At 64.4% G+C, this 56,893-nt stretch carries 49 protein-coding genes, 1 tRNA gene and 4 pseudogenes (1 of these 54 cut by a window edge); 37 read left to right on the top strand and 17 right to left on the bottom strand.

The annotated features are described in order from the left end of the window. Together D6860_RS15705 and D6860_RS15700 are read right to left on the bottom strand one after the other, a co-directional pair. Nucleotides 1–635, bottom strand: partial view of a carbohydrate ABC transporter permease gene (locus D6860_RS15705; RefSeq protein ID WP_076625929.1) — the 5' portion only. It extends 298 nt beyond the left edge of the window; only the first 635 of its 933 coding nucleotides appear in the window; it begins with the start codon at nt 633–635; its stop codon lies beyond the left edge, outside the window. A gap of 4 nt (nt 636–639) precedes the next feature. Next, the gene (locus tag D6860_RS15700; protein ID WP_076625930.1) at nt 640–1,968 is read right to left on the bottom strand and encodes an ABC transporter substrate-binding protein; all 1,329 of its coding nucleotides are present in this window, start codon (nt 1,966–1,968) and stop codon (nt 640–642) included. Between the two features lie 88 nt (nt 1,969–2,056). Between D6860_RS15700 and D6860_RS15695 the strand changes: the two genes are divergently transcribed. Further along, nucleotides 2,057–3,247, top strand: coding sequence for a Gfo/Idh/MocA family protein (locus tag D6860_RS15695; RefSeq protein ID WP_256359821.1), 1,191 nt, complete (start codon nt 2,057–2,059; stop codon nt 3,245–3,247). Then, entirely contained in the window at nt 3,244–4,176 is a 933-nt protein-coding gene (locus D6860_RS15690; RefSeq protein WP_076625932.1) for an alpha/beta hydrolase, read from the top strand. The genes D6860_RS15695 and D6860_RS15690 overlap by 4 nt, the downstream gene beginning before the upstream one ends. On the opposite strand, the gene D6860_RS15685 is transcribed toward D6860_RS15690, so the two are convergent. After that, nucleotides 4,168–5,190: a LacI family DNA-binding transcriptional regulator gene (locus D6860_RS15685; protein ID WP_076625933.1), complete on the bottom strand. Its 1,023-nt coding sequence runs from the start codon at nt 5,188–5,190 to the stop codon at nt 4,168–4,170. The two genes, D6860_RS15690 and D6860_RS15685, sit on opposite strands and share 9 nt — an antisense overlap. Nucleotides 5,191–5,606: 416 nt before the next feature. On the opposite strand from D6860_RS15685, the gene D6860_RS15680 reads away from it, so the two are divergent. From D6860_RS15680 to D6860_RS15655, 6 genes and pseudogenes are all read left to right on the top strand, one after another. Next, the gene (locus D6860_RS15680; RefSeq protein ID WP_076626003.1) at nt 5,607–6,419 is read left to right on the top strand and encodes a DeoR/GlpR family DNA-binding transcription regulator; all 813 of its coding nucleotides are present in this window, start codon (nt 5,607–5,609) and stop codon (nt 6,417–6,419) included. A gap of 17 nt (nt 6,420–6,436) precedes the next feature. Continuing rightward, a pseudogene (locus D6860_RS26015) lies at nt 6,437–7,679 on the top strand (sugar ABC transporter ATP-binding protein); the annotation flags it as partial. Between the two features lie 435 nt (nt 7,680–8,114). Next, on the top strand, nt 8,115–9,098 hold the full coding sequence (locus D6860_RS15670) for an ABC transporter permease subunit (protein ID WP_076625934.1): 984 nt from the start codon (nt 8,115–8,117) through the stop codon (nt 9,096–9,098). A 43-nt stretch (nt 9,099–9,141) separates the two neighbouring features. Continuing rightward, entirely contained in the window at nt 9,142–10,107 is a 966-nt protein-coding gene (locus D6860_RS15665) for an ABC transporter substrate-binding protein (RefSeq protein ID WP_076625935.1), read from the top strand. Between the two features lie 75 nt (nt 10,108–10,182). Beyond that, the gene (araD, locus tag D6860_RS15660; RefSeq protein WP_076625936.1) at nt 10,183–10,875 is read left to right on the top strand and encodes an L-ribulose-5-phosphate 4-epimerase AraD; all 693 of its coding nucleotides are present in this window, start codon (nt 10,183–10,185) and stop codon (nt 10,873–10,875) included. 10 nt (nt 10,876–10,885) lie between these two features. Beyond that, nucleotides 10,886–12,460 (top strand): ribulokinase, encoded by a 1,575-nt coding sequence (locus D6860_RS15655; protein ID WP_076625937.1) that lies wholly within the window; start codon nt 10,886–10,888, stop codon nt 12,458–12,460. 27 nt (nt 12,461–12,487) lie between these two features. Here D6860_RS15655 and D6860_RS15650 read toward each other — a convergent pair whose 3' ends face one another. After that, nucleotides 12,488–13,651: an ROK family transcriptional regulator gene (locus D6860_RS15650; RefSeq protein WP_076625938.1), complete on the bottom strand. Its 1,164-nt coding sequence runs from the start codon at nt 13,649–13,651 to the stop codon at nt 12,488–12,490. Nucleotides 13,652–13,800: 149 nt separating this feature from the next. On the opposite strand from D6860_RS15650, the gene D6860_RS15645 reads away from it, so the two are divergent. The 3 genes from D6860_RS15645 to D6860_RS15635 are packed head-to-tail and all read left to right on the top strand — an operon-like array spanning nt 13,801 to nt 16,471. After that, on the top strand, nt 13,801–14,205 hold the full coding sequence (locus D6860_RS15645) for a nucleoside/nucleotide kinase family protein (RefSeq protein WP_076625939.1): 405 nt from the start codon (nt 13,801–13,803) through the stop codon (nt 14,203–14,205). Next, nucleotides 14,202–14,954, top strand: coding sequence for an SDR family oxidoreductase (locus tag D6860_RS15640; protein WP_229743327.1), 753 nt, complete (start codon nt 14,202–14,204; stop codon nt 14,952–14,954). Before D6860_RS15645 ends, D6860_RS15640 begins: the two co-directional genes overlap by 4 nt. A gap of 20 nt (nt 14,955–14,974) precedes the next feature. Continuing rightward, complete coding sequence (locus tag D6860_RS15635) at nt 14,975–16,471, top strand: mannitol dehydrogenase family protein (protein ID WP_076625941.1); 1,497 nt, start codon at nt 14,975–14,977, stop codon at nt 16,469–16,471. 121 nt (nt 16,472–16,592) lie between these two features. Here D6860_RS15635 and D6860_RS15630 read toward each other — a convergent pair whose 3' ends face one another. From D6860_RS15630 to D6860_RS25490, 3 genes are all read right to left on the bottom strand, one after another. Further along, nucleotides 16,593–16,904 carry a hypothetical protein gene (locus D6860_RS15630; RefSeq protein WP_076625942.1) on the bottom strand — a complete coding sequence of 104 codons (312 nt, stop codon included), beginning with the start codon at nt 16,902–16,904 and terminating at the stop codon, nt 16,593–16,595. A gap of 515 nt (nt 16,905–17,419) precedes the next feature. Beyond that, nucleotides 17,420–18,664 (bottom strand): replication initiation protein RepC, encoded by a 1,245-nt coding sequence (gene repC / locus D6860_RS15625; protein ID WP_076625944.1) that lies wholly within the window; start codon nt 18,662–18,664, stop codon nt 17,420–17,422. Nucleotides 18,665–18,965: 301 nt separating this feature from the next. Next, entirely contained in the window at nt 18,966–19,751 is a 786-nt protein-coding gene (locus tag D6860_RS25490; protein ID WP_076625945.1) for a hypothetical protein, read from the bottom strand. Nucleotides 19,752–20,195: 444 nt separating this feature from the next. Here D6860_RS25490 and D6860_RS15615 point away from each other — a divergent pair, with 444 nt between their 5' ends. From D6860_RS15615 to D6860_RS26005, 5 genes and pseudogenes are all read left to right on the top strand, one after another. Continuing rightward, the gene (locus tag D6860_RS15615; protein ID WP_128549254.1) at nt 20,196–20,525 is read left to right on the top strand and encodes a hypothetical protein; all 330 of its coding nucleotides are present in this window, start codon (nt 20,196–20,198) and stop codon (nt 20,523–20,525) included. Further along, nucleotides 20,503–21,168, top strand: coding sequence for a lytic transglycosylase domain-containing protein (locus tag D6860_RS15610; protein ID WP_083697997.1), 666 nt, complete (start codon nt 20,503–20,505; stop codon nt 21,166–21,168). The genes D6860_RS15615 and D6860_RS15610 overlap by 23 nt, the downstream gene beginning before the upstream one ends. After that, a complete protein-coding gene (locus D6860_RS15605; RefSeq protein WP_083697998.1) occupies nt 21,165–21,485 on the top strand; it encodes a TrbC/VirB2 family protein in 321 nt (106 codons plus the stop codon). The genes D6860_RS15610 and D6860_RS15605 overlap by 4 nt, the downstream gene beginning before the upstream one ends. Nucleotides 21,486–21,539: 54 nt before the next feature. Further along, nucleotides 21,540–21,821, top strand: a complete 282-nt coding sequence (locus tag D6860_RS26010) for a VirB3 family type IV secretion system protein (RefSeq protein WP_083697999.1) — start codon at nt 21,540–21,542, stop codon at nt 21,819–21,821. Then, nucleotides 21,811–22,899 (top strand): annotated as a pseudogene (locus D6860_RS26005) (hypothetical protein); the annotation flags it as partial. The gene D6860_RS26010 and the pseudogene D6860_RS26005, both read left to right, overlap by 11 nt. Here the strand turns inward: D6860_RS26005 and D6860_RS25300 are convergent. Then, nucleotides 22,855–22,956, bottom strand: a tRNA-Phe gene (locus D6860_RS25300). The pseudogene D6860_RS26005 and the gene D6860_RS25300 overlap by 45 nt on opposite strands. Here D6860_RS25300 and D6860_RS25295 point away from each other — a divergent pair. Genes D6860_RS25295 through D6860_RS15550 form a run of 10 tightly spaced genes read left to right on the top strand, consistent with a single transcriptional unit; the run spans nt 22,915 to nt 31,923 of the window. Continuing rightward, nucleotides 22,915–24,183 (top strand): VirB4 family type IV secretion system protein, encoded by a 1,269-nt coding sequence (locus tag D6860_RS25295; RefSeq protein WP_162607130.1) that lies wholly within the window; start codon nt 22,915–22,917, stop codon nt 24,181–24,183. The two genes, D6860_RS25300 and D6860_RS25295, sit on opposite strands and share 42 nt — an antisense overlap. After that, nucleotides 24,180–24,413 carry a hypothetical protein gene (locus D6860_RS15590; RefSeq protein ID WP_076625948.1) on the top strand — a complete coding sequence of 78 codons (234 nt, stop codon included), beginning with the start codon at nt 24,180–24,182 and terminating at the stop codon, nt 24,411–24,413. Before D6860_RS25295 ends, D6860_RS15590 begins: the two co-directional genes overlap by 4 nt. Beyond that, nucleotides 24,388–25,554, top strand: coding sequence for a lytic transglycosylase domain-containing protein (locus D6860_RS15585; protein WP_083698000.1), 1,167 nt, complete (start codon nt 24,388–24,390; stop codon nt 25,552–25,554). Before D6860_RS15590 ends, D6860_RS15585 begins: the two co-directional genes overlap by 26 nt. Next, the gene (locus D6860_RS15580) at nt 25,547–26,377 is read left to right on the top strand and encodes a type IV secretion system protein (protein ID WP_083698001.1); all 831 of its coding nucleotides are present in this window, start codon (nt 25,547–25,549) and stop codon (nt 26,375–26,377) included. Before D6860_RS15585 ends, D6860_RS15580 begins: the two co-directional genes overlap by 8 nt. 36 nt (nt 26,378–26,413) lie before the next feature. Next, nucleotides 26,414–26,926, top strand: a complete 513-nt coding sequence (locus tag D6860_RS15575; RefSeq protein WP_076625950.1) for a hypothetical protein — start codon at nt 26,414–26,416, stop codon at nt 26,924–26,926. Continuing rightward, the gene (locus D6860_RS15570) at nt 26,926–27,978 is read left to right on the top strand and encodes a TrbL/VirB6 family protein (RefSeq protein ID WP_076625951.1); all 1,053 of its coding nucleotides are present in this window, start codon (nt 26,926–26,928) and stop codon (nt 27,976–27,978) included. Before D6860_RS15575 ends, D6860_RS15570 begins: the two co-directional genes overlap by 1 nt. A 22-nt stretch (nt 27,979–28,000) precedes the next feature. Continuing rightward, nucleotides 28,001–28,654, top strand: a complete 654-nt coding sequence (locus tag D6860_RS15565) for a VirB8 family type IV secretion system protein (protein ID WP_128549252.1) — start codon at nt 28,001–28,003, stop codon at nt 28,652–28,654. A 2-nt stretch (nt 28,655–28,656) separates the two neighbouring features. After that, entirely contained in the window at nt 28,657–29,397 is a 741-nt protein-coding gene (locus tag D6860_RS15560) for a TrbG/VirB9 family P-type conjugative transfer protein (protein WP_076625953.1), read from the top strand. A gap of 1 nt (nt 29,398) precedes the next feature. Further along, complete coding sequence (locus D6860_RS15555) at nt 29,399–30,913, top strand: TraB/TrbI/VirB10 family type IV secretion system protein (protein WP_076625954.1); 1,515 nt, start codon at nt 29,399–29,401, stop codon at nt 30,911–30,913. Further along, nucleotides 30,913–31,923 carry an ATPase, T2SS/T4P/T4SS family gene (locus D6860_RS15550; RefSeq protein ID WP_076625955.1) on the top strand — a complete coding sequence of 337 codons (1,011 nt, stop codon included), beginning with the start codon at nt 30,913–30,915 and terminating at the stop codon, nt 31,921–31,923. Before D6860_RS15555 ends, D6860_RS15550 begins: the two co-directional genes overlap by 1 nt. 142 nt (nt 31,924–32,065) lie before the next feature. Here D6860_RS15550 and D6860_RS15545 read toward each other — a convergent pair whose 3' ends face one another. Beyond that, nucleotides 32,066–32,389, bottom strand: a complete 324-nt coding sequence (locus tag D6860_RS15545) for an H-NS histone family protein (protein ID WP_076625956.1) — start codon at nt 32,387–32,389, stop codon at nt 32,066–32,068. 312 nt (nt 32,390–32,701) lie between these two features. Here D6860_RS15545 and D6860_RS15540 point away from each other — a divergent pair. Together D6860_RS15540 and D6860_RS15535 are read left to right on the top strand one after the other, a co-directional pair. Next, nucleotides 32,702–32,958, top strand: a pseudogene (locus D6860_RS15540) (transposase); the annotation flags it as partial. A gap of 198 nt (nt 32,959–33,156) precedes the next feature. After that, on the top strand, nt 33,157–34,116 hold the full coding sequence (locus D6860_RS15535; RefSeq protein WP_076625957.1) for an IS110 family RNA-guided transposase: 960 nt from the start codon (nt 33,157–33,159) through the stop codon (nt 34,114–34,116). 688 nt (nt 34,117–34,804) lie between these two features. On the opposite strand, the gene D6860_RS15530 is transcribed toward D6860_RS15535, so the two are convergent. From D6860_RS15530 to D6860_RS15520, 3 genes are read right to left on the bottom strand one after another with little or no spacing between them, the layout of a single operon-like run. Next, a complete protein-coding gene (locus D6860_RS15530; protein ID WP_076625958.1) occupies nt 34,805–36,739 on the bottom strand; it encodes a type IV secretory system conjugative DNA transfer family protein in 1,935 nt (644 codons plus the stop codon). A gap of 18 nt (nt 36,740–36,757) precedes the next feature. Continuing rightward, the gene (locus tag D6860_RS15525) at nt 36,758–38,653 is read right to left on the bottom strand and encodes a relaxase/mobilization nuclease domain-containing protein (protein WP_076625959.1); all 1,896 of its coding nucleotides are present in this window, start codon (nt 38,651–38,653) and stop codon (nt 36,758–36,760) included. After that, nucleotides 38,650–39,186, bottom strand: a complete 537-nt coding sequence (locus D6860_RS15520; protein WP_128549251.1) for a plasmid mobilization protein — start codon at nt 39,184–39,186, stop codon at nt 38,650–38,652. The genes D6860_RS15525 and D6860_RS15520 overlap by 4 nt, the downstream gene beginning before the upstream one ends. A gap of 605 nt (nt 39,187–39,791) precedes the next feature. Between D6860_RS15520 and D6860_RS15515 the strand changes: the two genes are divergently transcribed. Next, nucleotides 39,792–40,574: a ParA family protein gene (locus D6860_RS15515; RefSeq protein ID WP_076625961.1), complete on the top strand. Its 783-nt coding sequence runs from the start codon at nt 39,792–39,794 to the stop codon at nt 40,572–40,574. After that, nucleotides 40,571–41,260, top strand: coding sequence for a hypothetical protein (locus D6860_RS15510; protein ID WP_128549250.1), 690 nt, complete (start codon nt 40,571–40,573; stop codon nt 41,258–41,260). The genes D6860_RS15515 and D6860_RS15510 overlap by 4 nt, the downstream gene beginning before the upstream one ends. 33 nt (nt 41,261–41,293) lie before the next feature. Here D6860_RS15510 and D6860_RS15505 read toward each other — a convergent pair whose 3' ends face one another. Together D6860_RS15505 and D6860_RS15500 are read right to left on the bottom strand one after the other, a co-directional pair. Continuing rightward, nucleotides 41,294–41,758 (bottom strand): hypothetical protein, encoded by a 465-nt coding sequence (locus D6860_RS15505; protein ID WP_076625963.1) that lies wholly within the window; start codon nt 41,756–41,758, stop codon nt 41,294–41,296. Between the two features lie 587 nt (nt 41,759–42,345). Then, nucleotides 42,346–43,230 carry an ArdC family protein gene (locus tag D6860_RS15500; RefSeq protein ID WP_076625964.1) on the bottom strand — a complete coding sequence of 295 codons (885 nt, stop codon included), beginning with the start codon at nt 43,228–43,230 and terminating at the stop codon, nt 42,346–42,348. A 537-nt stretch (nt 43,231–43,767) separates the two neighbouring features. Between D6860_RS15500 and D6860_RS15495 the strand changes: the two genes are divergently transcribed. Next, nucleotides 43,768–44,880: an IS110 family RNA-guided transposase gene (locus tag D6860_RS15495; protein WP_076625965.1), complete on the top strand. Its 1,113-nt coding sequence runs from the start codon at nt 43,768–43,770 to the stop codon at nt 44,878–44,880. 1,040 nt (nt 44,881–45,920) lie between these two features. Here the strand turns inward: D6860_RS15495 and D6860_RS15490 are convergent. After that, complete coding sequence (locus D6860_RS15490) at nt 45,921–46,796, bottom strand: DMT family transporter (protein ID WP_076626009.1); 876 nt, start codon at nt 46,794–46,796, stop codon at nt 45,921–45,923. 216 nt (nt 46,797–47,012) lie between these two features. Between D6860_RS15490 and D6860_RS15485 the strand changes: the two genes are divergently transcribed. The 3 genes from D6860_RS15485 (at nt 47,013) to D6860_RS15475 (ending at nt 50,494) form a co-directional block, all read left to right on the top strand. Then, nucleotides 47,013–47,474: an Lrp/AsnC family transcriptional regulator gene (locus D6860_RS15485; protein ID WP_076625966.1), complete on the top strand. Its 462-nt coding sequence runs from the start codon at nt 47,013–47,015 to the stop codon at nt 47,472–47,474. Nucleotides 47,475–47,845: 371 nt separating this feature from the next. Continuing rightward, complete coding sequence (locus D6860_RS15480) at nt 47,846–48,826, top strand: IS1595 family transposase (RefSeq protein ID WP_076625967.1); 981 nt, start codon at nt 47,846–47,848, stop codon at nt 48,824–48,826. Then, nucleotides 48,827–50,494, top strand: a complete 1,668-nt coding sequence (locus D6860_RS15475; RefSeq protein ID WP_083698004.1) for a zinc ribbon domain-containing protein — start codon at nt 48,827–48,829, stop codon at nt 50,492–50,494. A gap of 18 nt (nt 50,495–50,512) precedes the next feature. Here the strand turns inward: D6860_RS15475 and D6860_RS15470 are convergent, their stop codons facing one another. Both D6860_RS15470 and D6860_RS15465 read right to left on the bottom strand, forming a co-directional pair. After that, nucleotides 50,513–50,842: a hypothetical protein gene (locus D6860_RS15470; protein ID WP_076625969.1), complete on the bottom strand. Its 330-nt coding sequence runs from the start codon at nt 50,840–50,842 to the stop codon at nt 50,513–50,515. Between the two features lie 296 nt (nt 50,843–51,138). Further along, complete coding sequence (locus tag D6860_RS15465) at nt 51,139–53,244, bottom strand: M10 family metallopeptidase (RefSeq protein WP_083698005.1); 2,106 nt, start codon at nt 53,242–53,244, stop codon at nt 51,139–51,141. 277 nt (nt 53,245–53,521) lie between these two features. On the opposite strand from D6860_RS15465, the gene D6860_RS15460 reads away from it, so the two are divergent. The 3 genes and pseudogenes from D6860_RS15460 to D6860_RS15450 all read left to right on the top strand — a co-directional run. Then, entirely contained in the window at nt 53,522–55,840 is a 2,319-nt protein-coding gene (locus D6860_RS15460; RefSeq protein WP_083698006.1) for a rhamnosyltransferase WsaF family glycosyltransferase, read from the top strand. A gap of 6 nt (nt 55,841–55,846) precedes the next feature. After that, complete coding sequence (locus D6860_RS15455) at nt 55,847–56,671, top strand: hypothetical protein (protein WP_076625971.1); 825 nt, start codon at nt 55,847–55,849, stop codon at nt 56,669–56,671. Between the two features lie 60 nt (nt 56,672–56,731). Then, nucleotides 56,732–56,893: pseudogene (locus D6860_RS15450) on the top strand (UDP-glucose 6-dehydrogenase); the annotation flags it as partial.

The following is a 56,893-nucleotide window of genomic DNA, read 5'->3' as shown; positions in this document are numbered from 1 at the left end:
GCGCCATCCATGCGGGCGGCCTCGGTCAGGGATTTGGGGATGGTCTGCAGCCCGGTCATCAGCAGGAGCGCCATGAAGGGCGTGGTCTTCCAGACATCGGCGATGATGAGCGTGGTGAGCGCGGTATCGGGGTTGCCGTACCAGTTCACCTTGTCGTCCAGCAGCCCGATGTTCATCAGGATCCAGTTCACGACACCGTTCTGCCCGTCGAACAGCCAGCCGAACATCTTCGAGGTGACCACCGTGGGCATGGCCCAAGGCACCAGCATGGCCGCGCGCACCAGTCCGCGGAAGCGGAAATGTTCGCACAGCACCAGCGCCATGACCAGGCCGATCACCGTCTCGAGAAAGGTCGACGCCACGGTGAACCACACCGTGTGGCCCCACGCGTTCCAGAAGTTGCTGTCCGACAGCAGCCCCGCGTAGTTCTCGAGCCCGACGTAGTCGGACTGCCGCGTGATCAGCGACGTGTTGGTGAGCGACAGCCGCAGCCCTTCGAGGATCGGCCAGAAGGCCACCGCTCCGATGGCAAGGAAGGTCGGCAGCAGCAGCAGCCAGGGCCACGCGAAGCGCGGCAGCCGTGCGCGGCGACGGGTGGAAGCCGCCGCGCTGGTTGTCGTGTCGTAGAACGCCATTCGCTTACCCGACGATGCCGTCGAGCTGGCTGGAGAGGGCCTTCATCTCCTGTTCGACGCGGCCATTGACCAGCGCCTTCGAGATGCCGGACTGCAGCGCCAGCGTCACCTTGGCGTATTCCGGCGTCACCGGACGCGCCGTGGCGCCGGTGAAGACCGGGCGCAGCGTTGCCATGAAGGGCTGCTCTTCGTTGATCTGCGCATCGTCGAACAGCGCCGGCCGGCTCGGCCCGAGACCGAAGTTCAGCGCGATGCGCTTCTGCTGCTCGGGGGCCGACATCCACGACATGAACTCCCACGCCGCATCGCGGTCCGAGGTGTTCGCGTTCATGCCCAGCTGGTAGCCGCCAAGGGTCGAGGCGCTGCTGCCCCCTTCGAAATGCGGCAGCGGGCCTGCGCCCACCTTGTCCACGACCTCGGAGACCGACGGATCCTGCGCGATGGGCCAGACGTAGGACCAGTTGCGCAGGAACATCGACTGGCCGTTGGTGAAGACCTGCCGCGACGGCTCTTCGTCCCAGGAGAGCACGTCCGACGGGCTGATCTGCAGCTCGTTGATGGTGTCGTGCAGGAACTGGATCGCCTCGATCGCCTCGGCGTCGCCGATGCGCGAGCTGCGGCCATCCTCGGACAGGATCGCGCCGTTGTTCGAGGCGATGGCCTCGACCGCATCGCAGACCAGAACCTCGGCCTGCTTGCCCTGCCAGACAAAGCCGAATTCCGCGTCGCCCGCCTCTTGCGCGGCCTTGCCCATCTTCGCCATCTCGGCCCAGGTGGTCGGCACCGTGCCGCCGTGCTTCTCCACCAGATCGGTGCGGTGATACATCATGCCGGTGTCCATGAACCACGGCAGGGCGGTCAGCTTGCCGTCCCACTTGCAGGCGGCCAGCGTGCCCTCGAAATACTGCGAGGTCATGGCGTCATCGACGAATTCGTCCAGCGGCAGCGCCCAGCCCGCGGCGGCCATGCCGGCGATCCAGATCACGTCCTGCGAGAACACATCCGGCGTGCCGTTGCCGCGTGCCAGTTGCTGCACGAGCCCCTGGTAGACCTCGGTGGACGAGCTCGGCGGCGGCAGCTCGAGATAGCGCACCATCACCCGGTCCTGGCTCTCGTTGAAGCTGTCGACCAGATCGCCGAAGGTCTCCGAGCCAAAGAACGACGCGCTGGCAAACGAGATCTCGGTGCGGCCCTGCGCCCGCGCCCGGCGCGGCATCCCGAGGGTCGTGGCACCAAGTGCGGCCCCCCCGGTCGCGAGGAACGCACGGCGATCCATCCTGGTGACATGGGCCGGTCCGGTCCTGCGAACGGGCGTGTGTTTGGTCTTGGTCATCTTGTCCTCCCTAGATCCGCGGCCTCCTACCGCCGATTTACTTATGCTTTAAAAAAAATTGTCGCACGTCAAGAAATTTAATTCTACAGTGGAAGGAAATCAGACGCAGTCAGTCACACGGGAGGGTGAATTGGTCCAGTCAGAACACCGCGCTTTGCGCATCGGAGTCGTTGGTTGCGGTAACATATCCGCCATTTACATGCACAACGCCAAGATGTTCCAACGCCTGGAAATGGTCGCCTGCGCCGATCTGCGCGCCGAGGCGGCGGACGCCCGCGCGGCGGAATTCGGCCTTCGCGCCATGGACGTCGACGACATCTTCGACGCCGAGGACATCGACCTGATCCTCAACCTGTCGGTGCCTAATGCGCATCACGAGGTGTCGATGCGCGCGATTCGCGCCGGCAAGCACGTGTTCACCGAGAAGCCGCTCTGCGCCTCGACGACCGAGGCGCGCGAGCTGCTCGACACCGCCGCGGCCGCCGGGCTGGCGGTGGGGTCCGCTCCCGACACCTTCCTTGGCGCCGCCGGGCGCCGCGCGCGGGCGCTGATCGACGGCGGGCAGGTCGGCCAGATCGTCACCGGCACCGCATTCATGCTGGGCCGGGGCATGGAGCACTGGCATCCCTCGCCCGCCTTCTACTACCAGCCCGGCGCGGGACCGGTGCTGGATATGGGGCCCTATTACCTCACCATGCTGGTGCATCTTCTGGGGCCGGTGCGCGCGGTGACCGCCGCCACCTCGTTCGGTTCGAAGCAGCGCACCATCACCGCCGAGGGGCCGCTGCAGGGCACCAGCTTCGACGTGGGCACGCCGACCACGGCGCTGTCGCTGCTCGAGTTCGCCTCGGGCACGATCGTCACCTTCGGCGCGTCATGGGACGTGCATCGCCATTCCAACATGCCGATCGAGCTGCACGGGACTTCCGGGTCGCTCCGGCTGCCCGACCCGGACAATTTCGGCGACATCGTCGCCTTCTCGCCCGCCGGCGGCGCATGGGAGGAGCATCTCTCCGAGGGCACCCCCTTCGGCACCACGAACTACCCGTTCGACAAGCCCGATCGCGCCAACTACCGGGCTCTTGGCCTGGCCGAGATGGCCGAGGCGCTGGACCACGGGCGCACGCCCCGCGCCGGAGGAGAGCTCGCGTTCCACGTGCTGGAGGTGCTCGAGAGCATCCTCTTGTCCGGAGAGCGACAGGCCCGGGTCGAGATCGCCTCGGCCCCGCACCAGCCCGCGGCGCTCGATGTCGAAGCGGCGACGGGGCTGCTGCGATGACTCGCCTGACCCCGGGCGCCGAAGCGGTGCTCGCCGCGCAATCGCCGGGCCGCCCGTTCGAGGACATGACTGCCGCCGAGGCCCGCGCGGCCTTTGACCGGGGCTGGCCCGAGCTGCAGGAGCCCGCGGCGTCGGGGCTGGCCGACGGGCCGCTTCCGCTGTCCCTTGCCGGGCGACCCGCGCTTGCCTGGCGCGGGACGGATGCGCCGGACGCCGGTGCGCCGGTGATCCTCTACCTGCATGGCGGCGGCTGGGTGGTGGGCAGCCCGGCGTCCCATGCCGCGATCTGCCAGAGGCTGGCAGCCGCGACGGGCGCGGTCGTGGTCTGCCCCGACTACAGGCTGGCCCCCGAGCACCCTTTCCCCGCCGCCATCGAGGATGCGCTGGCCTGCCTCGACGCCCTGCCCGGCGTCGCCGACGAGCTGGGTGTCGATCCCGGCAGGGTCCTGGTTGCCGGGGACAGCGCGGGCGGCAACCTCGCGGCGGTGGCGGCGCTTGCCTCCGTTCGCGACCCAGCCCTGCCACGCGTGTCGGCGCAGCTGCTGTTCTATCCCAATACCGATGCCACCCAGGGCGCCGACAGCTACACACGGTTCGCCGAAGGCTTCGGGCTGAGCGCGGCCACCATGCGCTGGTTCCGCGATCAGTATGTCAGCCACGATCGGCTGGAGGACTGGCGGGTCTCGCCGCTGCTGGCAGAGCGCGCCATGCTGGCCGAAGCGCCGGCGGCCTTCATCGCCCTTGCCGAGGCGGACATCCTGCATGACGAAGGCGCCGCCTATGCGGATGCGCTCGGCGCCGCCGGCGCGAAGGTCACCTGCCGCACATGGCACGGCGAGCTGCACGGGTTTCTCAGCCACTGCCGCCACAGCCCTGCCGCGTTCGACGCCATCGCCGAGGCCGCCGACTGGCTCCGCCGCCTAGGCTGAGGCGCGCAGGACAAGCTTGGCGGGCACCAGGACCTGCTGCGCGTCGTCGTCGTCGGTGCCCGAGATCATCGCCAGCAACCGGGCGCAGGCGCGGCGGGCCATCTCGTCGTAGTCCTGCGCCATGGTGGTGAGCGACGGCGCGCTGTAGCGGCTGAGCGGGTGATCATCGTGCCCCGCGACACGCAGATCGTCACCGTCGCCGTGCCCGATCTTCAGCCCTGCCTCATGCGCCGCCGCGATGACGCCGAAGGCGAGGCGATCGTTGGCACAGAGAAGCGTCTGCCCCGGAAGCCCCTCGGCAAGCATGGCCTGCATCCGGTCATAGCCCACTTTCTCCAGATCCCACGGATCGGGTCCGGAGCCTTCGATCACCAGCGGAGCATGGCCATTGGCCTGCATCGCGGCCTCGTAGGAGGCCGAACGCTGGCCCGAGCTGCGGTTTACCGGCGGCGTGTTGATGTAGACCGGCGGCGTGCCCGAACGGCAAAGGTAATCGACGATCATCCGGATGCTCTGCCGGTTGTCATTGCCCACCAGCGGCACGTTCTCGTCGATACCGTTGTCGAGAAACACGCAAGGGGTCTGCCCTGTGAACCGCGCCAGCGCGGTGGCATCGCTGTCGTAGCCCAGGGGGGCGATCAGCGCGCCGCCCACCCGCAACGACTGCAGCGTCGCCAGCCCCTCGCGTTCAAGCTCGGGCCGGCCATGGGGCGAAATCATCAGCGGCCAGTAACCTTCCTCGCGCAGGATCAGCTCGAGCCGGGTGACGAGCTGGGCATAGAACGGGTCGGTGATGGCCGGCACAACGATGCCGATCGACCGGGTCTGTTTCCGATTGAGATTACGGGCGTAGAGGTTCGGCTGGAAGCCGGTTTCCTCAAGCTTGGCCTCGATCAGCCGACGGGTGGACTTCTTGACGCTTCCGGGGTCTTCGAAGAACTTCGAGAGGGTCGGTCGGGACACCCCGCAGGCGGTCGAGAACTCCTCCATCGTGCGGGGAACCGCTTTCTCCATGACGTCCGTGCTTTCGTGATCGGTGCCGTCGCCCGGCGAGAGCTTTCCGGCAAACTTTGCATTACGTTTCTTTCGTAAATATTTTTCTTACCGCATGAAAGAAAATTCATGCAGTGCCGACCGATTTCGCGGGCGCTTCCCGGCCCATGAGCGAGTCTCGTCACCTTCGACATCTTCCTCTCACGGGTCTCTCACGGAACGTGAAAGTAAAGCGCCGCCGGTCCGGGCGACAGAGCGCCGGCAGATCCGAAGACCTTCAAATGCAGGGAATCCTTCGAAATTTGAGCGTTCGGCATCACCACTTCAGAGAAATGACAAAAATATTGCATGGATGATTGAATCGCGTCATACATGACCGAATGACATCGATGCCGGACCTGATCCAGCATCCCGCCGCTCGGACCTGGGGAGGATACGTGAGCGATCTTTCACGCCATAAGGCCATCGTCGCCCTGCTCGATGAGCAGGCCTTCGTTTCGGTCAACGACCTCGTGTCGATCACCGGGGTGTCGCCTGCCACCGTGCGCCGCGACATCGACAAGCTGGCCGAGGCCGGGCTGGGCCAGAAGGTTCATGGCGGCATCGCCGCATCTGCGACCCCGGGTCAGCGCCGCGCCGTCAACCTGCCCTTCTTCCAGAACCGCGACATCGCCGTGGCGCAGAAACGCGCCATTGCCGACAAGGCCTCCGAGATGGTGCGTGATGGCTCGTCGATCATCGTGCACGCCGGGTCGACCTGCTTCCATCTCGGCAGCCGGATCGCCAACCGGAACCTGAGGGTCTTCACCAACTCGATTCCGCTGGCGGGCTATCTGGCCGAGCACGGCACCTGCCAGCTGACCGTCGGGGCGGGCGATCTGCACCGCGAGCCGGGGATCCTCTACGATCCCGCCCGCAGCAGCTATGACTTCTTCGCCGACCAGTTCTTCGTCGGCGCGCTGGGGATTTCGGCGGCGGGACTTCTGGAAAGCCATCCGCTGCTGGTGCGCCTGTGCAACGACATGTCGCGGCAGGCGAACGAGACCATCGTGATGGTCGACAGCCGCAAGTTCGCGGAACGCCCGCCCACCGTCGCCCTGCCGCTGTCGCGCGTCCACCGCCTGATCACCGACGACGGGCTGTCGGAGACCGATGCACGGATGCTCGAGGACGAAGGCGTCGACGTGGTGATCGCCCGGACCGGAGCCCAGACCGGCGCCGCCCGCGCAACGGAAGGAGGCCCGCAGTGACCACGCCCCTGCTCGACATGCGCGACATCTCCAAGACCTTCGGGCCGGTCAAGGCGCTGTCCAAGGTCTCGCTCCGCGCCGAAGCCGGACAGGTCCATGCCCTGATGGGCGAGAATGGCGCCGGCAAGTCGACCCTCATGAAGATCCTGTCGGGTGCCTATACCCCCGATCCGGGCGGCGAAATCCTGATCGACGGCGCGCCCCTGCAGACGGGCAACCCCAAGCTGTCCAAGGCCGCGGGCATCGCGGTGATCTACCAGGAGCTGTCGCTGTCACCCAACCTGACCGTGGCCGAGAACATCTTTCTCGGCAACGAACGGTCGCGCCGGGGCATCGTCGACCGCGCCGCGATGCACCGCGAGACCGCACCGATCCTCGAACGGCTCGGAGTGAGCTTCACCCCCGGCACGCGGGTGTCGAGCCTGTCGCTGGGCGAACGCCAGCTGGTCGAGATTGCCCGCGCCCTGTCGAGCCGCGCACGGATCATCGTCATGGACGAGCCGACCACGTCGCTGTCGATGCGCGAGACCGACAAGCTCTTCGACGTGATCGCGGGCCTGAAGGCCGAAGGCATCGCCATCATCTACATCAGCCACCGCATGGACGAGATCTATCGCCTGTCGGACTGGTGTTCGGTGCTGCGCGACGGCAGCTATGTCGGCACGCTCGACAAGGAAAACCTGAACGCCGAGGCGCTGGTCAAGATGATGGTCGGCCGCGACGTGTCGAGCTTCTACAAGAAAGCCCATTCCGCCGAGGCCGGTTCCGGCGAGGTGGTCATGCGGGTCGAGGGCATGAGCGACGGGCGCCTTGTCAGGGACTGCTCGTTCGAGGTCCGCCGGGGCGAGGTTCTGGGCATCGCCGGGCTGGTCGGATCGGGCCGGACCGAGCTTGCGCGGCTCATCTACGGCGCCGATTCCGCCACCGCGGGCAAGGTGACGATGCACGGGCAGGAGGTCACGCCCAATGCTCCGCGCGCGGCGCTGGATGCCGGGATCGTCTACCTGACCGAGGACCGCAAGGCGCTTGGCCTGTTTCTCGACATGACCATCGACGACAACATCAACATGTGCGTCATGGAGCGCGATTCCGGGCCGATGGGCCTGCGGCGCTTTGCCGAGGCCGCCAAACGGTCGGCCAAGGCGTTCAAGTCGCTGGCCATCAAGGCGCCTTCGCCGCGCATCACCGTGGGCAGCCTGTCGGGCGGCAACCAGCAGAAGGTGCTGCTGGCCCGCCTGCTCGAGGCGCAGCCCGAGGTCANTGCTGGCCCGCCTGCTCGAGGCGCAGCCCGAGGTCATCATCCTCGACGAGCCGACCCGCGGCGTCGACGTGGGGGCCAAGTCCGAGATCTATCGGCTCATCGACGGCCTCGCACAGGAGGGGCTCGCGGTCGTGATGATCTCGAGCGAGCTGCCCGAGGTCCTCGGTGTGTCTGACCGGGTCATGGTCATGCGCGAGGGCACCATCGCGGGCACGCTGACCCCCACCCCCGAAGCGCCCGTCACCCAGGAAGCGATCATGCAGCTGTCGACCGGCAGCCAAGCCAGAACAGAGGCCGCCTGAGGCAGGGCGGTCCGGAAACCCCAGCGACCAACGGCCGCCGCCCGAGACCGGCGGCCTCGGTGGCAGCCCAACAGTGGCGGCCCGGCCGCCGCCGTGCGCGAGAGGCGTCGTGCGGCAAGGAGGAGACAAGACATGAGCGACACAACCGGAACGTCCGCCCCGAGCGGCGCACAACAGATCCGCAGCCTCATCACCGCGCTCGGCATGTTGCCGGTGCTGATCCTGCTGGCGGTGGGCTTCCACCTGATGACCGGCAAGTTCCTGAGCGTGAGCAACCTGTCGATCGTCATGCAGCAGGCGTCGATCAACATCGTTCTGGCGGCGGGAATGACCTTTGTCATCCTGACCGGCGGGATCGACCTGTCGGTCGGCTCGACCCTCGCGGCGGCGGCAATGGGCGCGGTCATCACGTCGCTGGTGCCGGGGCTGGGCTGGCTGGGCATTCTTGCCGGCCTCGGGATCGGGCTGATCTTCGGCCTCGCCAACGGGGCCCTCATCGCCTTTCTCGCCCTGCCGCCCTTCATCGTCACCCTCGGGTCACTGACCGCGGTGCGCGGCGTGGCGCGACTGATGGGCGACGACACCACCGTCTTCAATGCCAACCTGCCCTTCGCGGTGCTGGGCAACGGGTCGGTCTTCGGCATCCCCATCCTCGCCATCATCGCGCTGCTCGTGATCGTCCTGTCGTGGTTCATCCTGCGCCGCACCGTGCTCGGCACATGGATCTACGCGGTGGGCGGCAACCAGGAGGCGGCGCGGCTGACCGGCATCAAGGTCTCGCTGGTGCTGCTCTTCGTCTACGGCATGTCCGGGCTTCTGTCGGGCCTGGGCGGCGTCATGTCCGCCGCCCGGCTCTACGCGGCGAATGGGCTGCAGCTGGGGCAGGCCTACGAGCTCGACGCCATCGCGGCGGTCATCCTCGGCGGCACCAGCTTCGTCGGCGGCGTCGGATCGATCTGGGGCACGCTGATCGGGGCACTGATCATCGCCGTGCTCTCCAACGGGCTGATCCTGACCGGCGTGTCGGACATCTGGCAATTCATCATCAAGGGCCTCGTCATCATCGCGGCCGTGGCGCTCGACCGCTACCGGCTGAAGGGCAACGCCCGCACCTGAACCACCAAGACCGAACGCATCATAGTTTCAAGGAGGAGAACTCATGCGCATCACTGGAAAACTCACCGGGCTGACCACTCTGGCCCTGTCCACGGCCCTGACCCTCAGCCTGGGCGCAACGGCGGCCACGGCGCAGGAGAAGGAGCTGGAAAGCATCGGCATCTCCGTCGGCCTGCTGGGCAACCCGTTCTTCGTCGCCACCATCGAAGGCATCGAGGACAGCGCCCGCGAGATCAACCCCGACGTGAAGATCACGTCCGTTTCGGCGGATTACGATCTCAACAAGCAGGTCAGCCAGATCGACAACTTCATCGCCGCCGGCGTCGACATCATCATGCTCAACGCCGTCGATGACGAGGCCATCGCCCCCGCCGTCATGCGCGCCAAGCAGGCGGGCATCGTGGTCGCCGCCTTCGACGTGTCGGCCCCCGGCGCCGACGTCACCGTGATGACCGACAACATCGCCGCCGGTCGCAAGGCCTGCGAATACATCGTCGAAGAGCTGAACGGCGAAGGCAACGTCGCCATCATCAAGGGGCCGTCGTCCTCGTCGCTCAACGACCGCTTCGACGGCTGCTCCGAGGTCTTCGCGGGCGCGGATGGCATCACCGTGCTGTCCGACGACCAGAACGGCCAGGGGTCGCGCGATGGCGGCCTGCAGGTCATGCAGGGCCTGCTCACCCGCTTCGACGACATCGACGCGGTGTTCGGCGCCAACGATCCGATGGCGCTCGGCGCGCAGCTCGCGGCGAAGCAACTGGGCCGTGACGGCATCATCATCACCGGCGTCGACGGCGCGCCCGACACCGAGGAAAGCCTTGCCACCGAAGGGTCGATGATCAAGGCCTCGGCCTCGCAGGACCCCTACACGATGGCCGGCCAGGCGCTGGATCTGGGCTACAAGCTGTTCAACGGCGAGACCCTCGACGAGACCACCGTGCTGATCGAGCCCAAGCTGATCACCGCCGAGAACCTCGACGAATACCAGGGCTGGACCGCAAAGCGCTGACCCTCCTTCCGCGCGGCGTGGCCCATGGGCCTGCGCCGCGCGACGACTTCCCGACACCGATCCCGAAAGACAGCCATGCCCCTCGATGCCTTCAAAGCCCAAGTCCTCGAAGCCAACCTTGCCACCGTCCGCCACGGGCTCGTGACGGCCACCTTCGGCAATGCCAGCGGCATCGACCGGACGTCCGGGCTGATCGCCATCAAGGCCAGCGGCGTCCCCTATGACGAGATGACCGCCGATCACATGGTGCTGTGCGATCTCGAGGGCCGGCCGCATGACAACCGGCTGAACCCGTCCTCGGATCTCGAGACCCATCTCGTCCTCTACCGGGCCTTTCCCGGGATCGGCGCGGTGATCCACACCCATTCGACCTTTGCCACCATCATGGCCCAGGTTCGCCGTCCGATCATTCCGCTGGGCACCACCCATGCCGACTATTTCCACGGCGAAATCCCCGTGACCCGCGACCTTGAGCCCGAAGAGATCCGCGACCGCTACGTGCAGGCCACCGGCGAGGTCATCGTCGAGGCGTTCAGGGGCCGCGATCCGCTCGAGGTGCCGGCCGTCCTGGTCGCCGGTCACGGACCCTTCGTCTGGGGCAGAACGCCGGGCGAGGCGGTGCTGAACGCCGTCATTCTCGAGGAAGTGGCGAAGATGGCATGGCACGCGCAGGCGCTCGTGCCCGCGACCGAGCCGATCTCGCAGACGCTGCTCGACCACCACTACAAGCGCAAGCACGGGGCCGAGGCCACCTACGGCCAGAAGTAAGGACATCGCAATGACCTATGTCGCAGGCGCCGATTTCGGCACGCTCAGCGTGCGCGTCACCATCATGGAGACCGAAAGCGGCAAGGCCGTCGCCTCGGTCGCCGCAGGCTATCCGCTGCACCGTGATCCCGCCGATCCGCTGATCGCGCGGCAATCCCACGCCGACCACATGGAGGCCCTGACCCGGGCCATGCGCGGCGCCATCTCCGAGGCGGGCATCGACGGCCACGCCATCGCGGCCTTTGCCGCCGACACCACCGGGTCGAGCGTCATCGTCGTCGACGACCGGCTCGAGCCGTTGTGCGACTATTACCTCTGGGCCGACCATTCGGCGCATCACGAGGCGGACGAGATCACCACCCTTGCGCGGGCGGAAGGGCTCGAGGCGCTGGACTGGTGCGGCGGCACCTATTCGCACGAATGGGGCTACGCCAAGCTGCTGCATTTCCTGCGTCACAATCCCGACAAGCGCGACCGCGTCGGCACCGCGCTGGAGCATTGCGACATGCTGGCCGCCACCCTCTCGGGGGTGCGCGATCCGGGCCTCGTGCGCCGGTCGGTCTGCGCCATGGGCCACAAGTGGATGTGGAGCCCGAAATGGGGCGGCTACCCGTCCCAGGCCTTCCTGAGCCGCGTCGATCCGCTGCTTGACGGAATCAATGCGAAGCTCGACAGCCCCGTCGGGGCGGCGCCCGAGGTGGCCGGTCATCTCTGCCCAGAGTGGGCCGAGCGGCTCGGGCTGAAGCCCGGCATCCCGATCCCCTTCGGCGCCTTCGATGCCCATTGGGATGCGCTTGGCAGCGGCGGGCGGTCCGGCGACGTGGTCAACGTGGTCGGCACCTCGACCTGTTTCATCGCCATCGCCCCGGCCGACATCCACCCGGTGCCCGGTATCTGCGGCGCCGTGCCCGGCTCGGTCACCCCGGACACCACGGGCATCGAGGCGGGCCAGTCCGCCACCGGCGATCTCTTCGAGGCCATCGCCCGGCGCGCGGGCAGCGACGTGGCAACGCTCATGCAGGGGCTCGACAGCTACCGCCCCGGCCAGACCGGCCTGCTGCGCCTGACTTGGGACAACGGCGACCGCACGGTCCTCGTGCGCCCCGATCTCGGCGGCATGACGCTGGGCTGGGACCTGGGCCACACCGCCCCGGACGAGCTGCACGCCGCGATCGAGGGCATGGCCATGCACACCCGCATCATCCACGAGCGCATCGCCGAAACCGGCATGAGCATCGCCCATGTCATCAACGGCGGCGGCATCCCGCAGAAGAACGACGTGCTCAATCAGGTCTATGCCGATGTGCTGGGCACCCCGGTGCTGGTGCCGGAAAGCTCGCCCACCGGGGTCGGATCCTGCATCATGGCCTCTGTCGCCGCCGGGATCTTCGACGATATCGCAAGCGCCCAGGAGCGGCTTGCGCCGCCGGCGCGCCGCTTTGACCCCGATCCCGCGCGCCACGCGGTCTATGATGACCTCTTTGAGCTGTTCCGCAGCGTCTACATGGGGTTCGGTGCGGGCGAGCCGTTCGACGCGGGTGCGGTGCTGCCAAGACTGCGCGGGTTCCGGCTGGGTCAGGCCTAAGACAGGCTTGAGACGGGCCGCAACCGGTCACAAGGGCGCGGCAAAGGCGGCTTCGTGCAGCAGCCGCGCCGCGCCGACCGAGGGCGCTTCCGCGCCCAATGTCGCGAGCCGCACCCGGGGCACCGGTGTGCCCGGCATGAGATGCGCCCCGAGGGCCGAAAGGCAGGCGGCGCGGCGCTGCCCGAAGAGCATCGCCACCGCGCCGCCAACCACGATCTCGGAAGGGTTGAACAGCGTCGCGAGAACCGCGAGCCCGCGCCCGAAATCCGCGCACCACGTCTCGAGAACCTTTCGCGCCGCCGGATCCTCCTCGGCCAGCAGGGTCGAGAGCGCCTCGAGGGTGTCGGCCTTCCCGCCGCACCGCGCCAGATGCGTCAGCACCGCGCTCCGCGCCACGTGGTTCTCGAAGGCCTCCGGCAGACCCGCCAGCGTTCCGTGCCCCGGCCGTCCGAAGGGCATGTGCCCGATCTCGCCCGCGAAACCGCCCGCGCCTTCGACCATGCGGCCCCCTGCAAAGATGCAGCCGCCCACCCCTTCGTCGATCAGGATGTAGAGCGCCTCGTCCGGCGGCGCGGGGTCGCCCGCATGCCGTTCCGCCACGGCAAAGGCATTGGCATCATTGACCAGCCGCACCACCGTCACCTCCGGCAGCCGGGCCTGAAGCGCATCGCGCAGTGGCACCTTCCCCCATCCGAGCGGTGGCGCCCTTGATACGCATCCCTCGGCATCGACGACACCCGGCACCGCAACGCTGAGCCCGGCAACCGCGCCGGGGCGGGGCAGTGTCGCGCGGTAGTCCGTCACCATCCGGGCCAGTTGGTCCGCCACCGCATCCGGCCCCCGTCCGCCGGCAAGGGGGCGCGCATCGCCATGGCGCAGGGCGCCGGTGTAATCCACGGCGCAGAGCCGGATCAGCTGGGCACCGATATCGGCCCCGAGAAACAGCGCGTGATCGGGGTCCAGAGCCACCCGGATCCCCGGCCGCCCGGTGCGCTGCCCACCATCCTCCGCCGGAGCGGACAATTCCTTTACGCGCCCGTCTGCCACGAGATTGGCGACGATGCTGCTGGCGGTGGAGCGGGTGACATCCAGCGCCCGGGCAAGCCCGGCGCGGCTCATGGCGCCGTCGTTGAGCAGCGCCTGCAGGGCGCGACGCTCATTCATCAGGCGGACGGCAAGGGGCATGGACATGGCAACGGCCTCCGGGGCGGAAATTCGCGTATTGACCGCTTCTAGCAACTATGTTTGTTTTGCAACCAAACAAAGTAATGCCGGCGGAAGAGGAGCCACGGCATCCGGAGGAGACCACCCTTGCCACGCCAGCGCCTTCAGGCCGCGTCATGATCGATGCCTGCCTTGACCGCATTCTCGAACACCTGCTGCGGCGGCTGGCGCGCAACAACGCGCCCGAGATCGACCGCAACGCGGCCCGGGTCATTTCCCGGCAGACCGAGATCGTGCCGGTCGAGGGCAACTACTTGCTGCTCGACCGGCCCGGCTGGCGTGATCTTTCGCGGCATTTCGACCTGACCATCGCGCTCGGCGAGGCGCCCGAGGTGCTTCGGGCGCGCCTGATGCGGCGCTGGCGCGCGCTCGGGCTTTCGGAAGGCGACGCGGCGGCGAAAGTCGATGCCAACGACATGCCCAACGGGCGGACCGTGCTGCAGGGCTCGCACCCGGCACAGATCACCCTCTCGGGCTCCCCCTCACTGGCGCAAGGCCACGATGGCCAGGCCGCCACATGACCAATCAGAAGGACACCAGCATGTACAGCTTCGACAAGGGCCCAATCCTCGTCACCGGCGCCAGCGGCGGCATCGGTGGCGCCACCGTTCGCCAGCTTTGCGCCCTCGGGGCCGATGTCATCGCCAACGGCCGCAACGAAGAGGCGCTTGCCGACCTCGCGAAGAACACCGGCTGCCGCACCCTGCCCTTCGACCTGACCTCCGAAGACAGCGTACGCGAGGCGCTCGAGGGGCTCGATCTTTACGGCGTGGTCAATTGCGGTGGCTGGGGCGGCGAGATCGCCACCCCGATGGAAACCGACATCGAGGTCTTCGACAAGGTCATGCGCATCAACGCTCGCGGATCGCTGCTGGTGACGAAATACGCGAGCAGGCAGATGGTCGCGGGCGGGCGCGGCGGCGTCTTCGTCAACGTCTCGAGCCAGGCATCGCTGGTCGGGCTGAAGGGCCACATCTGCTACGGCTCGTCCAAGGCGGCGCTCGACAACATCACGCGGGTTTCGGCGCTGGAGCTTGGCGAACACGGCATCCGGGTCAATGGCGTCAACCCGACGGTGGTGATGACGCCCATGTCGGCGTGGTACTGGGGCCGCCCCGATGTCGAAAAGCCGTTCCTCGAGACCATGCCGCTGGGACGTTGGGCGACCGAGGAGGAGATCGCGGCGCCCATCGTTTTCCTGCTCTCCGACGCGGCCTCGATGATCTCGGGCGTGAGCCTGCCCATCGACGGCGGTTTCACTGCCGTCTGATGCCACAGGATGCCCAGCCCATGCGCACGCTCGACCTGACCGCCCTGCCCCGGCTTCCCGAGACCGTCACGCGCCCGGCCTATGCCCGCGCCGCGCTGTCACCGGGCATCCTTCACATCGGCGTGGGCAATTTCCACCGCGCCCACATGGCGGTCTACCTCGACCGGCTGTTCTCCCTGGGAGAGGGGTTCGACTGGGCCATCGTCGGCGCGGGCCTGCGCCCCGCGGATGCCACCATGCGCGACCGGCTGGCGGCGCAGGACTGGCTGAGCTCGGTCACCGATCTGGATGACGGTCACGCCAGCACCCGTGTCACGGGGGCGATGATCGACTTCTGCCCGGTGGCCCCCCGGGCGGTGCAGGACCGCCTCTGCGATCCTGCGATCCGTATCCTGTCCATGACGGTCACCGAAGGAGGGTACTTTCTCGACAGTGACGGCACCGTCATGCTGCAAGATCCTGCGCTGCAGGCCGATATCGCAACGCCGGACACGCCCCGCACGGTCTTCGGCATCGCGCTTGCGGCGCTGCGCCGACGCCGGGCGACCGGGGTCACGCCCTTCACGGTGCTGTCCTGCGACAACCTGCAGGGCAACGGCGATGCGACGCGCCGGGTGACGCTTGCGCTTGCCGATGCCCAGGATCCTGACCTTGGCGCCTGGGTCCGCGAGAACGTGGCCTTCCCCAACTCCATGGTCGATTGCATAACGCCCCGTACCGGTGCCGGTGAAACGGCACTCGCCGATCGTGCCCTCGGCCTGCGCGATGCCGCGCCGGTCACCTGCGAACCGTTTCGGCAGTGGGTGATCGAAGATCATTTCAGCGCCGGACGACCGCCCCTGGAAAAGGTGGGCGTGACCTTCGTGAACGACGTCAGCGCCCATGAGCTGATGAAGCTGCGCCTGCTCAACGCCAGCCATGCAACGCTGTGCTATGCTGCGGCCCTGCGCGGCCACCGGCTCGTGCATGAAGCGATGCAGGACGCGGTCATCGCGGACTATCTGCGGACGGTCGCCCTGCGCGAGACCATCCCGACGCTCGGCAGGCTGCCGGGGGTTGATTACGCCGCCTATCTTGACGACGTCCTGAAACGCTTCCGCAACCCGGCCATCGGCGACACAATCGCGCGGCTGGCAGAGGACGGATCGGACCGACAACCCAAGTTCATCCTGCCCACGATCGCGGATGCTCTTGCCCGCGGGCTTGAAATCGAGGGGCTTGCGGTCGAGCTGGCGATCTGGATGCGCTTTTGCGCCGACCCGCCGTTTCCGATTGCGGACCCTCTTGGCGAGACGCTCACGGCTCGCGCGCGGGACGGCGCGGAGGCCTTCCTCGATCAAACCGTTGTCTTCGGCGCCCTCGGCAGGGACGAAAGGCTGCGACACGCCGTCTCCTCCGCGGCAGATGCCCTGAACCGTGACGGGCTTGCCGCAGTGCTGAAGGCCTATGCAGACGGGTGGCTGCCCGGCTCTCGACCTGAATCTCCCGGTGTGACCTGCGAAGACGTCACGGGATGAGCCCCATTGGTCCCAACAGGCGGCGCCCGATATATTCCGCAGCGGCCGCAGCCCACCCTTGCCGGACTGGCATGTCGGCATCGCGCCTTACCCCAGCTTCACGCCCTGCAAGTCGCCGGGTCTAGCTGATAGCGGATGACGTTGCCTTCATGGGCCCCGCCAGCTGTTCACGGACGTAGGCGACGACGCCCTCGCGACCGGCTTCGGGAAAGCCGGCCTCGAGCGCCATCGTCTCGACCGCATCTTTCCGGAATTCCCCAAGCTCAAGGACGCAGTGTCGGCGGACCGCGGCGCAAACGAAGTCCCGGGAGGCAAGCGCGGCCTTGTCGGGGCTTTCCACCTCCGCCTGGAGAATACGGTATTTCTCCGCCGTTGACACGTGGAACCGTTCGCGCGCTCTGGCGGCTAGCTGACGCGCAAACGAGCTGCTCAAGGCTGCTAGCTTAGATCTCGCATACAGACGGGTGACGCCGCCTGCCGAACAGCCGCCGAAGCTCGCGTGCCTCTAGGCCTGTCACCGCGACGATCTCGCGTTTTGAGACCGATGGATCGGCCCACATAATGGCGGCCCGGCCAATGCACTCCAGGCGCAAACGTTGTCGAGGTTCCTCCTCGACCGATCCAACCTCCTGTTGGTATGTGGAGTGGTTGAATTGGTTCATTACTTTTCCTTTCTCGACCGACCGCACCAACACGTGGTCAGCCGTCTTGTGCGGCGCACTTGGTCGCACCGTGGCGGTAGTAACAGAATCCCAAAAGGTGCCTGCAACGAGATCAGATCAACTTAAGCGGGAATTTGCTTAACTCAGCGTAACAATGTTCGTTCTGGGCCATGCACGGCACCAAGCTCGCTCCTAGCGTTTTGCCAAACGCCTCAGTACGATGGTTTGTAAGCTGGGCCACCACTCAAAGGTCGCGTTAGCGCTCTTCTCGATGATGACCGCGCCGCTATTGGCCGTTTCGGCGCACCGACAGTCCGATGAGCCCACCAACAATGTTCAGCGTTCCCTCCTCGTGCCGCCTTGTCATGACTCGCAGGTACCCGCCTGGGCTGAGGATTGGCGTGTCCGGATCGCAGGCCTTGGCGTCGAGGATGAACATGGACCAAGTCGCGTCCTCCACGCCCATTTTTCGGACGGCATCGTCCCAAACCGACTGACTTATACCGAGTTCTGGCACCCGAGACTGCGCGGCAACCGTGAAGTCATGCAGGCTCAGACTCGACCAGCCGCCGCGTCCTTGCCGGCGCGCGTTTAGGTAAAAGCGCATTTCCTCTGAGGCGAGCGGAATAAATGTTTGAATTGGGATGTTGGTGAGGATTTTTGACTTGTGCGTAGCTCCTCGCTCCCAATCCTTTTTTTCTTTGCAAGACGAGGCGTGACCAAGTGCGCCGTCATCAGTGTTCAAGGACGCTTGCTTGCCTGCGTTCGGCTGCTGAACGCCAGCGTTACAAGGTACTTTATTAAAATCTTGGGTTGTATCTTGTATATAGGGCCGCTCGTTTTCATGCGGTCCATCGCCTGTTTCCGACATCGCATGCAGCAGATCGAGCGCCGCAGTGCAGAGAGCATCAGCTTCGACGACATGCGCCCGTAAGTTCGCAAGCGGCATGCGGTGCAGCTTGTCGGCACTCGGCCAGCTTTCGAACGCCTCAGCAACGGCCTGCACCTCGCCCGCTGCCCCGTGCATCGCGATCAACTCGGCTAGACAACTCTTCAGGTGCTTCTTGTGGATGCTGCGCAGACCCCGCAGCTTGGCGTGCTGCCGACGCTTCTCTTCGTTTTCCTCCCGTAGCGTGAAGAATTCCTGACAGCGTTTGATGGCGACGGAAAAGTACACGCCGCACCCGACAAAGCCTGATCGCGCGCCGTTGCCCATCGTCCGCTTTTCGATCAGGCCGGCCGCGACCAATTGCGCCTCGTCTGCCCGGATCCGACTCGACGACACCTGTCGCCGCTTGGCAATCTCGGATTGCTGAAGATAGCAGCAGGGCTCCTCGTAGCCGCTCTTGAAGGCGCTGGGACGCGTCGCGGCGATCATTGTGCGAAACGTCGCCAACGCAGCACTCCTGACTCCGAGCCTTGGGGCCACGGCGTCGATCAGCGCCACGAACCCGTCGCGCTCCATGCCCTGTGGTAGAGAGGGGAAGGGGCTTTGTTGTTGGACCGGTGAGATGGCTTCAGCCACATGCATTATTTTATTTTCCTCGTCTGGGTTTGGCGAGGCGGCAGTTGGCAATATCCACCCGTTCGCACAGGTGCGTTTTTGCTTGTTTGCGATGGGGAGAGGCTGATAGAGTAACAAGTGATGAGGCTTGCTACAGGGTTTGCAGACCCTCGTTCTAAGAGCTCCCCCCGCTGAAGGTTGCCGCCTTCGCGGGGTTTCTTATTTGGGGGGGAGAAATCGCTCCTTTCTTGAATAGCACCGCTTCCATCGGCATAGCGTAGATCAGGGGCCGCCACGTCTGTAGCGGATCCGCCCCGTGAAGACGCCGCTAGTAGTTCACTTGCTCGTAGCCATAATTGCCTTGGTAGTCCGACCAGTCCACAAAGACCGCTCGGCGCGAGATATAGGGGCAGGTTGCACCCCAACCTTCATTCCCAACGAAGGCGGCAGGCAAGGCCGAGGGATCCGTGTCGCGCCAGTAGAACTCCCCTTGCTGACCATAGCGGCCAATGCGTATCCGGTTAGAGCGCTGGCAATCGTCATTGTCTTTACCGCGCGCCCGCTGGTGCATGTGCTCGACGCTGTAAACGCGGATCGAGCGCACGAAATCGAAGACCGGATCGCTAATATCGATGTCGGCGACGCCGTTCTCGGACGAGTAGTTCGCGACCTGCTGCACCAGCTCCTGGCTCAGGGCGCTATCCGCTGTATCACGTCTCAGTACTGCAGAGATCGCCGCGTGCTGCGGCAGTTCGCGCTTGCGGTAACTGGTACCAAAAGCGACGAAGTCATACGGGCTTTGGACCGAGTGTACGCCTTCGCCCAACGCAATATCATGAAGGCGCTGCTCCGGCGTTCGGTCCAAGCTCCCCGGATAGGTCGCGTGCATCGGGCAGCGCCAGATCTGCAGCGGCGGCTCAATGGGTGATGGGGTGATCCGACGGATGAACTCCGCCTTGGCCATACTGCAGGGCGTGGAGGCTGGCCAGCCGCCGGAAAGGCAGAGCAAAATCGCGCAGTCGACCTGATAGGCCTGTGCTGGCTGCGCTGGCATAGCCAAGCTCGCGGCGGCTGCCAGCGTTGCGGTCGCCGCAGCGCCGAAAAGGTGCTTCATTATCCGAACTCCCGCATAAGGTGTGCTGCCACTAAACACATCACAAACTGAATCGTCCAGTATCCATTAAGGTCAATACATCACTTATGAATGCACTACTTATGTGTTTGGAAGTTTTTTAGCGCGCGTAGGTTTCAAGCGGCGGCTCGCTAGCATGTCGTGTCGTCGCTACCACTTGGCGTAGGCGCTGCAGATCAAACTCCGCCTCGGGAAGCTCGCTCTCCCCTCCCCCAAGAACCTCCGGCCAGGCGACCTATCCGGAGGAGGCTGCGGAGCGCACAAACAGGTGAATTTGTTCAATACATAACTATTATACACTATAATTAATTATGTATACTACTAATTATGTATTGATCTCATGCATATTTCTCGATAATCAAAAACTGTGTAAGCCTCCTCCACGTCACTCGACAAATCGAACGACCCCAAGAGCGAGGCAAGCCAATGAGAGAAGTTTCACCAGTGATTACGCTTGCGGGAGTGAGGGAAACCCTGGAAGCCGGTGGGACAGTCGAAGTCGAGTGCATCGAGGCGCCTACGCGGGTGAGCAACCAGTTCCAGGCCGCGTGGAAGTTCTACGCCGTTGCCGAAGTTGACGGCCAAACGCACCGACTGCTTCTTGTCCACGGCAGGGATATCAAGACGAAGACCATCCGAACTCTGACAGGTCTCCTGTCCTTCGGCATGGATCTCGGCGTCTCCCCCATTTCCGTTCCGCGTCACGTAGGAGAGCGCGCGGTCTGGAAAATCTATGAGGACACGTCGGAAGACTAAAACACTCTGTGCGGCCGCCGCGCTCACGGCAGTTGCACCTTGGGCCAAAGCCGAGGTCATCGATCTCGGCAGCCCGCGAGACGCGGGGCGGGTCACCGCCTCGGTTCTCGATTTCGGAAAGCCGAGGGACCTCCCGTTTAATACCGGTCCAGCGCAGCCAATTGCCCCCTCCGTTATACCTTCGCGTCCCGGCCTCGCCCATCGCTACGGCACTGCGCAGACTGAGCGCCTAGTCTCCACCGTCGCGCAGGCCCACGCCCGCCATCCAGGGCTTCGACGCGCCGGCATCTCCCCCGTGGAGTGGGGCGCCCTCTTCCGGGCCAATATCGCCATAGAAAGCAATTTCCGGCAGTCGGCACGCTCCCCTGTGGGGGCGATCGGCCTTGGTCAGCTCATGCCTAGGACGGCGCAATCCCTCGGCGTCGATCCGCACGACCCGAGCGAGAACCTCGACGGCTCCGCCCGCTATCTTCTCATGCAACTCGAAGAATTTGGATCGGTGCCCTTGGCGCTTGCCGCCTACAACGCCGGTCCGGATGCCGTCGCCCGGTACCAGAGCATTCCTCCCTACCGGGAGACACAAGAGCACGTGCGCAAGGTGCTCGACGTCTACTTAGCAACCATCGGTAAGGACCGCATATGATCACGTTCAGCAAAGGGACTTGGACCCGCCTCACCTCCCTCAACTGGAAAGGGCTGTTTTTCCTGCTGCCCATCTTCGCGTTCGTCGCCGAGCCCGCGCTGGCGCAAAACCTCGATCCACTCGAGAATATGCTCGGTACGATTGTCGATGCTCTGACCGGCCCCATCGGCAGGCTGATCGCGATCCTCGCTCTCGTCGGCGCCGGCTACATGATGTTCACCGGGCGCCTCAATTGGCCGCTGTTTCTGGTCATCCTCGTCGGTGTTGTTCTGGTCTTCTCGGCCGAGACTATCATCGACGGTTTCTCGACCACCTGATGCCATGAGCCTCCCCGCCCGGCTAGGGCCGGGAGGTTTTCCTTATTGGAGCGCATGCCGATGCAAGAGCACCCCCTGTTTCTCGGGCTGACACGTCCTCCCAAGTTCTTTGGACTACCGCTGGGCTATTTCATCAGCTTGGCGCTCGGCTCGGTGATCCCTTTCGTCGCCTTCGACGATGTGCGGTTCCTCGGGATTGCGCTTATCGCCTATCCGATCCTCTGGCTCGTGGCTGACCGCAACCCGCATCTCTTCCAGATCGTGATAGGGGTTCTCTCCACCACCCCGCGTACGCGGACCTACAAGCGGAATAGGGGCAATCACTATGTCTCTTAACCGCCTGTCCGCCCTCTTCGAGGACAGCGCCCTGCTGCGTTCGGTGCTTCCGGAGAGCCTCTTTGCCGAAGAGCCGGTGGCGCGGCACCTGCCCTATCTCTCGGCCCCCGAGGATGACCTCATATTGACCCGCCAGGGGGACCTCCTCGCCTCGGCCGTCATTGGCGGCGTCGACAGCTTCACCGCCGAGGCGACGGAGATCGAGGCGTTGACGCAGGGTTTTGCCCGTTTTGTCGGCCAGCTTGGCGAGCGTTTCGGCTTTTACGTGAACAAGATCACCATCCCCGCGGATCTCGACCTCGCGCCCATGGATGAGAATGGCTTCGCTGCGGAAATTGATCGGCGCTGGCACGAGACCATCGCGGCCAAATCCCTCAAACGCCGGACCCTGCTGCTCACGCTCGCCATGCGTCCGAGTGCAAGCCAGAAGATGGGTCTGGGCCGGGCCGTAAGAGCCACCTTCGAGGCTGATCTCGTGGTGCGTAAGGAGCGCATTGCCGAAGCCATGGGCCTTCTGCAGGCCATGTATCACGCCGTGGGGTTCCGGCGGCTGCGCGTCTCGGACGGCGATTGGCTGGGCTATCTTGGCACGATCCAGGGCCAGGAGTTCCAGCCCATGCACGGCCAGCCGGGCCAGTTCCTCTCGACCTCCATGACCAACGCCCAATATCTCTTCAAGGGAAAGCGATTTGATATCGACAATGGCACGACCCGTCGCTTCGGCGCGATTTTCGGTGTGAAGGCATGGCCGAGCAAATCGCTGCCGACCGTGCTCGACGCGCTGGAACTGCCTTACGACATCGTGGTCACCAACAGCTTCACGCCGATCCGGAACAACCAGGCCGAAGAAAAGATCGCCCGCACCGCCCGGCAGATGGGGGCGACCGAAGATGCTGCGCAATCTCTGCGCGTGGGGCTTTACGATCTTCTCGACGATATCGCCTCCGGGCGCGGCGTTCTCGGCAAGCATCAGCTCACCGTCATGGTCACCGCAGCCAGCGAACAGGCCCTCGAGGAGGCCGCCTCGGAAGTCTGGCGCGCCGGGCAGGAGTCGGGCGCCACGCTGGTGCGCGAGAGCTTTGCCGCCCGCGCCATGTTCTTCAGCCAGGCGCCAGGCAATTGGCGCTACCGGCACCGCGCCGCACTGACCACCTCGACCAACTTCGCAGATTTTGCCGCCTTCCACGCAGGCGCGCCCGGGCGCGACAAGCACCAATCACCCTGGGGCGAGACCGTCACCGTCCTGCCCTCGGTGTCGTCGTGCCAATACCGGTACAATTTCCACGAGCCTGGCTCGCGCACCGCTGAGCCCTCGGGCGGGCACACGCTGGTGCTGGGGCGCCCGGGCTCGGGTAAGACGCTCGGCACCGCGTTCTTGATGGCCCAGGCCCGCCGCGTCGGCGCACGCATCGTGGTCTTCGACAAGGACCTCGGCCTCGAGATGGCCGTGCGCGCCATGGGCGGCACCTACAGCACCGTCCGCATCGGCCAGCCCACGGGCTTCAATCCCTTCCTCACCGAGACCGCCAGCCGCGGCGCGGCCTGGCTCACCGATTGGACCGCCGACATTCTCTCGCGCAGCGGCCGTCCACTCGAGACTTTCCAGACCGTGGCGCTGAATGACGCCATCCGCCGCGTGGTGGCGGCCGAGCCCGAACTGCGCAGCTTCTCGGCCCTGGCCTCGGCGGTGAACCAGACCGACGATGATGGTGATCTCGTCGCCCGGGTGCGCGAGTGGACCGTGGCAGGCCGTTTTGGCTGGCTCTTTGATGAAGAGGCCGAGACCGGCATTCAGATCGGCGAGGATGTCGTCGGCATCGACATGAGCGAGCTTTTGGATCTCGGCACCGAGCGCACCGCGCTTCTGGCCTATCTCTTCCGCCGGATCGAGAATATCATTGAGGATCGCCGCCCCACCATCCTCGTCATAGACGAGGCCTGGAAGATGCTGAACGACGAGATGTTCGTGAAGCGCCTGCAGGAATGGCTGGTCACCATGCGCAAGAAGAATTGCGTGGTGATGATGCTGACGCAAACCCCCGGGCATCTCGTGCAATCCAGCGTCGGCTCGATCATCTCGGAAATGGTCTCGACGCAGATCCTGTTTCCGAACCCGGCGGCCCATCCCGAGGACTACCGCATTCTCAAGCTCAATGACCGCGAGGCGGAATTTGTCTCGCAGAGCACCGGCGGGCTGAGGCTCGCGCTGCTGCGCTCGGCCGGCGACAGTCTCTTCGTCAACTTCGACCTCTCCGGCCTCGGTCCGGATCTCGTCACCGTGCTCGGCGGCGGGGCGAAAGGCGAAGACCGTGCGCCCTTCGAGTGGCGCCGTAAGTCTGATTTCTGGAAGGACATGGCATGACAAAGCTCCTCTCCACCGCCGCCCTGATGCTCGCTCTCGCCAGCTGCGCCGCCGGCGTCTCCACCGGACGCAAGTCACCCTGCGCCGGCACGTTCCGGACCGAGGGCAGCTACGCGGTTATTCCCGCCACCGCGACGCGCGGGGCCGTGGTGAGCCGGAGCGCCGCGTCGCCTTCCCAGATGAGTTTTGCCGCGGAGGGGAGCGATGATTGCCAGTTCTCTCCGCTCTGAGCGCACATCAAGGATCCCGGCATCGCTGGCTAGGGCGGCGGGATTGGGTGTCGCCGGATTGATGCTCACTGCGGTCACCGCACCCTGCGCTTTGGCGCAGGGCGTGCCAGTTGTCGACGGCTCGAATCTTGCCAACGCGATCTCGCGGCTGTCCGAAGGCACGCGCGACTTTGCCAAGCAGCAGGAAAAGCTCGGAAATCGCAAAGAGCAGCAGGATCTGCACGAAGAGCAACTGGAGGCCTATGCGCGGTTCCTTGAGCAGACGACAGGCACAACCAATGTCTCCGACTTCGAAGACGGTGTGGGCGGCTTCCCGAGCGCGGACGAGACCTACCCGGTGACCGAAGAGGACAGCAGCAACGCGCAGCGGCTTTTTGGCGAGGATGCCAGCGTTGAGCAGATGATCATCGAAACTGCAGCGAAGTACGAAGGTCATGCCGGCGTTGGCGCGGCAGGCCTGACCCCGCTGACCTGGCGCATCCTTTTCCAGTCCCTCATTAAGCAGGAAAGCCGGTTCAACAATGCCGCGGTCTCCCATGTGGGTGCCATGGGTTTTTGCCAGCTCATGCCCGGCACCGCCGCCGATCTCGGCGTTGATCCGCGCGATCCCTGGCAGAACCTTGACGGCGGCGCGCGCTACATCCTGGCCCAGCTCAAGTCCTATGGCCGGATCGATTTTGCCTTGGCCGCCTATAACGCCGGGCCCGGAAACGTCAACAAATACGGCGGCGTGCCGCCTTTCGACGAGACCCAGAACTATGTCCGCCGGATCCGTGGGTACTACCAGACCTACCTCTCGTTCATCACCGGCAGGGATCAGACCGGCACCCTCGCCGGGGTCGACGGCGCCTCGGCGCAGTGGGGCAACTGGTCGAATGCCTCCATGGGCTACGCCGGAGAGATGAATGGCCAGATCGATATGGCAATGCAGCGCATCTATGACCTCCTGCAGCAGGCAAAACCTGAGACCGAAAAGCAGGCCGTCGATCATAACACCTACCTGATGGCCGAGCGGGCCCGGCTCATGGCGCTGACCATGCGCTTGCGCGCCGCGCAGGTGAAAGTCGACGCCGCCCGCGGTCTCTCGGACGCCGCCCAAGGGCTGCAGGCCACGAATTTCTGGGAGTATCGCGATGAGTAAGAGGACCGCTCGAACGGCCCTGCGCCGCCTTGCCATTTGCCTCGGTCTAGCCAGCACCGCTGCGCTCGCGCTGACCGCACCCGGTCTCGCCCAAGGCGTACCGGTGGTCGACAGCTCGAACCTTGCCAAAAATGTCGAGCAGCTTCAGCAAGCACTGCAGGATGCCGAAAACCAGATCGAGCAGATCCAGCAGCTGAAAAAACAGATCGAACTGCAGATGGAGCAGATCACCAGCCTCGAGTTCATCGGGGACTCGCTGGCCGGATTCAACGACATCGCTACGCTCTACAACAGCGCCGAAGACCTGCGGGACCGCGCTGCCAAGATAACCGATCTCAGCGGCTTTGCCGATGATCTGGCCATGGGAGATTTCGACGCCCTCCTCGACAACCTGCTCGATGGCGATGTCACCATGGGTGAAAAACACGCCGCCGAGCAGATGCGCGAGACGCTGGCCTCGGCCGGGCTGACTTCCGATCGGCTCTCGCAGCTCTCCTCCTCGGAAAACCCTCAGGACAAGGTCATCGCCCAGACCGCCGGCACCAGCGCGACGGCGATTGCCGCAGCGCAGCTGTCGTATGAAGAGGCTGAATCCAGCCTCGAGCGCGTCAACGGGCTAGTGGACGAGATCGCCAATCAGGAGACACTCAAGGAGAGCGTCGATCTCAACACGCGAATGGCAGCCGAGACCAATTTCATGCTCGGCCAGATGTGGCGGCTCAATGCCGCCGCAGGCCTCGCGCAGGGCCAGACCGGCGTGAACTGGGCCGCCGAACAGGCCAAGGAGCGCAGCTTTTTTGATTACTCGGGCACCGCAGACTGAGCGGTGCCCATCCGCGATTTACGAGAGGAGGTTCACATGCTTTCGAAAATGATTACGGGCCTGACGGCGAGCCTCGTCTTGGTAGGTGCCAGCGGCGCGGAATCGGCCGGGGACGCTAGCGCCGCGTCCGCGCGGGCGCTTCGAGCCGCAGCCATCGCGGCCGTAGAGGCGGAAGACGCGGATGCGCTGCTGGCCATCATGCAGGAAATGCAGCGCCGCAGCATGTATTTCTTCGAAGGCGACGAGGTCCTGTGTCGCCGGGAGCCGCCGAAGGTTGGGCTGCTCGCCAAGCCGGGGTTCAACTTCGGCACGGCGCGCACCGCCTATCAGACCTTTAACAAGGTGCAGCGCCTCGAAGAGCAAACCTGCACCTGCCCGCAGGCCGCGCGCTCCTTCGAGGAATTCTCGGTCGAGTTCCTTGGCGTGATGCCCGAGGACATCTCCGAGACCGAGATGCAGAAGCTGCGCGAGTACAACATCGCGAACAAGAACACCGTGTACGCTGAATATCGAGATTTCCGGAATCAAACCTGCCGCGAGGCTCCCTGATGGCCATCATTGCAGATGTCCTGTCGGCGGTGGATACCACAGCCGCGTCTGTCGGCGCCGCCGCCTACGACGAAGTGGCGAGTTCAGTCCTTCCGGTCTTCCGCGTCGGCGCGACGCTCCTCGTGGCAATCACCGGGATCAACCTCGCCATCCAAACCGTCCCAATGACGCTCAGTAACGGGTTAAGCCTCATCATGCGGATCGCGCTAGTCGCGATCTTCCTTTCGTCTTTCGCCAACTTCGACGCGGTTTACGGTATCTTGGCCGAAACCCCGAGCCAGTTGGGCGGAACCGTACTCTCAGCCATGACTGGTGCCAGCGTCACGGACCTCTACCACGGTCTCGACACGCTCTATGTACAAGCCCTCGACCTTGGCCAAGCGGTCTCCGAGAACGGCTCCTACATCTCCGGCGCCCTCGCCAGCCTGCTCATGTTCCTCATCGCGGCCCTCATGGCGACCATCTCCATCGTCGTCATATGCGCCGCGAAACTGATGATCGCGGTGCTGATTGTTGTGGGGCCGTTGGCGATTGCCTGCACGCTCTTCAAGCAATCCGCGCCGATCTTCGAGACCTATACCAAGCTGGCTTTGGGGTTCGCCTTCGTGCCCCTGCTGACCGCCGCTATGGCCGGCTTCACCATCGCCACCAGTGAGATGCTCGCGCCTGAACCGGATAGCGCAGAGACCATCGGCGACATCATCGGCTTCGTGGTGGTCATGATGCTCGGCACCGGGCTCATGTTCATGGTTCCAACCATCGCGCAGTCTCTCGGCTCGACCGCCATCGGCCTCGGACAGGCCGCCTCCGGGACCTACCAGCAAGCCAAATCCCACAGCTACGGTACTGTCGCCGGCGCTCGCGGCATGGCCGAGGGCATGACTGGCCGGAAGGCACCCAGATACGGGATGAGTTCTACCGCTCGCCGGGAGGGTCACGCGGTCGGCACGGCGATCTCGAGCGCTGCGGGTGGCGCGCCTGGCACTGCGGCCGCTGCCGCGCGGCTCGCCGTGTCCTTGGCGCAGAAATCCGTCGCCAAGGGCGGCAAGTAATTGGCCCGCGAAGGAGGTTTTGGTGAAAGAACACAGCTTTGATACGGACATCATTATGGGCCCGCGCCGCAGCGAAAAACGCGCCTGGATTGTAGCCAGCGTGTCCGCCGGCGTCTCGGTCCTGATGGCCCTCTCCGTTGTCACGATGATGCCGCTCAAGACAACCGAGGTCTTCACGGTACTCGTGGATCGCGACACCGGCGAGGCAGAACGCATCATGCAGGTTCAACCCACCGGCATCGACGACGAGCAAGCGATGAAAGAAAGCCTCGTGGTCTCTTACGTCTCGGACCGCGAGTCCTTCCTCATGGCCGGCATCCAGGAACGGCTCGAAAGCGTGCAGCGCCGCTCCACCGGCGGCGCGCGGCGCTCGCTGGTGGCGCTCTGGAGCAATGACAGCGACAATGAAAGCTACCCGCCCCGCCTCTATGGGCAGGGGGCGGAAGTCACCGTGCGGGTGAAAACCATCACCTTCCTCGAACCGACCGTCGCCCAGGTTCGCTATGAGAAGACCCTGCGCACGCCGCGCCAGGACAGCGTCACCCGCCCCTTCGTGGCGGTCATCGGGTTCGAGTTCCAGCCGCGCGAGGAACGCGCCCTCGAGCGGGTCTGGGAAAACCCCCTCGGCTTTACGGTGACAAGTTTCAATGTCTCCGCCGAGACGCTGGGAGGCTGACCATGCGACACACCAACGCCCTCATGTTCGTCGCTCTCCTCCTCTTGCCGCTACCCGCGCTGGCAGAACGCGCGCCGCAAACCATGGGCCAGGACGCCCGCGTGCGCTCGGTCTGGTACAATCCCTCGGACGTGATCCGCGTGGACACCAACCTGCGGACCAACACCGCGCTCGAGCTTGGACGCGGTGAACGGATCGAGCAAGTTCTCCTCGGGGACTCCGAGGCCTTCGATGTCGAGGTTCTATCGAACCGCAACACGGTCTCGGTGAAACCGGTCATCGGCAGCGCCCACAGCAATATGACCATCTACACCTCGCGGCGTGCCATCGCCTTTGTCCTGACCGAAGGCCGCAGCAAGACCCCTACCTACCGCGTTGCGGTCAAATATCCCGAGGACCAGCCGGCCCGGACCTCGAGCACGCCCAAGGCGATCGGCACCCGCGACACCGGCTACGAATACGCTGGTGGAGGGCAGGCCCGTCCTAAGGCGGTCTGGAACGATGGGCATGCGACATATTTCGAGTTCCGCCAGGGGGTCCGCCCCTCGATCTTTGCCGTCGACGGCGAGGGCTATGAGCTGACGGTGAACTCGCAGACGCGCGGCCGGGTCGTGCGCGTCGGCGGTGTGGCTGAGGCCTTCACCATCCGGATCGGCGACGAGGTGATCTGCATCCGCCACGTCGCGGGCGGCAAGACCGTGGACCCGTTCATTCTCCGCAGCCTTGCCGGGAAGGAGTTCTGAGATGGCCGAGCACAAGGGCACCGACGATCAGGCTGTCGAAGACACCGTCTTCGAGAGTGACGGCGCGCCGCGGGAGAAAGCCTACCGCGTTGAGCGCAGGCAGAGCCGCGCGGCGATGGGGCTCAACTCACTCGCCGGCAAGCTGGTCTTCGGCAGTGTCGGAGGTTGCCTGCTTGTTGTGCTGGCCTACGCCATGGTCGCGGGCGAAGAGGACAGCGCGCCCATAGAGACCTCCAACGTCACCGAATTTCAGGACGGGGCTACCGGCAGCGGCTTCGGCAACATCGCGCCCGCCGCGGCACCCGAGCCCGAGGACGACGGTTTTGACTTCGGCCTCATCCAGGATCAGCTCGACAGTCAGCGCAGCGCCCTCGAAGAGCGCAATGCCTCCCTGCAAGAGCAGGTGCAGCAGCTGCAGAACAGCCTCGCCGATCTGTCCGGTCGCGCGGGCAACGAGAACAGCGTCCTCGTCGCGGACCTCTCCCGTGCCCTGCAGGAAACGCAGGAGCAGAATGCCAAAATGGCGCAGCAGATGCGCGAGGAGTTCGCCAATCAGCTGAAATCTCTGCAGGCCGCCAATGAAGAGCGGATGACCCAGCAGGAAGAGACGCTGGAATCGCTGCGCCGGGAAAATCAGACGCTCCAGACCGAAATCACCACCGCCAGCAATGACGCCGCGCGGGAGGCCCAAGACGCGGAGGCCGAGCGCCGGAGGCAAGCTCAGCGCGAGAGCGAGCTCGCCGCACGCCAGCGCCAGCAGCAGGAAGAGCTGCAGGCCCGCATCGAATCCGAAGCGGTGATTTACGACAGTGGCGCAAGCTCAGGTGGCGCGGGATCATCGACTGACGGACCTGAGGATACACTCGGCCAGCTGAGCCCTCGCGGAGAGTCACGCGACAGCACGCTGCGCGCCTTTGTCTCTGGTGGCGGTGGGGTAACCCCAACGGAGCAGGCGACCGAAATTGCCAATCCCTCTTACACGGTTCTGCAGGGCACGATGATTCAGGCCAGCCTCGAGAACGCGGTCGACTCCTCCCTGCCTGGCACCGTCTCGGCCGTGGTCAACTACCCGGTCTGGTCCTTCGATCAAACCCAGGTGCTGATCCCTTCCGGCTCCCGCCTCTTCGGGTCCTACAGCTCGGACATCGATGTCGGTCAGGGGCGGATTCTTATCGGCTGGACCCGCCTCGTGACCCCCGGCGGCCAATCGGTGCAGCTTTCGGCGTTCGGCGGTGACCAGGTGGGCCGTTCGGGCATCAGCGGGCACGTCGACACGCGCTTCGGAACACGCTTTGGCAACGCCGCACTGATCTCACTCATCGGCGCGGGCCCCAGCATCGCTGCCGCGCAGATAGACGATGACACCACCTCGGACATGGCCCGCAACGTGACCGAGGATCTTGGCGAAACCACAACATCGGCGGCGGCGGAATACGCCACCCTGCCCCCGATCATCACTGTAGAGCAAGGCAGCGCCATCACCGTCATGGTTGATCGTGATCTGGAATTCTTTTGATGACCTCAGCTCCGCCGCGCGCATCCTTCCTTGAAAGCTATCTTGCGCCCCTGGGCTCCTATCTCGGGGATCCGGACGTAGTGGAGGTCGCGATCAATCCCGATGGCAGCGTCTGGATCGAGCGGCAGGGCAACAGCCACATGCAGCGGGCCGAAGGGCTAAGCGTCGCGCCAGCCCAGGCCGCGGACCTCGCCAAGGCCATCGCCTCCGAGGTCGACGTGCCGCTCTCGACGAAAAAACCGATCGTGTCGGGCAAGATCACGCATGCCGGCGCGCCACTGCGGGCGCAGGTCGTGGCAGCCCCGGTGATCGAAGGCGCACCTCCGATCTGCTTCCGGCGGTATTCGCAGTCCAAGCTCGAGATCGGGGACATGACGCTTCTGCATGGCGAGCTCGTCGATCTCGACAAGCGCCGCCGGGACCGGGCGCAGCAGGTTCGTGAGTTGAGCGGTTCGAGCAGGGTCACCGAGGCCATGAGGCTTTGTATCGAGGACCGACTAAACGTGGTGATTTCCGGCGGCACCTCCACCGGCAAGACCACCTTTGCTCGCGCGCTCCTCGACATGGTCGACCCGCGCGAACGGCTGGTCACCATCGAGGACGCCTTCGAGCTTTTTCCGAGCCACGCCAACACCGTCTGCATGAAATCGGACCGATTGCCGGGATCGGAGAAGTCCCCGGCCAAGCTCCTGGAATCCAGCCTGCGGATGCGGCCCGACAGGATCATCCTTGGCGAGCTCCGCGGCTTTGAGGCCCTCACCTTTCTCGAAGCCATCAACACCGGCCACGGTGGATCTTTCACCACCATTCATGCAGACACCGCGCTCAAGGCCATTGATCGGCTTGCCATGATGGTGCTGGGCACTGGGCTGAACATGAGCTTCGAAGAGGTGCGCCGCTACTGTGCGCACAGCATCGACGTGGTGATCCAGCTTGGGCGCGAAGATGGACGGCGGGGGGTTGCGGAGATTTTTCTGCCGGGGGTATGCGCACCACGACAGCAGGAGTAAAATATACTGAACAATATGGCCCCGCCCTGAGAAATATTGAGGCAGCGCCTAAGCGTCCGAGAGCTGAGCGCAGGTCGCGGAGCAGACACGGTTTCTTGGGTACGTATTCCCGCGCCACCGGCCGCGACCAGCGCCGCACTGCTCAAGCGTCGATTGCAAGTTCGTTTAATATGCCCCCTTTCGACAAATGCTCGTTCACCCATTTCGGTTTACGGCCCTTTCCGGTCCAGGTTCGAGCGGAGTTTTCTGGATGTGCATACTTCGGCGCCCCTTTTGAGCCTTTCACACCGCCAGGGCCGACAAGCTCGGAAAGTGAGTAGCCGTACTCCTTGGCCGACGCTTGTGCAGCAGCCAGAGCTTTTGCTTTTTGTCGAGCATCGTAGCTCTCTATAGCCTTTGAAATTTTCTTACTCAGTTCTGTCAGCTCTTGACGGTCCATCTCGAGGAGATCGATGTTCGAATTCATTTTCGTGCCTCTCTGTTTCGGGTCATCCATTCGAAGTACACTAAATTTATATAATTTTTACGGAAATATACATCGTTAAATTTTGTATTTATGCTTTATATTCATTCGCGCCAAGCCGTGATGAACTCATCTGAAGACCAAGTTCAAACACTTCTACTTTCAGATCGCCACAGAGGTAGATTGGAAAGGCCCTTGATCACAAAGCGGAGGTGGACCACCCCATCGGAGAAGATCAGTTATGGACTGAAACTTCATTCTACGGCGCAAACCACGTTCCATCTCTCACAGTCCAGAGCGGTGCCCACGGCTCTGTTGCAAGACAAGGGGATACGCGCCTATATCCCAAGCCGAAAGAAAGGCAAGACACCGGTCAAATACCCCTCTCGGGCCATTGCTGCGCAACACCCTGCCGGGCAGTGGACAAACGCCGATACAAGCGGCGTAATCGCATTGAGATCATGTTCAGAAGACTCAAGGACTGGAGGCGTGTGGCCACCCGCTATGACCGGTGCCCGAAGGTTTTCCTTTTGGCCATAGCCCTCACCGCACTCGTGATCTACTGGTTATGAATCCTGACCCTTCTGTATCGTAGATCTGCTAGCGTGACCCCGTCACGTGTCCCGGCCAGGACCCGTGACGGGGTGGTGCGCGACGTCTGACCCTTGTGGCATGGCCACGCTTCTTAGCCTGTCGGCACCGCCTCTCCTTCATTGTCTCGAACAGTTGCCAGCGGCCCTCGTGGGACCGCGTATCAGAAGGAGGAGAGCATGGAGAAGGTAACACACGGTCGGATCATCGGGATAGATGTGAGCCGAGACTGGCTCGATATTCACTGGCTTCCGGACGGTCAGCGTCATCGCATCCCCAATACCGATAATGGCCATGTCGCGGTGTCCGATCTCGCTCACGACCAGAGAGCCGTCGTCTGTTTCGAAGCGACGGGTGGGCAGGAATGGCGGCTCTGGTCCTATCTTCAGGATGCAGGCGTCGAGGCCCGCCAAGTGCCGCCGGCCCAGGTCAAGGCCTTCGCGCGCAGCCTTGGAACCCGAGCAAAGACCGACAGGATCGATGCCGAACTCATAGCGCGCTTCTTGGTCTTCAGACCCGAGGCAGGACGAACACTTCCCGCCGAACATCTACGTCTTCTCAGGGCCTTGACCACCAGACGGGCACAGCTGGTCGAGATGCGAAAGCGGCTTCTGGCGCAGATCCGGGCGCATCGGAAATCGGGAACGGCAGAGCTGTTCGAGGATATCGATGTGGAGTTGAAGGAGAGGTTGGATGTTGCGATCACCGAGTTGGAAAGCAGAATTTCAGAGCTTTTGGGGCGCTACAGGCATCTCGCGGACACCGCGCGGATCCTTCGTTCCGTTCCCGGCATCGGACCAGTCGCCAGCTCAACGCTGATCGCCGAACTTCCCGAACTCGGCGCTCTCACCGGCGAAGAAGCTGCGGCCCTGACCGGTTTGGCACCAGTGGCGCAGGACAGCGGAACGTTGCGTGGCAAGCGCGCAATCGCCGGTGGTAGACGCGCCCTACGACATGTCATGTTCCAGGCAGCGCTGGTTGCCTCGCATCATAACCCGACGCTCAAAGCGTTCGCTGATCGGCTCCGTAAAGCCGGGAAACCACACAAGGTCATCGTCACGGCCGTCGCGCGCAAGCTCGTCATCATCGCCAATGCTCTGTGCAAAAGCCGACGGGAATGGGAGCACAGACACCCCTGAAAGATACAGTTGCTAGAGCGTAAAAGGAGCATTCAAATTCCGCATGCTCGCTTAAAGACGGCTGGAAAGGGTGCCCCGGCGGCAGATTGATGGGCGCGCGCGCTCTGCCGAGTAGGCTGTGATCTGACAAGTACAACAGTGCCAGGCCCGAAGGCGGCCCCTGTCATCTTCCGGACGCCTGCGCCAATGGCACGATTTTCGGGAGCCGCCGCGCCGCACTGCCAGAAGCCAGAAAATGATCGCCGCGACAGCAAGGATACCGAGTATAGTAAGCACTGTTACCCAGATTTCCATTTGCTGCACTGGGATTGATATGGTTTTCAAAAGTAGACCCTCGTCTGTTAAAATATTAACTTTCTAGACTAGGAGATTAAAAATCGCCTGCCTCTTCACGTATTTTATTCTTAGTCAGAATGCGCGGAATGGGCTCAGAGCGGGCCTATGGCAACATAGAGTTATTGACCGGTCGAACAACTCCCTACGTCGGTGTTCGAGACGCTAAATGAACTACTGTCGCCCTTCGCTTCCGCGTGGCCGCAGAAACAGATCCAGAACAGCGTCTAAGAAACGCCGGACTTCAGTAACGTGTGCCGGTCTGCCCACTCCCCGGACTAAACCGTCCATCATGCCGACGATCTGAGGCGTACCATACACGCGGCGAGGCACCACACAGGCCCTTTGCAGCGCTCTAAAATTTCTCGACCTCGTCGAACTTCGCCAGGTCCGTAGCTCCTGCCCGTCTGGGCCGCCGCCGGGACGTGGCCCCACTTTCACCGTCGCTCTTCCGGCAGGTCTCTGCTCGCGCCCGCATCTCGGCAAACCGCTCGCTATACGTCTGGCAAGTCTCGACAGTCTCCTCCGCCTGCACAATCTGCGCTAGGCTCGCGACCTTCTGCTTTGGCTTGGCGGTCAGCGGCGGGTACGGCAGCGCATGCCCTTGCCGCGCTGCCTCGATCGCCGTGAAGTGGTGATCCTCATAATAGCGAATGTGATGTGCCTGAATCGGATACTGGCCTTCCGGCAGAACCAGCACCTGATCGAGCGGGAACTGCAGCAGCTTGCCCGGCGAAATCAGCGGTCGCTCTTCACTTCGGCGGCTGATATTGGCGTTATCGTCGAGCTCGCGGATGCGGCTCTGGCTCTCGGTTTTTGACACCACGGTGTGCTTGCCGAGCATATCCGACAGGACCGTGGCCGTCCGGTCGTCCTGCGGCGTCATGAACACCTTTACCCCTGCCCCGGCCATGAGGGCGCGACGCCCGGCCTCGCCATAGAGCGACGGGTTGTCTAGACCGGCGATCGACTGAGTGATGATGAAGAAGCGCCCGCCGAACGAACGGATTGTCTTAATGCTGTTCTCGACCAGCGGCTGGCGCCCGAGCTGATCGAACTCGTCCATGAGAAACATCACCGTGTGTGGCTCATCCGGCCCAGGCTCTACCCGCTGCAAGGACGCAATAGCTTCGGCGAAGAGGAGACGCACCAGCGGCGCGAGGGTTTTCAGATGCTCGGCCTGCATGGTGATATAGAGCGTCTGCGCCTCGCGCCGGAAATTCGTCAGGTCAAAATCGCTCTCGTTTGTCGCCCGCACCACTGAGGGGTCATCCCAGAGCTCGAAGCCCGCGCCACTGATGACGGAGCGATAGCTGTCGGTGATCTTCTGGCTCATCCCCGCCATCTCGGAAAAGATCGTCGCGACGATGGGAATATCAGTCATCTCGGCATAGTCGCGGTAGGTCTGCTCGGTCTTCCCGCTGCCACCGAAGACCTCTTTGGCAAATCCAAGATTGGGCCGGCCCTGCTCGATTGCAAAGAGGCAGGCGGCAACGAAGAGCCGCTTGCCGGCCTGGTAGAACCCCTTGGCCTGGTCGCCTTCCACGACGAGGAACTGGTCGGCCAAGGTGTTGAGCGCGGTGTACTGCTGATCCGCCGAGGACATGGCCGAGATCCGCGACAGCGGGTTGAAGCGGTGTGTCCGCGTCGAGGGGCCACCTTCGGCCTCCACGTAGTCGAAGGGCGAGAAATACCAGATGCGGTTTCCGAGCCCCTTCTGACGGTGAATGGAGGTCTTCTCGAAGTTCTCACCCTTCACGTCGAGCACAATGGCGCTGCCGGTATGGTGCAGCAGGTTCGGGATGACAAAGCCCACGCCTTTACCGCGACCGGTCGGCGCCACCATCATCGCATGCGGGAAACGGTTCGGCGTGGCCGAGATGTAGAGGCCCTTCTTCTTCGGCCGTGCCGTCTTGCCAAATACGAACCCCTCCTCGGAGATCGGCGCGACCATCTTGTTGCGCCGCAGCTCTCGTCGGGTCTGGAAATGCGCATCGTCATAGCTGGTGAGCCGTCCACGGTAGACCCCCGCGACACCCACCGCGATGAGGCCAAGTGCCACCGTCCCGTTGATGAGACCAATTACCTGCAGCGCATCTGGATTGGCCTGCAGCGCGGGCCAGGACCAGCGCAGGAACCACGGCTCGAGCGCATCGAGACTATTGAGGCTCTCGCGGAACACGATGGCACCGTAGATCGTGGCGAGCATGGCGCCGATGTAGCCACCGGCCAACAGACCGGTGACCACCGCGAGCGGATAGCGCCAGGCGGTGTCGAGCGTCTGGATCATGAGAGAGCCTCCCGCTGCCTAGTGTTCGTGGCCGTCCTCGAGGTCTGCACCGTGCTCGGTGGAATGCTCTGCTGCCAGCTCCGCCTGATGCGTCCGCGCCATGGTCTGGTAGGCCTCCACGGCCTCGCGCCTGCGAGCCCCCTGCCCGACCACAAGATCCGCTTCGGTCTTCAGCTCGGCCGCAATCGCCGCCCGTACCGCAGGGTCTCGGATCTCGCCCTGAAGTGGCGTGCTGTCTCCCTCGAGCACCTGTCCGAGCGCCTCATTGGACAGCTCGCCGGTCATTCTGTTCACGAGCGCTTCGATGGCCGGCACGTCGGCAAGCGGGTGGTGCTTGTCCACGGTCAACAACTGATCAAGCGCCAACTCCTCGGCAAGGTCTCGCGGCACCGTCACACCTTCGATAATCCGATGCCCCTCTTCCAGCATGTCGGTCAGCCGCGCGGAAGCATCTTCATCCAAAGCCTCCGCTCGGCCGCGCCACGCCTCGGCCTGCGCAACCGAATGCTCCCCCTGAAGCAGGTATTCGGCCAGCTCCTCGGCTGTCGTGGACATCTGCGCCATCAGATCCGTTTCGGACGAGAAGACGACAGTCAGCGCATCGCGCATGTCGTCCAGTGCGCTGTCGATCTGGCGCACGCTCGGATCATCCAGTTCGAGCCCTCCCCGCACGTGCTGCAGAGACGTTGGCGTGAGATGCGCGAAAAGATCGTCGCCAGCATGCGCAATCGTCGCATGGTCCTGGAAGAAAGGATCCGCCTGGGTCGCCGCTATGAGTTCGGCGCTGGTGCGGGAGAACTCCGCTTGCATCCGCACCCGCTCGGGTCCGGCGTCCATGGACTGAATGCTGTCCCAGGTCTGTCGTGCCTCGGACAGCATCTGATCACGGGCCACCGCCATGGCGGCAATCGCATCGAAGCTCCCGTTCTCGAGCGGGGGCGGCGTCAGGGTATCGGCCTCGGACATGAGGGAGCCTCCTTCTTCCAGGGTTTGCGCCGACGCGAAGAACGCTTGCGACAGCGTCTGCATAAAAGCGTTGCCGGCGCCGGACAGCGAGGCCAGCTGGCCAAGACCGGCATATTGCCGCGCAAAGTCCGTCACCACGGCCCGGCGTCGCGCCCTCTCCGCCTCCGACATCGATGGGGCCGGGACGAGGTCGCCCCGACCCGTCCGGTCATGTGCCGCGCGATACTCGGTTTCGCGCGGCGGGTTCTCGATGATCCCGCGCGACAAACGATTTGAGGCCACCATCTCGAGACCATGCGCCCGCGCAATTTCCGCATGGCGCTCGCGCATCACGTCGTAGTTCAGCTCAGACTTCATGCTGATCGACAGAAAGTTGCCCCAATCGCAGCCGACCTTGTCGACGACAAAATGCGCATGGATGTGATCCGGGTCGCGGTGCACCGCGGCGACGTAGCGCCACTGATCACCATAGTCACCGCTGGCAAAGATCGCCTGCCCCCACTCACGGGCTACCGTCTCGGCCGCGTCGATGCCTGTGCCTTTGGGGAAACTCAGGATGATGTGGTCAGTGTGCCCGCGGCGGGGCGCGCCGCGCCAGGCCGACGACCAGTCCTCAACCGCCCGCGCCAGCGTGGTCGAGCGAAGCTCACGATCCACCCCGGCGAAGTTCGTCCAGGTGGCATGCGCCGCGTCTTCGCGGGTGATGTAATTGAGCTGCCGGGTCAGCTCTTCTTTCGAATGGCACCCTCCGGCCCGGATCCGCTTCACCACGGACTGCGGCGCGCGCTGCGCATTGCCGGCAAATGCTCGAAAGGAGCGGGACTGCAGGCCGCCCTGCCCCGCACCCGGAACGCGCGTACCGCTGCCGCCACTCCGGCTGCGGCGCGCGAGGTCCTCGAGCGGATAGCCGAGAACAGCCTCCTGCAGAGCCAGCGGCCGTGCCGTCATGTGTCCTCTCCCGGGAAGGCCACCTCCACCAGGGTCCGGCGTCGCGCGACGTTGATAAAGGTCGTCAACGCCTCGGTCAGATCACTCACCCGCGCATCAAGCTGCGCCACCGTCTTGCCGTCGCGGGCGTTCCACTTGAGGCGCCCGGAGTTCGCAAGCTGGGTCATCTGGTTGAGATTGCGCCCCACCGCCACGAGCTCGCGCCGGCTCTGCGCCAGCGCTTCGATCTCCTCTACCCGCAAATCGAGCGCCCCGACGGCGAGCCGCATGAGGCGGCGCATGCCATCCGAGGGCGTCAGCCCCTCGGCCTCCATCAATGCCTTGAAGGCCGCGTATTCTTCCGCCGTAACCCGTGTGCCGATCACGGCGCCTTCGGTGGTCGTATGTGGCGAAGCCGATTGGCGGCGCACCCGCGCCACTGTCTGCCGCGACCGCCCGGTGCGTCGGGCGATCGCGGCATCGGAGAACCTCTCGCCCAATAGGCGAGAGATCTCGGTGATGTCCTTGTGGGTGAGCCGGGATCCGCGGGGCATAATACAACCTCAGGATGAATCTAAAGAAAAAACACGCTCTAAAGGCGTACAACACAATACCGTTCCAGCCAACCGACCATGAAGGCCGGTTTTCGCCCCTTCGGGGAATTTCCGCTTGCGGAAACCGGACAGCCTTCATGGTCTCCGTGTCGCGCCCGGTGACCCCTCGGGGTCACTTAGGCAGGGCGCGGTGATCCGCAGGTCAGGAGGGGGCAATCTCGCCCCTGCGAGAGCTGCCGCCGGGGCCGTCAGCGGATCACACCCGTCCCGATGTGCCTGGCGTGGGGCGCGTGCGCCCCACGCCAGGCGGAGAGGGCCAATGTGCGATTTTTTGGCCCCCGGTCCCATGTGCGCTCCGCGCGCTATCTCCGGGCCAAAAAATTTCGGCAAGACCTGGATCGCAGGAGAGCAGGAATGAATGACTGCACGATTGCTGGAATGCCGGATCAGCGGAATGCTGCAGATATTGAACTATTGAGTTTTTAACTCATTGAGATGATGAGAGATTGAGTGCCGGAGCCGTGGTGATGTTGATCGCTGGAGGTTTGGGATGCCGGAGTGCTGGCGTACCGGATGTGTGGACCGCGGGACTTGGAGGACCGAGCTTGAAGACCATCTCGACCATGATGATGAAAGGCGGCAGCGGGAAAACGACGCTGACCCGTATCCTCGCCTCGGCCGCCCTCGCCCGCGGCATGAAGGTCCATATCTTTGACGTCGACACCGACCCACAGGCGCTCGGCTGGGAGGCCAGCTTCAACCGCGCCTCTTGGGGCAAGATCGACAAACCCGCCTGGCGCCACGATCAGCTAACCATCAGTGGCGCGGTCGCGGACATGGACGAGATCTACGACGGCTACGACCGTATGGAAGCCGAGGGCTATGATCTCGTGCTGATCGACACACGCCCGGGCGCCAATGCCGACACCGAAGATCTGATCCTTGCCACCGATCTCGTGCTGATCCCAACGCGGCCTGAGCAGTCGGACTACTCGGTCGCCGAGCGAACGCTCGAGTGGTTCGAGGATATCCTGCAGACTGTCACACCAGACTCTCCCATCCCGGCGCTGCGCACGGTGCTGACCGCGGTACCAAGCAAGATGATCTCGGTGCTGACCGGGGATCTCGACATCGTCAGCTTGACCCCGCGCGATCGCGACGCCTTGCAGGCGGTCATGGACATGCCGCATGCGCTGACCGTAATCCCCAATTCGAAATACTGGCGCGAGATCGCGGCATGGGGTCCGCTCGGCGTGGCCGCTGAGGCGGCGAACTCCCAGCCCGCCGGGCGGCTGCAGGGCGGCGCCATGATGGACATCCTAGCCGGCGGCGACGCGCTGCTCGACGAGCTCCTTGCTGTCATCGACGTCAGGGAGGCAGCAGAGTGAGCGACGCCCCCAAGCCAGAGAAGCGCAAGAGGTCCCGTGTCGTGCGCACGTCCCACGCGCTGCCAAATGCCGCCGAGCATGCAAAGGCGAGCAGCCGGCTCGCAGGGGCCACGGCCCGCTACGCGGGCCGCTCCACTTCCGAGCCGCACGAGCCGAGGATCGAGCCCGACGCAGTCGCCCCCGAACTGGCCCCGGCTGACGAAGAGAGCCCCGCGACCTCAAAGCGGCCGCAGCAGACGCGACGGGCGCAGCCGAAGGCCGCAGCGCGGCGGGCCTCAGCGGCGGTGGAGGCCGGGGCGCCAGCCAAGAGGAACGTGCGTGGCTTCGTGGTCTGGCTGCCGGATGACATAGCGCGACTGGAGGCTTTGGCGGTCCGGCTTGGCACCAGCGCTGATTATCTCGAAAAGGCGCTTATGAAGCAGGCGCGCAAGAGATACCTGAATCTCGATCACGCAAGCGCACTGCGCGAAAGCAAGGGGCTCAAGACGCATCTCAACCTGACACGGACCGACGGCAGCGGCGGGCTTTTCGTGAATGCCTATTCCAACCCCGATATTGTGCGCGCCCTGCGCGCGGACATTGGCGATCCGCTGGATCTCATCGCCGATGCACGGATCATCGGCGCGCTGTTCCGGCTCTACGGTCTCGACGCGCTCGCCTTCCACGAGGGGCAGGCGGCGGGATAAGCGTCGCCGCAGGATGCTGGGCCTGGTGCCACCTCAGTCACACGGGCCGGTCAGAACCTTGCCCACGTTCCAGGTCACCGCGTCATGCGCGCTGACTACGGCAAATTCTGTGCTCGATCCAAGGATAGCGACCAGCGTCGCCCACACATCGGGATCAACCTTCGCCTGCGCCACGCGGCCGTCTTCGAGTTGGAAGGCCGCCTGCTCGCCGGTTTGTGCCAGCACCACGATTCGTGCCGGCGCGCGCTCCTGCGGCAGGCTGACCGCGAAAGACCCATTCGGCTCCGGGCCGAACACACGATCCGGATCGCAGACGAGCTGCAGCCTTGCGCCGGGGTCCTCGAGTTCATGCACCGGCAATCCGCGCTGGAGGCTGTGAGACCAGGTCACATCCGAGATCACCAGCGGCGCCGAGTCCACGGCGGTCTTCTGCTGCGCCTGCGCAATGAGCGGCATCAGCGCAGAGACGATGAATGCGCCGAATGATGAAACTCGCATGAAACACTCCTTTCGAGCACAAGGCATACTTTCATTACGCTAGGGTATCCCATCCGGAATGGAAACCGAGCTGCTCAGGCAAAGCAGCATGGACCGGGCTAAGGGGCGCAGCCCCTCGCGCAGTCAACAGAAATAGCCAGGGCCGTGTCCTCGGCCGACGGCCTGCGGGCCGCACCACCCCAATCGATTTCTGCTGCCCTTGCTACCCCCGGCCTCGCCGGCGGGCAGGCCGGATAGCACGCTATCCGGCTTCAACTATTTGGAACAAGAACCATGTCGGCAAAGAAACTCTATGCCTTCCCGATCTCCAAAGTGTTTCATCTCGACCTAGCAGGAGAAGAACACTTCCTCGGACTGAGATTTCGGTGGAACACGGGAGAAACAGAAATCGCCTGGGACCAGCCTGGCACCTTCAAAATGGCCCTGATCTTCGAAGAGCCGATCCCTGCCCCATCGTCCCCGGGCCGGGCCTAGGCCCGGCCCGCGCGGGTTGGCCTCGGCGGCGCAGACGCTGAGACCAACCCGCAAAAATTTGACGGGCCCCGCATAAGCGAGGCCCGATCATCAGTTCCAAGGTGAGAGACGCCTTAGGCGGCCTGCTCGGCGGCACTTCGCCCAGCCTCTCCCAAGATGAAATCGACGGCCTTCTGGGCCTCCGATGCGGCGCGAAAGATTGCGCGATTGTCGCCCTTCATTGCAATAAGCCACCCTTCAACATAGCTTGCGCTCTGATCAAACTCCGGCTCCACGCCAATCTTCACCCCAAGCATGCAGGCGCCGATTTCGGCCACCAGTTCCTCGAAAGCATAGGCCGTTCGGTTGGAGAACCGCTTGAACCTGTCGAGGCGTTGTTCGGCGCCAGTCCAATGGCACAGTTCATGACCAAGGGTGCCATAAAACGTCCGCGCGCTGAGAAATGTTTCGATCGGTGGCATGTGGATGTGATCGGTGCGAAGGTCATAGTAAGCCTGCGGCTCCGGGCCTGAGTGGATAACCGCACCGGTTCGGGCGAAAAATGCCTCAAGCTCCGGATCGGCACTTGTTCCGAGATCGCGCGGCTGCTCCGGGCGGGTGTAGAACGTATCCGGCAGGCCGTCGATCTGGTCGGCGTTGAACACACGGTAGGCTCGGCAGTAAGGAACCTTCTTTTCCTCGCCCTCTTCGGTTTCCCGCTCGATGGTGCCGAACTTCACAACCGTTGCCGATTTCTCTCCCTTGCGCACCTGCGCGCCAAGCTCCTGCGCCTGTCGGTAGGTCATCCAGCCCTCCGAAGCGTAGCCTTTGCTCGCGGCGGTGGCCCAGAGCATCAGCACGTTGATGCCGCGATAGTCCTCGCCATTGAAGCGAGCCGGCATCTGCACGCCGCCCGCGCCACCGGTCCACGGCTTGCGCCAAGGCGGTGTGCCTGCCTCGATCTGAGCAATAATCTCATCTGTGACGTGCTGATAAACGTCGAATTTCGCCTTTGCCATTTGTGGCCTCCTTCGTGGTGGAGACGGTGGGGCCGGGTAGCCCGCCTTCCGCCGATGGGCTGCGCCTCGGCCAATCTGTCCGACCGAAAACGCATGTTTTCGGCGGAACAGAGTGGGAGAGTACGTATGTCTTTCGTCATCATCTCGCCCCGCCGTTGCGCCTTTGGTTGGTTGATCCCGTTCCCCAACTGGAAAATCGGGAGCGATTTGGAGGTCCGACGGTGAAGCCGTCTGCTCCTGCAAATCTGCCACGTGGCGAACGCGGGAGGGGGCGAGGCAACTCAATTGGACAGGAGTGGTGCGGCCCGCAGCGAAGCGAGGACACGGTCATGTCTAATTGAGTTGCCCGAGGGGGAGGGCTGCGCCCTCACCCTGACGCAGATCTGCGGCGTTCGGCTTGTCCGAACCCCAGTCTGCAATGAAAGCAGTGCGGCTCCGTAGGGGCCGGGCAGTAGTCTGTCCTTACCAGTCCTTCGGACGTGTATGCGTCGTGGAAGAGCTCGGTGGTTATGCGGACACCAAGAAAGGAATTGTTAGATGCGAGAGAAGCTGTTTGTCGGGCTGGATGTTCACAAGCGCAACATCTCCGTAGGCGTAGCAGAGGAAGGGCGAACTGGCGAAGTCAGGTTTCTGGGGGATATCGAAAACTCGCCGATTGCCATAAACGGGCTTCTGAAGAAGCTGGCCAAGCAAGATCGGCAGATCGAGTTTTGCTATGAAGCTGGGCCTTGTGGCTATGGGATTTATCGGCAAATCATCGCAGCAGGTCATGATTGCTGCGTTATTGCACCCACGAAGATCGCAATTGCACCAGGGGAACGCGTAAAGACAGACCGGCGGGACGCACAACGTCTTGCCGTGCTGCACAGAGCAGGAGAACTCACACCGGTCTGGGTTCCGGATCTGAAACACGAAGCAATGCGCGATCTCATTCGGGCTCGGATGGATGCGGTACGCCAAGTCACCACGGCGCGCCATCAACTCTCGGCGTTCTTGCTCAGACATGGACGTGTGTACGCGCCAAATCGGAAGCCCTGGACCAAAATCCACAGCCGATGGCTGGGAAGCCAGAACTTTGACGAACCCGCACAACAGATCGTGTTCCAGGACTACGTGCAGGCGGTTTGGAACGCCGTTGAACGGCGAGACAACATGGTGCGGCGTATTGAAGAACTTACGCCGGACTGGTCGCTAAGAGACTTCGTGTATGCGCTGCGCTGCTTTCGCGGCTTAGACCTCGTGTCAGCAGCAACACTTGCTGCCAGTGTGGGCGATGTCACGCGCTTCGACACGTCCCGACAGCTCATGGGGTATCTAGGGCTCACGCCTTCGGAATATTCCAGTGGCGGATCGGTTCGACGTGGAGGCATCACAAAGACCGGAAACCGAGAAGCGCGACGTATGCTGGTTGAGGCCGCGTGGAGCTATCGCTTTCCAGCAAAAGTTGCACAACATAAGGCACGCATTTTGGAAGCGCAGCCGAAACCGGTTCGTGATCTCGCGTGGAAAGCGCAAGAGCGGCTTTGCAAGAGGTATCGCACCCTGGAAGCGCGCGGTAAGAAATCAACCATCATAGCGGTAGCGATTGCCCGAGAACTGGCTGGCTTCGTTTGGGCTGTGGGGCACGAGATGCGGCCACTCTCTGAGTAGGTCCGCGGGTCAGGCGAAGGTGGGAGACAGGTTGGGCAACTCTCGTTCCGCCCTCTGGGCCGGATCTGCCGACGCCCGCGCGAGAGTACCGAGAAAGGCCCGCGACGAACAACGTTCATGCGGTTCCAATCCGCGAATGCAAGATTGATACACCGTCGCTACATGCGTGGACCATTCTAGCCTGACCCAATCATTCTATCGGCAGACATATCTCAGCGTTAACGGCGGAGCTATTTGCCATGCGCAAAAGATGTTGACGAAAGACATGCAAGGGCGAAGCCCGACCCACGGGCCTGACACGGACAGTCAAAGGATCGGAGACGGGGAAGGTGCGGCCCGCAGCGCACCGCGCGAGGACACGGCCCCGTCAGAGACGACGCCAAGGGCGGCGCTTGTCTTTTGACTTTCCGAGGCAGGTCTGTTGGGCGGACAGCAAACAGGATCATGCCAGGGGTGGGGTGAGCGGGCGCAGCCCGTTGAACCCCACTCCTGTCCTTCGGACCCATGCGAGGCGCGCGCCCCGCGCGACTCTCTCCTGATCAATCCGCCAGAGCTTTCCAGCCCGCGTCCGGCCAAGGGGACGGGCGGGCCTTGCAGGCGGCGAGCTGAACGCGCACCCATATCGCGAAGGATGGCGAGCCGACTTGTGGGAAGGTCTGGCTTGATGCCCGGCGCCGTCAAGCGGTCTCTGGACAGCGGTGGAAAGCTGCTTCTGGAAGGCAGATCAAAACACTACGCCCGATTATTAGGCGGGCCAGGCCTGAGCCTACGCAAGAAGGCCCGTCACCGCATCTATCCACGGGGCTACCCCCTGCAGCTGGGGGGAAGTCCTAGCACACCGCGCGATCATGCCGATTGTGCTTTGCTGACGTTCGCCGCAGGTTTTACAAATTGGTCAAGCGCGGACCTTGCCTCCGTTCGCTGCATTTGCGCGCGTCTCGCCTTCCGAAATCACTCCAGGCCTCCGACTTGATCTCCACCGGCATCGTGGTTTCGAAAGACGAGACCACGCGCGCACTCCGAAGTCTTACCACAGGACGCTATGAACCGGCTTGTCCTTGCTCACGACGGATCGTGATCACGCCGCTCGCGACAATGATCGCCGCGCCGAAAATCATGATCGCGTCCGGGCTCTCGCGCCAGATGAGCCATCCGAAAAGCGTGGCCCAGAGCAGGCCGGTGTAGTCCAACGGCGCCACGATGACCGCCGGGGCGAGGCGGAAGGCCTGGGTCATCATGGTCATCCCCGCAGTGCCGAACAAGGCGACCCCCGCGAAAAGCCAGAGGTCGCCGGCCCGGAGCGGGACCCAGACGAAAGGCACAATCAGCGCACTCAGCAGCGCCCCCGTCCCAGTCAGATACACGAGCAGCGTCCAAACGCTCTCGCGCCGGTCGACCCAGCGGGCACTGAGCATCAGAAGCGCGTAGACAAGTGCCGTCGCCACGGGCAGCAGCGAGATCAGCTGAAATGCCGCGCCGCCGGGGCGGATGATCACGAGAACCCCGAGGAAACCCGCCAGCACGGCAAGCCAGCGCCGCCACCCAACGTCCTCCCCCAGGAACAGGGCCGAGATCACGGTGATGAAGACGGGGGCGACGAAGATCAGCGCCGTCGCCTCGGCCAGAGGGAGATAGATGAAGCTCGTGAAGAACATCATCGTTGCACCGACCCAGAGCCCACCGCGAAGCAAATGCGCGGCAGGCCGATGCGAGCGCAGGGCCGCGCGCCCGCCCATGAAAAGCGCGATGCCCACGGTGAACGGCAGAGCGATCACATTTCGCAGGAAAAGGATCTGGAGGGGCGAATACCCGGAGGTCAGGATCTTCGCTATCGCGTCGTTGGCGCTCAGGCAGGCCACCCCGACACACATCAGAAGAGTGCCCTGGAGTTGTGGCCTCAGCGCGCGGGACGGCATGGTGTTCACGTGATCTCCTCAGAGCGGTTCCTGCCTCCGACGAAACCCCTGGCGGTGGGCATCTCCTCTCGACCGCTCGGCCGGACATCTGCGCCGAACGGTACATTCTCGACGGGCATGGTATGCTATATTACGGGGATCTCATTGCTTTATTGCCTATAAATTCGGCATAAAGAGCATAGTTTATTCACAGTATAGCGAAACTAGGATAGACCCATGCACGAGATTGACGAGGCTGACCGCCGTATTCTGCGCGTCATGCAGGCGGACGGATCGCTTTCGGTCACGGAAATCGCCGAGCGGATCGGCCTGTCCCAGTCGCCCTGCTCACGGCGCATTGCCCGGCTGACGGAAAACGGCATCATTCTTGGAAAGACGATTATCCTCGACCGCAAGAAACTTGGCTTCAATGCCATCATCCTCGTGCGCATCAAGCTCTCGTCTCACGGGCGCAAGTCGTTCGAACAGTTTCAGCAGGCCGTATTGCGCATTCCTGAGGTACAGGTGGTTCAGCTGATGCTCGGCGACTACGACTTCAACGTGCGCGTTGTGGTCCGCGACATGGATCACTTCCATGCCCTCTTGCAGGACCAACTCGTTCTGCTTCCAGGAGTTCAGGAGCTCCAGAGTTCCGTGCTCCTTGATGAGCTGAAATACACGACGCAGCTTCCACTTTAGGCAGCGCAGGGGCGAAATCTGGGTGGCCGTTGGATCGTCAGAAAGGGCTCCCAGTCAGCTGCCGCTGTACCGCGCGCGGACAGCAGCCTCAAATACCGGTGAGCGCGCGTCGCCGTGCCACCCCCGGCGGTGGAATGGACGACAGACCGTGGCGCCAGAAATTCTCGCCTCGGGGCGCGTGCTTCAATCCGAGATGACACCCCGGGTGACCATGGCATGGGACATGCGATGCGGTGCTCCTGCAAATGGTCGGTGCGATCATGCCCCGATGCGAAAGTAACGGCAGGCGGGATTATCCCGCTGACACATCAGCCTCTAAATCTTGTGTTTAGGGCTTCATGATTTGAGGTAGGGGCCAACATTGATCGGCCATGCCTCATAGACCCGTCAAGCGCGCCCCCGACAACATCACCTTCGCCGAGGTCGAGAAGATCGCCTCGGATGAAGCCGCCTGCCTGGCGATCTTCGAGCGCCTGCGCTTCCCCGACGGTCTCTACTGCACTGCATGCGGCGCATCCGAAGTCGCTGGGCGACGTTTTACGCGCCACCTCTCACGGCCCGGTCTATTCACCTGCGGCGCGTGCCGCCACCAGTTCACGCTCACGTCAGGCACGGCGATGCATCGCACTCGGCTCTCGCTCGGCCAGTGGCTTCGTGCCATCTGGTTGATCGTCGCCTCGTCAAAGGGCATGTCGGCCCGCAAGCTCTCCGAGATGCTCGGCGTCACCTACAAGGTCGCCTGGCATCTCGGCCATCGCATCCGGGCGATGATGGCTGACCATAGCATCGTTCTCTCAGGTATCGTGGAGATGGACGAGATCTACGCAGGCGCGCCGCCGCGCAAGAAGCATGGCGGCGGTCCGAGCGACGAGAAGCCCGGGCGCGGTCCACGTCGCCCGCTGGTGCTCACGATGGCAGAGCGCGGCGGCCCGGTCGCCTTCCAGCGCATCACCAGCCATTCAATCGCTGTCATCCGCGGTGCTTCGCATCACCGGATCTCCGGCGATGCCGTCGTCTCGACGGACGCGCTACCGGCTTACCGCAAGGCGGTGTCCGGTCGGGCACACATGGCGGTCAAGCACTCCGCCGCCGAGTTCGTCCGGCGCGATGCCGGAGGTCCCGGCGTCGATGCGCACACGAATACAGCCGAGGCGGTTCATGCCGAGATCCGGCGCGCCGTCATCGGCGTGTGGCACTGGATCTCGCCAAAGCATCTCGATCGCTATCTTGATGAAATCTCCTGGCGGCACAATCGAAGGGATATCGGCCACCTGCGGCGCATCGCAGCGGTTCTGCTCGCGGCTGGCCGACCGCTACCGGTTCGTGCTCTCATTGACGGAGACGCCGCATAAATGGTTTCGGTTGCGATGCTTTTGGCCAATATTACTTGCATGAAGCGCTGCGACCATCTCCCGCTGCTGGAGGCTAACCCAGGCAAGATCCGGGCATTGCGCGAAGTGCTGCGCGCCTTCCGTCGCGCCGCGCCGGACGTGGCTGCCGACCAATGGCAGCGGTTCTTCGAAACTGGTCGCTTCAACAAGATGGTTTCCGCCAAGGAAGAGGCGCACTCCGCGCGCCTGTTCCGGGCGAAGGCGATCATCGGGTCGCAGCGGATGCAGATGCTGCGCTACCAGGTGGTCGGCCAGCTGGAGAGCTTCATCGAGAACCGAGCGAACGACTTTCGCGATGCGGTCATGGCATCGTCGATCGACGACGGCACCCGTCATCATCTCCTGGTCGTGAACAAGCTTCACGCATGGTTCCGACGCGAGCCGGTGGTAATGAAGAAGACCGGCGAGGAGATCCCGGACGACGTCCGGCACCTCGCGCGACGGATCATGCACGGCGTGCTGGCGCGCCACCGGCGGCCGCGGTTCCGCCGCCTGAACCCATGGATCGACCAGCGGCAGGCGACGCTCGGTCCCGCCGATAAGGCGACCCACGCGCCGCTCTGGGTTGGTATCCGCGGGATGGCCTTCGAGATTGGCAAGAACGGCCGGCCAAAGAAATCCCAAGTCACCATCAAGGTGCCGCTGAAGTCCTACGCATTCTTCGAGGAACGCGGCGGGACGGTCGCGAAGACCGTCCAGATCATTGAACGCGGTGCCGACCACGGCTGCCCCGGTGAGATTGTCATCGGTGTCATCACCGACATGGAAGAAGTCTTCGCGAAAAGCCAGGCGGCCTACCAGCCGCTGAGAGAGGAACTGACGCTCGATCTCGGTCTCGCCACGATGTTCGCCACGCCTGATGGAGACCTTCTCGGACGCGCTTGGCGCGAGCAGCTCGAACGGCATGACCGGCGCATCTCCGGCCTGGCACGCGCGCTCCAAAAGCAGGGCATCCGCCCCAACCAGTCGAAGCGCTATCGCGCCCGAGTCGCTGCCTTCCGCGGCTTCCTCAAGACCGAGATCGGCCGGGTGCTGAACCGGCTCATCTTGATGAAGCGTCCTGCACACGTGGTCATCGAGCGCCTCGACTTCACCGCCCCTGGCCTCTCGCGCCGCCTCAACCGCATCCTCGCGCGGATGGGGCATGGCGTGATCGAAGCAAAGCTCAACGACCTCGCCGAGCGCTACGGGATTACTTGGGAAGAGGTGAACCCGGCCTACTCGAGCCAGACATGCTCGAATGAGCACTGCGGCTATGTCGCGAAGAACAACCGTAAGGCGCAGGCGGACTTCGTCTGCGGCGCCTGCGGGCACAAGATCCATGCCGACGTGAACGCGGCGCGCAATCTGGAAAGCGGACGTTCCGCCTTCGATCGGGCTGCGCGCCTCACCAAGCAGGAAAGCCTCCGGCTGACGGTTCACCGTCACTTGGAGCGCCTCAAGACCCGGGGCTGGGTGGCTTCGGACCGTGCGGCGATCGTGTCCAATCCCAACTACCGGAATGCCCTCGATAGACTGAAGGCAGAGACACCCCTCACCGCGGCGGACAAGATCCAGAGACCTTCTGCACCGGATCAGGCGGCCGTCAGGCCACCACAAGATCTGGTAGCTGATGTGTCAGCGGGATAATCACCACGGCAGGACCACTCACGCGCCGAGCGGCCACCATCTGGGGCCGATGTAGCCCTCCGAGCTGTTGGCCAGTTCCTGGACCGAGTAGGTGCCCAGGCCACGGTCGCCATAGGCCGAGAACACGTTGTCCATGTTGATCCGCGCCATCACGTAGAAGTCGGCATACTGATCGCAGAGGCGCTGGTGGAATGTCTGCCAATGCGCCTTCGTGTCGAAATATTCGACCGCGTCCATGGCCAGCGCGTGACAGTGCAGGATGTGCAGGCCCGCGGAGTCGGGCAGAGGGATCGTCATGTTGCGGCGGTGGACGTGACAGGCGGTGGCATAGCGGAAGAAGGACCGCATGCGCCTCCGTATCGAGAAGCTGTAGTCTTTTCCTTGCCAGTTGAGTGGCTTGAGAGGCATATGTCGGCCTTCCGGTCCCGCATGTGGTCAGCGGAAATTCGCCTAACGCTCTCTCTTTTGCAACATTTTCATACACTTCCGGCGCGATTGCGACTTAATTGCACGGCTCCGCCCGCCACTGGAGAGAAGGCTCCTGCACCCGGCCCGGTTGCAAGCAGCCGGAACGGGGCCGGAGAGAGACACCGGGCCGACGCCCCCGGGTCCGCTCGGGCCCCCGGGACGCCGGCCACGACAGGTCAGCTGAAGAGGAAGTCCGAGGCGTCGAGCTCGGCCGCGGCGACCCCCTCGAGCAGGATCTCGTGGCCCATCACCGAGATCCGCGCGCCGCCGGAGACGTCGGCGATGTCGAGCATGTCGAAGCTCACGCCGCCCAGCCGGATCAGGTCGCTGCCGTTCTCGAAGTCGGTGATGACGTCGCGCTCGCCGTTGACCAGCGTGTTGAAGACGAAGAGATCCGCGCCCTCGGAGCCGGTGAGCGTGTCGTTGCCGGTGCCGCCGTTCAGCGTGTCGTTGTCGCCGCCGCCGATCATCAGGTCGTCGCCGGCACCGCCGCCGAGGAAGTCGTTGCCGGACTCGCCCTGCAGCGTGTCGTTGCCGTTGCCGGCGCCAAGCGCGTCGTGGCCGGCGCCGCCCTGCAGCAGGTCCTGACCCTCGCCGCCGCCGAGGAAGTCGTTGCCGGTGCCGCCGTCGACTGTGTCGTTGCCGTAGCTGCCCGCCAGCGTGTCGTCGCCGTCGTTGCCCAGCACGGTATCGTTGCCCCAGCCGCCCGAGGCGGCGTCCTGGTCGGCGCCGGCGTCGATGTAGTCGTCGTCGTTGCCGCCGCCGATCACGTCGTTGCCGCTGTTGCCGTAGAGGCTGTCGTTGCCGTCGCTGCCGCCGATGGAGTCGTTGCCGAGACCGCCCTCGGCGTAGTCGTCGCCCTCGTGCAGCGCGATGTTGTCGTGGTTGTTGCCACCGTAGACCACGTCGTTGCCGGCCCGGCCGAGCAGCGAGTCGTTGCCCTGGCCGCCGTAGATCGTGTCGCTGCCCTCGAGCCCGTCGAGGAAGTCGTTGCCGAGGTAGCCGTAGAGCGCGTCGGGGCCGCTCTCGCCGGTCAGGATGTCGTTGCCGTCGGTGCCGGTGACGGTGCTCGGCGTGCCCACGAGATCGGCCGCCTCGAGGCTGCCGTCAAGGAAGGCGAAGGTCTCGACGCCCTCGACGTAGTCGGTCTCGGCGCCGATCCCGACGAGGAAGCCGCTGCCGCTGACGGTGATCGTCGCGGCCGACTGCTGCACGTCCCAGACCGCGCGGTCGTTGCCGGTGCCGCCGATCAGCGTGTCGTTGCCCGCCCCGCCCGTGAGCGTGTCGTTGCCGGCGCCCGCGTCGAGCAGGTTGTCGGCATCATTGCCGGTGAGCGCGTCGTTGCCCGCGCCGGTGAAGAGATCCTCGATCACCGTGCCGGGCATGATGAGGAGGTTGCCGGTGTAGCCCTCGAGGTTCGAGGCCTGCCCGCCCACCAGGGTGATCCGCTGCGCCACGTTCGAGGGGCTGACGTCGATCGTGTCGTGGCCGCCGTGATCGTAGATCGTCATGGCCAGCGCCCCGGAGGCGACATCCGCGCCCGGCCCGCCGTCGTAGAGCGCGGCGAAGAGCGTGCCGAGCAGCCCGTCGACCGTGCTGCCCGCGCCCCAGACCGTGTCGCCCGCGGTCTCGGTCGAGGCGCCGTAGAGCGCCTGCGCGGCGAGGATGTCGACGGTCATCGGGGTGACGAGCTCGGCGTAGCTGGCGGTGACCGTGGGGTTGGCGGTCTGCCAGATGTAGGACATCACCGAGAGCTGCCAGCTGTCGTTGGTGAAGATCGCGTCGTCGTAGCTGGTGCCGCCGCCGTCGTAGGGGCCCATGTGGCCGAGCCCCAGCGCGTGGCCGATCTCGTGGATGTAGGTCTGCAGGCCGTAGTCGCCGATCCGCGTGCCCTCGTTGGCGATCCAGCCGGTCGAGATGTTGACCTCCGCCGACTGGGTGTTGCCGCCCGAGGTGATGTAGGTCGAAAACGCCCCGCCCAGATCGTCGCGGAAGGTGATGTCGGCCCCGGAGGAGACCTGGACGAAGTCGAGGTCGGCCACCATCTCCCAGGCGCCGAGCGCCCAGAGCGCGAGCTGCTGCCCCTCGGCGGTGAGACCGGAGACGTCGTAGGTGATCTGGTTGCTTCCGGAGGTGTCGAAGGAGCTGGCGTAGCCGCCGGTGGCGGCCCAGTAGCCACTGACGAGATAGTCGCGCATCTCGGCCAGGGAGCCGGTCAGCGTGGGTGCCGCGAGGGCGGTTCCCGCCCCGGTTGAATTGATCGTTCCTGCGTGGGTCGACATGTCTGTATCTGCTCCGGCTGCCTCGGGTCCCGCGCACAGGGCGGCAGGCCACGTCCTACATTGTTATGGGTTGTTTCTTCCTGAACACGCATGGCAACTCAATGGCCCGGTCGCACGAAGCGCGCCCAGCGTGACCGGAAACCTGCAGTTTTCCGCGGCCTCCGGAGCCCCGCGGACAAGCCGCTTGCGCGACGGCGGGGATGTGTTCTAGGAACGCACGGATTGACGCGGCTTCTGCGAAGGGGCCCTTGTTCTTCGTGGAAGAAGTGACCGCCTGATGCCGTTTTCCGTGCGCGTCGTGCTTGCCGTTTACCGGCCCGACCCCGATCATTTCGAAACCCAGATCCGCTCGCTGGCCGCCCAGACCCACCCTCCCGAACGCGTCTACCTCGTCATCGCCGACCGCAGCTCGGGTCCGCTTGCCGAACGGCTCGCCGGGGCCGCCGGGCTGGCGTGCGCGCTGGTCGAGCCCGACAGCGATCTCGACGCGGTGCGCGCCTTCGAGGCCGGGCTCGCGGCGGCGCTCGAGGACGCGGACGACGACACGCTGATCGCCGCCTGCGACCAGGACGACCTGTGGCATCCCGACCGGCTCGCCGCCGGGATCGAGGCGCTGGAGAAGACAGGCGCCGACATGGTCCATTCCGACGCGCGGCTGGTCGACGGCACCGGCGCGGTGATCCACGAGTCGATGTTCCGCTTCGAGCGGCGCCGCAAGGATCCCGGCCTGCGCGGGCTGCTCTACCGCAACAACATCACCGGCATGACCCTGCTGATGCGGGCCCGGGTGGGCCGCATCGCCCTGCCCTTCCCGGCCCAGAGCGGCGTGCATTTCTACCACGACCTGTGGTTCGGGCTGATCGCCGCCGCCCTCGGCGGGGTGACGCTGGTGGACCGGCCGCTGGTCGATTACCGCCAGCACGGCGGCAACGTCGTGGGCGCGGTCGACCGGGGCGGCCGCTGGCGGCTGCCGCGCTGGCGCAAGCTCGACGAGGTCTGGATGCGCCGCGAGGCGGCAAGCTACGCGCTGGCGCGCTACCTCGCCCATGCGCTCTATCACCGGATGATCGAGGCGGTGGCCGACGGTCGCCTGAAGGAAGGCCAGGCCACGCTGTCACCGTTGCGCCCCTTCCTGCGCCGCTACCGCGGCGGCGGGCGCATCTTCCTCGATGCGCTGGGGCTGGCGGCGCGCCTGCACGGGCAGCTGGCCCGCATCGCGCTCGGCTTCTCGGTGGTGGCGCTCGGCCGCAACGTCTGGATCCTGCGCGAGGCGCTGGGACCGGGCCGGAACGAGGCGCTCGACCGCTTCGACACGCGGCTCTACAGCCTGTCGCCGGGAATGCCGCCGGCGGCCCCGAACCTGCCCGAGGACCGCGACCCCGGCGCCCCCGACCCGCGCGAGCAGGAACCCGCGCCGTTCCAGCTCTATACCGACCAGCGCAAGGAGCCGTCGTGGACGCCGGAGTTCACCGCCGACGGCCCGGCGGTCAACGTGCTGATCCCGACGCTGAACCCGACCGAGATCTTCGCCGGCATCGTCACCGCGCTGGACATCGGCCTGGGGCTGGCGGAACGCGGGCTGAACGTGCGCTTCATCGCCACCGACCTGCCGGTCTCGGCCTTCTCGACCTCGCGCGCCTTCGTGAAACGGCGGCTGACGGAGCAGGCGGTCGCGGCGGGGGCCGCGGACCGCATCGAGCTCTACTGCGGGGTGACCGGCAGCACGGTGCCATCGCATAGGGACGATCTCTTCATCGCCACCGCCTGGTGGAGCGCCCATGTCGCCGACAAGCTGATCCGCCGCCACGGCTACACCCACACCCGTTTCAGCTACCTGATCCAGGATTTCGAGCCCAACTTCTACGCCTGGGGCCCCGAGTTCGCTGACGCCTGGGCGAGCTACGAGCTGGACTTCCGGCCGGTGTTCAACACCACGTTGATCCGCGACTACGTGGCGGCCCAGGGCTTCGGGTTCGCCCATGCCCCCGACGCGCTGGCCTTCCATCCCGCCATCGACATCTCGCGCTACGCCGCCGGCACCCGGCCCGACCGGGGCGGCAAGCCACGGCGGCTGGCGCTCTACGGGCGCCCCGAGGTGCCGCGCAACATGTATGCCACCGCCATCGAGGCGGTGGCGCGGTTCACCAACTCGCTCGACCTCACCCCCGACGACATCGAGATCGTCTCGGTCGGGCTGCGCCACGGTCCCGTGGCGGTCTACGAGAAGAACGTGGTGCGCAGTCTCGGCAAGCTCGCCTGGGAGGATTACCCGGGCTTCCTGCTCGACTGCGACCTCGGGCTCTCGCTGATGTATTCGCCCCACCCCAGCCACCCGCCGATCGAGATGGCGGCATCGGGCATGCGGGTGGTCACCAACCACTTCGGGCCGAAGGACCTGAGCACGCTCAGCCCGGCGATCCTGTCCACCGAGGCCACCGGCCCGGCGGTGGCCGAGGCGCTGGAGCGGGCCTGGACGATGCCGCCGGTCACCCCGGCCGAGCGGCGGATCGACCTTGGCCAGCTTGGCCTTTCTCCCGACGCCATGGTAGAGCAGCTTGCCCGCGCGTTGCGCCGCGAGCTGGAAGCCGAAAGCTGACAACGCATGACACGACGTATCCTCCTTCACATCGGCTCGCCGAAATGCGGCTCGACCTACCTGCAGCAGGTGATGCTGAAGAACGACCGGCTGCTGGCCGCCAACGGCGTGCGCTACCCGCATGACGGCAGCCGCCACCCGGGCAACGCCGCCGAGATCGACAAGCTCAGCGCCGCGCAGCTCGAAGGGTTCTTCAAGGACGACACGCACACGGTGATCCTCAGCCACGAGGATCTCTTCGCCGTTGCCGGGCGCGGCAAGACGCTCGCCGATCTGGCCGGGCAGGCCGGGATCGAGGTGCAGGTGCTGGCCTTCCTGCGGCCCTTCAGCGAGTTCATCTTCGGCGACTACTCGCAGTTCATGAAGCAGCATTTCGACGTCTGGCTGAAGAACCGCAAACCCTACGGCGGGCGCGGCTTCGAGCAGTTCGCGGTCGACCGCTGCCGCAACCTCAGCCCGGTGGGCTACTTCAAGGCGTGGAACCGGCTGTTCCCCGAACCCGGGCTGATCCTCGCCAGTCACCGCGACATCCGCAAGGTGATCGAGGCGGAGATCGGCGCGCTCGAGGGCATGGTCTGGGAGGTGCCGCGCGACAGCACCAACCCCTCGCTGCGCATGGAGGACTGCGACCGGCTCGCCGCCGGGCTCGCCGATCCCGACGCGCCGGCCGGCGCCCTGCGCGAGGCCTTCCGGCAGGCCTTCACCCTCACCGGCGAGCCCGACGCCGGCAAGACGGCCGAGCGCCGCGCCTGGATCGAGGCGCTCTTCGCCCGCCAGAACGAGGAACTGCTGAAGGAATTCGGCTTCGACAACCGGATTCCGACGTCCTAACAATACTGCAAGAGGCGCGTGGACCCGGTTCGCCGCTCTGGGACAATCAGGAGAGACCGAATGAAGGTTGCCGTTGCGGGCCTTGGCTACGTTGGCCTATCGAACGCCGTTCTGCTGGCGCAGAACAACCCGGTCACCGCTGTCGATATCTCGACGGAGCGCGTATCTCTGGTCAATGACCGCAAGTGCCCGATCGTCGATGCCGAGCTCGAGGATTTCCTC

Origin of the sequence: Salipiger sp. D13 (assembly GCF_003703915.1) — a bacterium.
Classification (GTDB): domain Bacteria; phylum Pseudomonadota; class Alphaproteobacteria; order Rhodobacterales; family Rhodobacteraceae; genus Salipiger; species Salipiger profundus.
Note: the sequence above shows the minus strand (reverse complement) of the source record. Positions and strands in the feature narration are given on the sequence as shown.

Excerpts from the sequence above, each read along its gene's own strand:
- D6860_RS15700 (WP_076625930.1), bottom strand. The coding sequence starts at position 1,968 with ATGACCAAGACCAAACACACGCCCGTTCGCAGGACCGGACCGGCCCAT.
- D6860_RS15690 (WP_076625932.1), top strand. The coding sequence starts at position 3,244 with ATGACTCGCCTGACCCCGGGCGCCGAAGCGGTGCTCGCCGCGCAATCG.
- D6860_RS15685 (WP_076625933.1), bottom strand. The coding sequence starts at position 5,190 with ATGGAGAAAGCGGTTCCCCGCACGATGGAGGAGTTCTCGACCGCCTGC.
- D6860_RS15670 (WP_076625934.1), top strand. The coding sequence starts at position 8,115 with ATGAGCGACACAACCGGAACGTCCGCCCCGAGCGGCGCACAACAGATC.
- D6860_RS15665 (WP_076625935.1), top strand. The coding sequence starts at position 9,142 with ATGCGCATCACTGGAAAACTCACCGGGCTGACCACTCTGGCCCTGTCC.
- araD (WP_076625936.1), top strand. The coding sequence starts at position 10,183 with ATGCCCCTCGATGCCTTCAAAGCCCAAGTCCTCGAAGCCAACCTTGCC.
- D6860_RS15655 (WP_076625937.1), top strand. The coding sequence starts at position 10,886 with ATGACCTATGTCGCAGGCGCCGATTTCGGCACGCTCAGCGTGCGCGTC.
- D6860_RS15650 (WP_076625938.1), bottom strand. The coding sequence starts at position 13,651 with ATGTCCATGCCCCTTGCCGTCCGCCTGATGAATGAGCGTCGCGCCCTG.
- D6860_RS15645 (WP_076625939.1), top strand. The coding sequence starts at position 13,801 with ATGATCGATGCCTGCCTTGACCGCATTCTCGAACACCTGCTGCGGCGG.
- D6860_RS15640 (WP_229743327.1), top strand. The coding sequence starts at position 14,202 with ATGACCAATCAGAAGGACACCAGCATGTACAGCTTCGACAAGGGCCCA.
- D6860_RS15635 (WP_076625941.1), top strand. The coding sequence starts at position 14,975 with ATGCGCACGCTCGACCTGACCGCCCTGCCCCGGCTTCCCGAGACCGTC.
- repC (WP_076625944.1), bottom strand. The coding sequence starts at position 18,664 with ATGCATGTGGCTGAAGCCATCTCACCGGTCCAACAACAAAGCCCCTTC.
- D6860_RS25490 (WP_076625945.1), bottom strand. The coding sequence starts at position 19,751 with ATGAAGCACCTTTTCGGCGCTGCGGCGACCGCAACGCTGGCAGCCGCC.
- D6860_RS15615 (WP_128549254.1), top strand. The coding sequence starts at position 20,196 with ATGAGAGAAGTTTCACCAGTGATTACGCTTGCGGGAGTGAGGGAAACC.
- D6860_RS15610 (WP_083697997.1), top strand. The coding sequence starts at position 20,503 with ATGAGGACACGTCGGAAGACTAAAACACTCTGTGCGGCCGCCGCGCTC.
- D6860_RS15605 (WP_083697998.1), top strand. The coding sequence starts at position 21,165 with ATGATCACGTTCAGCAAAGGGACTTGGACCCGCCTCACCTCCCTCAAC.
- D6860_RS26010 (WP_083697999.1), top strand. The coding sequence starts at position 21,540 with ATGCCGATGCAAGAGCACCCCCTGTTTCTCGGGCTGACACGTCCTCCC.
- D6860_RS25295 (WP_162607130.1), top strand. The coding sequence starts at position 22,915 with ATGTTCTTCAGCCAGGCGCCAGGCAATTGGCGCTACCGGCACCGCGCC.
- D6860_RS15590 (WP_076625948.1), top strand. The coding sequence starts at position 24,180 with ATGACAAAGCTCCTCTCCACCGCCGCCCTGATGCTCGCTCTCGCCAGC.
- D6860_RS15585 (WP_083698000.1), top strand. The coding sequence starts at position 24,388 with ATGATTGCCAGTTCTCTCCGCTCTGAGCGCACATCAAGGATCCCGGCA.
- D6860_RS15580 (WP_083698001.1), top strand. The coding sequence starts at position 25,547 with ATGAGTAAGAGGACCGCTCGAACGGCCCTGCGCCGCCTTGCCATTTGC.
- D6860_RS15575 (WP_076625950.1), top strand. The coding sequence starts at position 26,414 with ATGCTTTCGAAAATGATTACGGGCCTGACGGCGAGCCTCGTCTTGGTA.
- D6860_RS15570 (WP_076625951.1), top strand. The coding sequence starts at position 26,926 with ATGGCCATCATTGCAGATGTCCTGTCGGCGGTGGATACCACAGCCGCG.
- D6860_RS15560 (WP_076625953.1), top strand. The coding sequence starts at position 28,657 with ATGCGACACACCAACGCCCTCATGTTCGTCGCTCTCCTCCTCTTGCCG.
- D6860_RS15555 (WP_076625954.1), top strand. The coding sequence starts at position 29,399 with ATGGCCGAGCACAAGGGCACCGACGATCAGGCTGTCGAAGACACCGTC.
- D6860_RS15550 (WP_076625955.1), top strand. The coding sequence starts at position 30,913 with ATGACCTCAGCTCCGCCGCGCGCATCCTTCCTTGAAAGCTATCTTGCG.
- D6860_RS15545 (WP_076625956.1), bottom strand. The coding sequence starts at position 32,389 with ATGAATTCGAACATCGATCTCCTCGAGATGGACCGTCAAGAGCTGACA.
- D6860_RS15535 (WP_076625957.1), top strand. The coding sequence starts at position 33,157 with ATGGAGAAGGTAACACACGGTCGGATCATCGGGATAGATGTGAGCCGA.
- D6860_RS15530 (WP_076625958.1), bottom strand. The coding sequence starts at position 36,739 with ATGATCCAGACGCTCGACACCGCCTGGCGCTATCCGCTCGCGGTGGTC.
- D6860_RS15525 (WP_076625959.1), bottom strand. The coding sequence starts at position 38,653 with ATGACGGCACGGCCGCTGGCTCTGCAGGAGGCTGTTCTCGGCTATCCG.
- D6860_RS15520 (WP_128549251.1), bottom strand. The coding sequence starts at position 39,186 with ATGCCCCGCGGATCCCGGCTCACCCACAAGGACATCACCGAGATCTCT.
- D6860_RS15505 (WP_076625963.1), bottom strand. The coding sequence starts at position 41,758 with ATGCGAGTTTCATCATTCGGCGCATTCATCGTCTCTGCGCTGATGCCG.
- D6860_RS15500 (WP_076625964.1), bottom strand. The coding sequence starts at position 43,230 with ATGGCAAAGGCGAAATTCGACGTTTATCAGCACGTCACAGATGAGATT.
- D6860_RS15495 (WP_076625965.1), top strand. The coding sequence starts at position 43,768 with ATGCGAGAGAAGCTGTTTGTCGGGCTGGATGTTCACAAGCGCAACATC.
- D6860_RS15490 (WP_076626009.1), bottom strand. The coding sequence starts at position 46,796 with ATGCCGTCCCGCGCGCTGAGGCCACAACTCCAGGGCACTCTTCTGATG.
- D6860_RS15485 (WP_076625966.1), top strand. The coding sequence starts at position 47,013 with ATGCACGAGATTGACGAGGCTGACCGCCGTATTCTGCGCGTCATGCAG.
- D6860_RS15480 (WP_076625967.1), top strand. The coding sequence starts at position 47,846 with ATGCCTCATAGACCCGTCAAGCGCGCCCCCGACAACATCACCTTCGCC.
- D6860_RS15475 (WP_083698004.1), top strand. The coding sequence starts at position 48,827 with ATGGTTTCGGTTGCGATGCTTTTGGCCAATATTACTTGCATGAAGCGC.
- D6860_RS15470 (WP_076625969.1), bottom strand. The coding sequence starts at position 50,842 with ATGCGGTCCTTCTTCCGCTATGCCACCGCCTGTCACGTCCACCGCCGC.
- D6860_RS15465 (WP_083698005.1), bottom strand. The coding sequence starts at position 53,244 with ATGTCGACCCACGCAGGAACGATCAATTCAACCGGGGCGGGAACCGCC.
- D6860_RS15460 (WP_083698006.1), top strand. The coding sequence starts at position 53,522 with ATGCCGTTTTCCGTGCGCGTCGTGCTTGCCGTTTACCGGCCCGACCCC.
- D6860_RS15455 (WP_076625971.1), top strand. The coding sequence starts at position 55,847 with ATGACACGACGTATCCTCCTTCACATCGGCTCGCCGAAATGCGGCTCG.